We start from the raw sequence: 57671 nt of genomic DNA, 5'->3' as shown, positions 1-57671 counted from the left end.
CGCCAGGCTCACCTGCGCCAGATCGACATGCTCGGTCGGAACGTTGACATCGCAACGCGAAGCCGCAAAGGACGGCAGGCTGAATAGCAGCGCGGCCAGAAGAAAAAATACACGCATGAAAAACACCGAAACGCAGAACCCCAGTAGAGCGCGAGTCTGATGAAGTTTGTTCAAGCGCGCTGCCACAGTTGCATGACAGTTTGATGAAGTTTGCCGAGCGGTCATTTTGGAGACCGCGTTATCGCTCAATCGCGAGCAGGCTCGCTCCCACAGGATTCTTGTCGATCACAAATGTTGTGTTCAACATCAATCCAATGTCGGAGCGAGCCTGCTCGCGAAGGCGTCCTTAAGCCAACTGACTACGCAGCTGCCGCGCCGCCGCTACCATATTCACCAACGCCGCCTCGGTCTCCGGCCAGCCCCGAGTCTTCAACCCGCAATCCGGATTCACCCACAACCGCTCTGCCGGAATCCGCTTCACGGCTTTGCTCAGCAACTTGACCATCTCGGCCGTGTCCGGCACCCGTGGTGAGTGGATGTCATACACACCCGGGCCAATGTCGTTCGGGTAGTCGAAGGCTTCGAAGGCCTCGAGCAATTCCATGTCCGAACGTGAGGTTTCGATGGTGATTACGTCGGCGTCCATCGCCGCGATGGACTCGATCACGTCGTTGAATTCGCTGTAGCACATGTGGGTATGAATCTGGGTTTCATCGCGCACACCGGAGGCGCTCAAGCGGAAGGCTTCCACCGCCCAGTCGAGGTAGGCCTGCCATTGCGCCCGGCGCAGTGGCAGGCCTTCGCGGAACGCGGCTTCGTCGATCTGGACGATTTTGATGCCCGCGTTTTCCAGATCGAGCACTTCGTCGCGCAGGGCCAGGGCCAGTTGTTGCGCCTGGATTTTGCGCGACACATCTTCCCTCGGGAACGACCACATCAGCATCGTCACGGGACCGGTGAGCATGCCTTTCATGACGTTGTCGGTCAGGCTTTGCGCGTAGCTGATCCAGTCGACGGTCATGGCGTTCGGGCGGCTCAGGTCGCCGTAGATGACGGCCGGTTTGACGCAGCGCGACCCGTAGCTCTGGACCCAGCCGAAGCGGGTGAACAGGTAACCGTCCAGTTGCTCGGCGAAGTACTCGACCATGTCGTTGCGCTCGGCTTCACCGTGCACCAGCACGTCCAGGCCCAGGCGTTCCTGGATTTGCACGGCGTGGCGGATTTCGCTGTGCATGGCGTCGGTGTAGTCGTTGGCCGAGAGCTTGCCTTGCTTGAAGGCCTGGCGGGCCAGACGAATCGAACCGGTCTGCGGGAACGAGCCGATGGTGGTGGTCGGGAACGCTGGCAGTTTCAGCCGAGCGCGCTGTTGTTCGATGCGCTTGGCGAACGGCGAATGGCGTTGGCTGTCTTTGGCGCTGATGGCATTGATCCGTGCCTGAACTTCAGCTTTGTGGATGCGTGGCGACTGGGCGCGACTGGCCTGGATCGCACGACTTTCGGCCAAAGCGTCTTGCACCCTGGGTGATTGCGGATCGTTGAGGGCATCACGCAGGACGGCGATTTCCCCACACTTCTGCACGGCAAAGGCCAGCCAGGATTTCAGTTCCGGGTCGAGTTTGTCTTCACGCTCCAGGTCCACCGGGCTGTGCAGCAACGAGCAGGAACTGCTGACCCACAGGTTGTCGCCAAAGCGCTCTTGCGCCGGTTGCAGTTGCGCCAACACTTGCTCCAGCTCGCAGCGCCAGACGTTGCGACCGTTGACCAGGCCCACCGACAAAATCTTGTAGGTCGGCAGACGATCCAGCACCTGGCCGAGTTGATCCGGCGCGCGCACCGCGTCGATGTGCAGACCTTGCACCGGCAGGCTGACGGCCAGGCCGAGGTTGTCTTCCAGACCACTGAAGTAGGTCGCCACGAGTTTTTTCAGCGGCGAGTATTGAAGGATGTGATAGGCGCGCTCGAAGGCACTTTTCCAGGCTTGCGGCAGGTCGAGGGTCAGGATCGGCTCGTCGATCTGCACCCATTCCACGCCTTGTTCGGCGAGGCGGCCGAGGATTTCGTTGTAGACCGGCAGCAGGCGTTCCAGCAGGTCGAGCTTGTCGAAGTCGTCGCCACCCCCTTGGATTTGCCCTTGCCCAGCCACAGGTAAGTCAAAGGGCCGACGATCACCGGTTTGACGTTATGACCGAGGGCCTTGGCTTCCTCGACTTCGTCGAACAGTTGGTTCCAGCTCAGCTTGAACGATTGGTCAGCGCTGAATTCCGGGACCAGATAGTGGTAGTTGGTGTCGAACCACTTGGTCAGTTCCTGGGCGTATGGCGCTTTGGAGTGGGCGCTGCCGCAACTGGCTGCGGTCGCGCCCCGGGCCATGGCGAACAGCGTGTCGAGGGTCGGCTGGCCGCCAGCATCCAGCGTGCTGTCGAAACGCTCGGGAACCACGCCGAAGGCCAGGGAATGGCTCAGCACCTGGTCGTACCAGGCGAAATCGCCCACCGGCAGCAGGTCGATGCCGGCGTCTTTCTGCAATTGCCAGTGGGTGGCGCGCAGTTGGCGGCCGACGCGGTTCAGCCCATCCTGATCGAGATCGCCCTTCCAGTAGGATTCGAGGGCTTTTTTCAGTTCGCGGTCAGCACCGATGCGCGGGAAACCAAGTGTGTGGGCCAGAGCCATGGTGAATTTCTTCCTATGAAAGAGGTTGTAAGACATGTCCCTATTGTCGACAGACAAGCCAACATGAGACAAACTCAACCTTTTCGTGTTCATCACAAGTTTTACTCATGGAGCCCCCGGTGCTTGAAATCCGTCACCTGAAGACCCTGCACGCCTTGCGCGAAGCCGATAGCCTGGTGGATGCGGCCGACCGCCTGCACCTGACCCAGTCGGCCCTGTCTCACCAGTTCAAGGAACTGGAAGAGCGCATGGGCATGCCGTTGTTCGTGCGCAAGACCAAACCGGTGCGTTTCACCAGCGCCGGTTTGCGCCTGCTGCAACTGGCCGACGCGACCCTGCCGCTGCTGCGTGGCGCCGAGCGCGACATCGCGCGGCTGGCCGGCGGCACCGCCGGGCGCCTGCACATGGCGATCGAGTGCCACAGTTGCTTCCAGTGGCTGATGCCGACCATCGACCAGTTCCGCGATGCCTGGCCGGAAGTCGAACTTGACCTGGCCTCGGGCTTCTCCTTCGCGCCGCTGCCGGCCCTGGCCCGTGGCGATCTGGATCTGGTGGTGACCTCCGACCCGCTGGAACTGGCCGGGATCACTTATGTGCCGTTGTTCACCTATGAAGCGATGCTCGCGGTGGCCAATCAGCACCGGTTGGCGAACAAGGCGTACATCGTCCCGGAAGACCTGCTCACCGAAACCTTGATCACTTACCCGGTGGAACGGGACCGGCTGGATATCTTCACCCGCTTCCTGGAGCCGGCCGACGTCGAACCGGCCCAGGTCCGCACCTCGGAATTGACGGTGATGATGATGCAACTGGTGGCCAGCGGTCGCGGCGTGTGCGGCGTGCCACATTGGGCGCTGCATGAATACAGCTCACGGGGTTATGTGAAGGCCAAGCGGCTGGGTGAGAAAGGGTTGTTTGCGACGCTGTACGCCGGTATTCGCGCGGACATGCTGGATGCGCCGTATATGCGCGATTTTTTGCTGACGGCAAAGGACACGTCGTTTTCGACGCTGGATGGTGTTAGCGCGGTTCGCTAACAGGACACATCCCCTGTAGGAGCAAGGCGTGCCCGCGATAAGGTTGATGCGGTCCTTCAGCCAGACCGCGTTATCGTTCATCGCGGGCAAGCCTAGCGCCTACAGGAGTTCGCGGTGGTTTTAGATCTCGCGCCACATATGGATCTTGTCGAAGTAGTCCTCGCCCACTCGTACCGCCAACGGTTCGAGGCCGTACTGGATGAAGCCGCAACGCTGGTAAAGGTTGAACGCGGCTTCATTGCCAGCGGTGACGGTCAACTGGATCAGCCTCAGGCCCGGATGGTTTTGCGCTTCAGCCAACGCCGCCTGTACCAGTTGAAAGCCGAGCCCCTGCTGGCGGACCGTGCCAGACACGTACATGCCAAACAACGTCGCCTTGTGCCGGGCCTTCTCCCGGGGTTCGAAGGCCAGGCCGACGATACCGGCCAACTGGCGATCCTCGAACGCGCCAAATACCGCGTCGAGTTTGCTGGTCAACCGCGATTCCCACCAGCTCAACGGCATCGTGGCGCGCTCGCGTACGCTGGAAGTGAACGCTTGCGGATGCAAGTCGTAGGCTTCGAGCATCAACGCCCGATAGTCCAGGGCATGGCTGGCATCCAGTCGTTCGATCCACATGGTCAAGCCGCCTTGCGTTGTTCAAGCATCAGCCGCACGGCCAGTGCCGCCAGCACAAACCCCATGAAATAACGCTGCACCGCCAGCCAGGTCGGGTTCTTGACGAACCACGAGGCGATACCGGCAGCGAACAATGCGATCAGCAGGTTCACGCCGAAACTCACACTGATCTGGGTCAGGCCCAGAATAATGCTTTGGGTAAACACCGAACCATGTTCCGGGCTGATGAACTGCGGAAACACCGACAGGTAAAACACCGCAATCTTCGGATTCAGGGCGCTGGTGAGAAAGCCCATGGCGATCAGTTTGCGCGACGAATCCGCCGGCAATTGCCGGGCCTCGAACGGCGAGCGAGCACCGGGTTTGACGGCCTGCCAGGCCAGCCACACCAGGTACAGGGCACCGGCCCATTTCAGCACTTCATAGGCCATTGGCACGGCCAGAAACACCGCGGTCAAACCGGCCGCGGCAGCGAACAAATGCACGAAGAACCCCGCCACCACGCCAAGCAACGAGGTAACGCCGGCCTTGCGCCCCTGGCAGATCGAACGGGAGATCAGGTAGATCATGTTCGGCCCCGGCGTCAGGACCATCAGCAATGCAGCGGCAGCGAAGATCAGCAAGTCTTGGAGCGGGATCATGGGGCAGTCCTTTGGTCCTGTTTTGATCAGGCGATCGTGGTCAACGAGGCTCGATAAAACGGCAGGATCACGTCCCGTGTCAATGGCGCCAGCGTAAGGTGGCCGTCGGTGGCCGGGTCGATCCAGCGCACCTCTTCGATCTCGGCCGCCGGCGAGACGTCTGAATCGATGTTTAGCAAGAACATCTCGGCCTGTACGACAAAACCCGGCTCGTTGGCGGCGGGTGCCGAAAACTGTCCCAGATAAGTGGCTTGCGCCGGGTCGACGACCAGGCCCAGTTCTTCTTCCAGCTCCCGGGCCAGGGCGTGGGCCGGTTGTTCATGGGCTTCGATCTTGCCGCCCGGCTGCATGAACGCCTCGGTGCCGCGTTTGCGCACGAGCAACGTGCGGCCATCGGGACCGATCAACAGGGCGGCGGCGATACGGATGATGCGGGGTGAGGCAGCGGCTGAAAGGGTCATGGATCGAGGTTGGCCTTGGTTAAAAGGCGCAAGAATAACCTGTAGGAGCAAGGCTTGCCCGCGATGGCGCCATTGAAATCGCCATCGCGGGCAAGCCTTGCTCCTACAGTTGTTCGACCATTGGAGGGAAGCGTTTACGAAGTCGCGCGTTCCAACAGCGCTTCGACTTCTTCCGGGATTTTCACGAAGATGCTGTACTTGGCGCCTTCCATGGTTTCGAAGGCGATCAATTTGTCCACCAGCGGTGCGTTCAGCACCTTGCCGGCATTGAGCAGCAACATGCCGTTGTCGGCGTTGAGGTTACGCGCCAGGATCATCCCCGCCGCCAGATCCCGCGTGGTCAGCACTTTGACCGAAGGGTCGGCCAACGTCACATCGCTCAGGTACGCGGCGCAGACCTGGATGAAATCCTCCACCAGTTCGGGATCGTAGAGACGCCCGGTATAGCTGCGGATATACACCAGCGCTTCGTCGCTGTTCATCTGCCGCTCCAGGATCAACCCGCGCTGCAGCTCGATGAAATCCACCGCCAGTTTCAATAACCGCGAACCGAACGGAATCGCCTCGCCCTTGAGCCTGTCAGGGAACCCGCTGCCGTCCCAGCGCTCCTGGTGGTGCAGAATCAGGCGGGCAGCATCCTTCATCGGGTCGAGGGTCATCAGCAACGACTCACTCTGCTTCGGGTACCCGCGATAACGGTCGCGGTCAATGTGATGGAGCATGTCCGACGGCGTGATCATCATGCTGTCGGTCCAGCTCAGCTTGCCGATGTTGTAGAGCGCGGCAGCCATGGTCAGGTCCCGGCTGGTGCCCTCGTCCAGGCCATGGAGTTTGCAGTACACCCGCACCAGCTCGATGATCTGGCGGTTGGTCTGCTTGGCCGGCGGCAGGCGCAAGTTGGCCAGCAGCGAGAACACCTCGGTGCCCGTGACATAGCTGCGTTTGAGCTCTTCATAGGCCAGGTCGAGCATGTCGGCGGTCTGTTGCAGTTCGCAGGTGCGGGCCGCGACGTGTTTTTCCAGGGTGACGTTGAGGGTTTTCAACTGGTCGTTCTGTTGCCGGGTCAGTTGCACCAGGCGCACACGTTCGCGCTCGGAATGCTGATGGTCCAGGGCCTGGCGCAGGGTCAGGAGCATTTCCTCGTCGCTCCAGGGTTTGCTGATGTAGCGGTGAATCTGCCCGTCGTTGATGGCCTTGATGATCGTCGGCAGGTCCGCGTAACCCGTGAGCAAGATACGCGTAGTCGTCGGGTAGAGCTGATGGATGTGGGCCAGCAAGGTGGCGCCATCCATGTTGGGCATGCGCGCGTCGGTCATCACCAGATCGATGCGGTGTTGCGCCATGATCTCCAGCGCCTGGGCACCGCTGGTGGCCAGCAGCACCTCGTAGGGTTGGCCGCGCAACAGCCGACGCAGGCTGTTGAGAATTGATTCTTCGTCGTCGACCAGTAACACCTTGGGTTTATCGGTCAAATTCGTGGGGAGTTGCTCTTCCATGGCGTCACCTCGAGTGAAACAGGGCCTTGCGTTGTGTCAGGCGGCGGCAAACATCCACTCTTGCCGGAGCCTGAGCTACAGGCTAGATGATTTTCAGACACTGTCGGCTATTGATTCATCCCATACACCCAAGCGAATTTCAGACAAAGGACTATGCTCAGCGAACTCGGATCCACAAATCTGTAACCGTTCGGCCAGGTGATCAGGGAAAGGATGCCCCTATGAACAGACCGTTTCGAACTGCTGTCGGCCCAGGCGTCTCCCTATGAGTACGCTACTTGCACGGGTCAACCGGCGAATTCTCATCGTTGACGATACCGCCACGATCCATAGGGATTTCGAAAAGATCCTCAGCCCTCAGTCAATCGAGGACGACGATCTGGACAGTACCGAAAGAGCGCTTTTCGGATCAACGGCGGCCATCACGTTGCAAAGCTTTGTGCTCGATTCGGCGTTTCAGGGCCTTGAAGCCCTGAACATGGTCGAAACCGCACTGGCCAACGATCTGCCCTACGCCATGGCATTCATCGACATGCGCATGCCACCGGGCTGGGACGGCCTGGAAACCATCGAACGGCTGTGGCAAGTCGACCCCAAGTTGCAAGTGGCGCTGTGCACGGCGTATTCCGACTATTCCTGGGAAGACATCGACGAACGCCTGGAACTGGGCGATCGCCTGCTGATCCTGAAAAAACCTTTCGATGCGATCGAAATCCGCCAGATGGCCAGTGCGCTCACGGCCAAATGGCAAATGACCGAAGACGCGGCGCTGAAAATGTCGCTGCTCGAACAAGCGGTTGAAGAGCGCACCCTGGAATTGTCCGACGCCAACATCATCGTGCAGAACAGTCCGACGATCCTGTATCGGCTGCGCGGCGAACCATCGTTTCCGTTGATGTACATCTCCCATAACATCACCAAGTACGGTCACATCGCGGCCAAACTGGTGGCGTCGGCCAATTGGTCCAAGGAGCTGATTCACCCCGACGACCTGCCGAAGGTCGACAGCGCCATGGCACGGGTGCTGGATCGCCATGCCGAGGGCGCCTCCATCGAATTTCGCATGCGCACCGGCGACGGTGCCTGGCGCTGGGTCGAAAACCGCTATATCCCGGTGCGCGACGCTGAAGGCCGGTTGCTGGAAGTCGAAGGCATCATCCTCGACATTACTGAACGCCGACTGGCCGAAGAAAAAATCGCCCTGCTGGCCCGCACCGACGGGCTGACCGGGCTGGCCAATCGCGCCACCCTGATCGAACGGCTGCACCAGGCCTTCGCGGCCGCCCGTCGGGGCGCGGCCGCCTTCGCGATTTTTTACCTGGACCTGGATCACTTCAAGCGCATCAACGACACCCTCGGCCACCCGGTGGGCGACTTGTTGCTGCAAGAGGTGGCCCGGCGGATCAAGGCCTGCGTACGCGAAAACGACGTGGTCGCCCGGCTCGGTGGTGACGAGTTCGCCATCCTGCAACTCGATGTCAGCGACCCGACCCAGTCTGCGGCGCTGGCGGTGAAGGTCCGCGATGCGCTGGTGCAGCCCTACTCCCTGGCCGGCAACGATGTCCGGGCCTCGGTCAGCATCGGCATCAGCAGTTGCACCGCGGAAATCCTCAGCGCCGACAGCCTGTTGACCCAGGCCGACATGGCGCTCTATCGCTCCAAGGAGCAGGGCCGCAACCAATATCACTTCCATTCCGAGGAGATCAATCAGGAAGTGGTCGAGCGCATGACCATCGCCAGCGAACTGAAAACCGCCATCGAACACGAAGAGCTCGAACTGCATTACTGGCCGGAAGTGGAGCTGAGCAGCGGCAAGATCCTCGGCATGGAAGCCCAGGTCACCTGGAACCATCCCACCCGCGGGATTCTCGAAGGCCCGGCGTTCCTGCCAGCCGCCGAAAAAACCGGGACCATCGTCGCTCTTGGCCACTGGGTGCTGGATCAAGCCTGCCGACAGATGCGCCAGTGGCGCGACGAAGACATGGCACCCCCGGTGATCGCGATCAAGCTGTCCCTGGCCCAGCTCAAGAGCGGGCCGGAACTGATCTATGACGTGCTGCGCACCACCGCGCGCTGGGAACTGTGCCCGTGGGACCTGCGCTTCGATGTCACCGAAGCGACCCTGGCCCAGACCAAGTGGACCCACAACGATGTGCTGCCACGGCTGCGGGAGCTGGGGGTGAAGATCGCCATCGACGACTTCGGCACCGAATATTCCTCGTTCGACTACCTCAAGACCTACCAGGTCAATCACCTGAAACTTGCCCAGGCGTTTATCGACACTGCCGCCCAGGACCCGGCCAGCGCGAACACCTTGCGAGCCATCATCAATTTTGCCCGCGAGGTGGGGATCGGCATCATCGCCGAGGGCGTCGAAACCCAGGAGCAACGCAGTTCGCTGATGGCCACCGGCTCACCGATGAACGCTCAGGGCTACTTCTTCAGCAAAGCGGTCAGCAGCCAACAGGCCGCCGAGCTGCTGAAGGCCGGCAGCATCGTGCCCTCGGGCAATGACAGCGGCCGCACCCTGGACGATCCCCGGCGCTCCACGGAGGAAAACGGATGAAGTCGCCTTTCGTTCGGACCAACCGGCGCATCCTGATCATCGACGACACGCCGTCGATTCATCATGACTTCCGCAAAATCCTCGACCCCGACGCCGAAGGGGAACAGGACCTGGCCGGTACTGAGGAAGCACTGTTCGGTATTCTGCCACCCGACCGGCTGACCTTTGAGCTCGATTCCGCTTACCAGGGCCAGGAAGCCCTGGAGCTGGTCAAGCGCGCCAGCGCCGAAGGACGCCCGTATGCCTTGGCGTTCACCGACATGCGCATGCCGCCGGGCTGGGACGGGCTGGAAACCATCGAGCAACTGTGGAAGGCCGACCCGCACCTGCAAATCGCCCTGTGCACCGCTTATTCGGACTACAGCTGGGAAGCCATGGCCGAGCGGCTCGAATTCGGCGACCAGTTGCTGGTGCTGAAAAAGCCTTTCGACAGCCTGGAAATCCGTCAGATGGCCAGCGCCCTGACCTGGAAATGGCAGATGGCCCAGGACGCCGCCAATAAAGTACTGAGCCTGGAGCAGACCATCGAAGCCCGGGTGCATGAGTTGCTCAAGGTCTCGCACTTGTTGCAGTACGACGTCCTCACCGAGTTGCCCAACAGCACCTTGCTCGGAGACCGTTTGAACCAGTCCCTGGCCTTGTCCCGGCGCCACGACAGACAACTGGCGGTGATGTTTCTCGGGCTCGACCGTTTCAAGCGCATCAACAACGCCCTGGGGCATCCGGCCGGTGACGAGATGCTCAAACGGGTCGGACAGAGCCTGGTGGCGAGCGTGCGCGAGTCAGACTCGGTGTTTCGCTATGGCTCCGATGAGTTCGTGGTGATCCTGGCGGACGTTCGCCATCCGCAGCAGACCAAGGGCATCGCCGAAAAACTCTTGAGTGCCATCCGTACTCCCCAGCATATCGCCGGCCACGACCTGAGCGTCACCGCCAGCCTGGGGATCAGCATTTACCCCGAGGATGGCCTGGACGCCATCGTGCTGATCAAGAAAGCCGAAACCGCGATGCGCAACGTCAAGGAAAACGGCCCGAACGATTTCAGCTTCTTTATCGACGAAATGAACCAGCGTGCCCGGGAACAGCAGAGCATTGAATCGGGCATTCGCCTGGCCCTGGAACGCAATGAGTTTGTGCTGCATTACCAACCAAAAATAGACCTGAGCAGCGGTCAGGTGGTCGGCGCCGAAGCGTTGATCCGCTGGAAAAACCCGGGCAAGGCTGGGTTTATCCTTCGGATTTCATCGCCGTGGCCGAAGACAGCGGCTTGATTGTGCCGTTGACCAAATGGGTGATGGCCCAGGCCTGTCGGCAGGCGTGTATCTGGCAGGCGGCCGGCCTGCCGAAAATCTGCATCTCGGTGAACGTGTCGGCCATCGACTTCCGGCAGCGCGATTTTGTCGATGTCATCGAACAGATATTGAAGCAGACCGGTATGGATCCTACGCGGCTGGAGCTGGAAATCACTGAAGGGGTGTTGATGCAGAACATCGACGCCACCGTGACCGCCCTGAACCGGATCAAGGCCTTGGGCGTGCGCTTGGCCATCGACGACTTCGGTACCGGTTATTCCAGCCTGAGCTACCTGCGGCGGTTTCCCATCGACGTGCTGAAAATCGACCAGTCGTTCATTCGCGGCTTGAGCCGCGACAGCAGTGATGCCGCCCTCGTCAACGCCATCATCAGCCTGGGCAAGAGCCTCAAACTGACGGTTATCGCTGAAGGCGTGGAGACCCTAGAACAATTGGATTTCCTCAAGGCTCACCACTGCGAGGAAGGCCAGGGTTATTACTTCAGCAAAGCCGTGGCACCGGATGCGTTTGCACATTACTTGATGTCAGTGAAACCACTTCCATCAGCCCAGACATAAGCGACGCGCCACGACACTCAGGCCAACCGCCAAGGAAATAACCAATGTCGCCCTACCGTGCCCACTTGCTTGCGGTTTTATTGCTGGCGATCTCTCTGACCGCCTCCGGCGCTGCGCTGGACGAACCGCTCAAACCGTTACCCGCCGCGCCACAGCAAAATCCGTTGCGGGTCGAACTCGGTCGGCAGTTGTTCAATGAGCAGCGCTTGTCGGTCAATGGCAGCCTGTCCTGCGCCGGTTGCCATCACCTGGAAACCGGCGGCGCCGACAACAAACCGTTTTCCATCGGCTTCAACGGCCAACCGGTCGCCATGAACACCCCCTCGGTGTTCAACGCCACCCTGAACTTCCGCCAGTTCTGGAATGGCCGGGCCGACACCCTGGAAACCCAGGTCCACGAAGTGGTGCAGAGCCCCAGCGAAATGGGCAGCAACTGGGAGCACGTGGTGCAGACGCTGGCCACCGACCCAACCTATAAAACCGCGTTCGCCAATGCCTACCCGGACGGCGTGACCATGGGTAATGTGCAAAACGCCCTGGCCAGCTACGAGCGCACGCTGCTCAGCGCCAACTCGCGCTTTGATCAATACCTGCAGGGCAACACCGACATTCTCACCCTCGACGAAAAGTACGGTTATCTGCGCTTCAAGGACTACGGCTGCATTTCCTGTCATCAAGGGGTGAATATCGGCGGTAACATGTTCCAGAAATTCGGGGTCATGGGCGATTACTTCCAGGCTCGGGGCAACCTCACCGAGTCCGACCTCGGACGCTACCTGGTGACCAAGGATGAAGAGGACCGCAACGTGTTCAAGGTCCCGAGCCTGCGTAACGTCGCCGTGACCGCACCGTACTTCCACGACGCCTCGGCGAAAACCCTCGAAGAGGCGGTGGATGTGATGTTCAAGTACCAGCTCGGCCGCGTGCCTTCGGCCGATGACAAGACACTGATCATCCTGTTCCTCAAAACCCTGACCGGTGAATGGGAGGGCAAGCCGCTATGAAAATGTCTCGACGTCGCAGCATGGCCTTGCTGAGTCTTGTGGCGCTGGCCCTGGCCTCGACCCTGTTGTTCCTGTATCTCAAATCCAGCTCCGACCAGAGCTCGACTTACGCCGATTCCGGGATTTGATCGGGCGGATGAAACAGCTCAACGCGCAATGGGAAACCGAGATTCTCAAGGCCCGGATCACCATTTATCACAACTACGATCCGCTGGTCACACCGCTGACCGAGATGACAGAACTGTGGGAGCGGTTCGACAGCATGGAGTCGGACCACGGGCGCAATGACGCGTCCGTGTGGAAAACCAGCCATGATGCCTACCTGGCCGCCATCCAGGAAAAGACCCGCCTGGTGGAACAGTTCAAATCCCACAACGCGGTGCTGCGTAACTCCCTGGCATTTTTGCCCACTGCCGAGGACGACATCCAGCAACCCCTGGCCGAACTGGTGGATGGCGACAAACTGCAACTGCAGAACATCGCCACCGACACCTATGACCTGCTGCTCAGCAGCCTGGAATTTGCCCAGGTCACCTCTGACGACCGGGCCGCCGACATTCTGGTGGGCCTGAATAAACTCGGGGTGAACAAATTGCGGCTGCCGGAGCCGTTCCACGAGCCGGTCGATATTTTGAGCAATCACGTCGCGCTGATCCTGCGTGAGCAACCGATCGTCAACCGCCTGCTGGAGAACATTGAAGCCGTCCCGGTGGCTGAGCGCCTGGACGACATCACCAACCTGTTGAACAAGGATCAGCAACAGGCCGACGCGGTCTATCAGCGCTATCACTTCTACATGCTGCTGTTCTCGACGTTGCTGGTGCTGGTGCTGGTGTACCTGGCCATTCGCTTGATGCGCAGCTTCACCGAGATCAATCGCGTCAACAAAGCCCTGCAAACCGCCAACGAAGACCTCGAGTTGCGCGTCGAAGAACGTACCCAGGAACTCAAGGATACCCAGAGCGAACTGCTCGACACCGCGCGCCAGGCTGGCATGGCCGAGATTGCCACCAACGTGCTGCACAACGTCGGAAACGTGCTCAACAGCGTGAACATTTCCGCCGACCTGGTCACCCGTAAACTGCGCAGCAGCAAGGCCCAGGGGCTGGGCAAGGCGATGCAATTGATCAACGAACACCCGGACGACCTGGGCAGTTTTCTGACCGAGGATGCCAAAGGGAAATTGCTCCCCGGCTACCTCAATCAACTGGTGGACGCCATTGCCCTGGAACAACAGGGCATGACCGACGAACTGGCGCAACTGACCAAAAGCGTGGACCACATCAAGGACATCGTCGCCACCCAGCAGTCCTACGCCGGCGCCAACAGCCTGATGGAGCCGCTGCACATCAGCGAACTGCTGGAGGACGCCCTGCGCATGAACTCCGGCGCCCTGACCCGGCACCATGTCACGGTGGTCAAGGAGTACAGCGAAGTGCCGCGGGTGATGGGCGACAAGCATCGGCTGCTGCTGATTCTGATCAACCTGATCAGCAACGCCAAATACGCGATGTCCGACCTCAGCAACCGCCCGCGCCAGATGACCCTGGGGGTGAAAATCGTCGACGACGCCACCCTGCAAGTCAGCGTCAAGGACGACGGCGAAGGGATCCCGGAGGAGAACATGACACGGATCTTCGCCCACGGTTTTACCACCCGCAAGGAAGGCCACGGCTTCGGCCTCCACAGCTGCGCCCTGGCCGCCATCGAGATGAACGGGCACTTGACCGCCCACAGCGACGGGCCGGGCAAAGGCGCACAGTTCACCTTGCAGATCCCCCTGAAAACCGTGGCAGGTGACGCATGAGCGAACTTTCGAATCGACGCATTTTGTTGATCGATGACACACCGTCCATCCACGTCGACTTTCGCAAGATCCTCTCCCCGAACCCGGTGCAACAGGTGGAACTGGATGAGATGGAGGCCGCACTGTTCGGTGCCGAAGCCAAGTCCGCCAGTGCATTGTTCGAACTGGACTCGGCGTTCGGTGGCCAGGAAGGCCTGGGCAAACTTAAATTCGCCCTGAAGGAAAACCGTCCCTACGCCATGGCCTTCGTCGACATGCGCATGCCCGACGGCTGGGACGGCGCACAAACCATCGAATACCTGTGGCAGGAAGACCCGCGCCTGCAAGTGGTGGTGTGTACCGCCTACTCTGATTATTCGTGGGATGAACTGCTGGACCGTTTGCATGCCCATGATCGGCTGCTGATTCTGAAAAAACCGTTCGACAATATTGAAGTCCAGCAGATGGCCAATACCCTGCTGACCAAATGGGACATGACCGAGCGGGCCAGCGTGCAGATGGACCATTTGGGGCAGATGGTCGAGCGCCGGACCCGGCAGTTCAAAGAAGCCAGCGTGGAACTGCAACGGGAAATCGACGAACGCAAACAGCTTGAATCGCAACTGGTGCAATCGGAAAAACTCGCCTCGCTGGGGCAACTGGCCGCCGGCGTCGCCCATGAGATCAACAACCCTATCGGTTTTATTTCTTCCAACCTCGGTTGTCTGGACGGCTACTTTAAACAGCTGCAAGAAATGCTCGATGCGTATCGAGGGGCCGAAACGTCGATTTCTTCACCCGAGGTGATTGAACGGCTTAACGTGTTGCGCGAACGCGTCGAGCTGGAGTTCCTGCGTGAGGACATTCCGCTGCTGATCAAAGAGTCCAAGGACGGCATCAGCCGGGTCGGGCAGATCGTCAAGGATCTGAAGGATTTCTCCGGGTGGATTCCAACCAGGAATGGCAGTGGGCCAATCTGCAACAGGGCATCGAATCGACCCTGAACATCGTCGCCAACGAACTCAAGTACAAGGCCGATGTGGTGAAGGAGTATCAGGTGCTGCCGGAGATCGAGTGCCTGCCGTCGCAAATCAATCAGGTGATCATGAACCTGATCGTCAACGCCTCTCAGGCAATCGGGCCGGAGCGCGGCACCATCACCCTGCGTACCGGGCTTGAGGGTGAAACCGTATGGATTGAAGTCGCCGATACCGGCTCCGGCATTGAGCCGCAGTGCTTGCAGAAGATATTCGACCCGTTTTTCACCACCAAACCGATTGGCCAGGGGACCGGCCTTGGGTTGTCACTGTCGTACGGGATAGTGAAAAAACATCACGGGGATATTTCGGTGCGCAGTGAAGTCGGGGCCGGCACAACCTTCAGGGTCGAGTTACCGGTGCACCAGACCAAAGCGGCTGCCTGATCACCGATCCCCGTAGGAGCTGCCGCAGGCTGCGATCTTTTGATCTTGATTTTAGGCGGTATTGAAATTGCTAAGGATCAAGATCAAAAGATCGCAGCCTGCGGCAGCTCCTACATGGGAATCCTCAAGCGTCCGGTCGTTTATTCGCCAGGCCGGGCCTCAGGTGGCTTCCTGGAAATCCATTTCCGGTGGCTGACGGCGGAACCCGCCGGTGAGTACCGCCAGGTACACCACGCCAATCGCCAGCCAGCTCAGGCCCAGGTAAATCGCCAGGTGATCGAGGCTGACCATCAGCCACAGGTCCGCGACCAGGCCAATGAACGGGAACACCAGGAACAGCACGAGTTCACGCAAGCCTTTCTTCTCGCCAGCGATCCAGTAATGAAAGATCACCGACAGGTTCACCAGGCTGAAGGCGAGGAACGCGCCGAAGTTGATGAACGAGGTCGAGGTGGTCACATCCAGTTTCAGCGCCAGCAAGGCCACCACCGCGCACAGCAGGATGCTGTTGACCGGCGTGCCGAACCTCTCATGCAAGGTGCCGAAGAACGACTTGGGCAACACACCGTCGCGGCCCATGGCGAACAGCAACCGCGAACCGCTGGCCTGGGCCGACAGACCCGACGCGAACTGGCCGACAATCAGGCCGATCAGGAAGATCGACACAAACAAGTCGCCACCGATGTTGCGGGCAATCTCATAGGCTGCCGAGTCGACGTTGTCGAACTGGAACGCCGGATGGGCGATCTGCACGAAGTACGACACACCGACAAATATCAAGCCGCCGATCAGGGTAATCAGCATGATCGCCCGAGGAATGGTGCGGCGCGGGTCGCGGGTTTCTTCGGTCAGGGTACTGACTGCGTCGAAGCCAAGGAAGGAGTAGCAGGCGATGGCCGCGCCGCTCATGATCAGCGGCATTTGCATGTCACCGTTGAAGAACGGTTTGACCGTCCACAGCGGCGTGCTCGCATCGCCGCCGATGTAATGGATACACAGCACGACGAAGGCGATCAGCACCAGCGCTTGCACCAGCATCAGCAAGGCGTTGATGCCGTTGGCCAGTTTCAGGCCGACAATGTTGATCGCGCTGGTGGTGCCGATAAACGCCAGCACCCAGATCCACTGCGGCACCGCCGGGAATGCGGAGTTGAGGTAAGCCGCGCCGATCAGCCAGATCGCCATCGGTAGGAACAGATAATCGAGCAATACCGCCCAACCGGCGATAAACCCGAGTTTCGGGCTGATGGCTTTGCGCACATAGCTATAGGCCGAACCGGCAACCGGGAACGCGGCGGCCATGCGGCCATAGCTCATGGCGGTGAAGAACATCGCCACCAGCGCCGCCAGGTAAGCGGCCGGAACCATGCCGGCAGTGGATTGAGCGAGGATACCAAAGGTGCCGAGCACAATGATCGGCGTCATGTAGGCGATGCCGAACAGCACCACCGAACCCAATGACAGGGTGCGTTGCAAACGAGCCATGAGCGACTACTCCGAATTTATTAGATTTATGGCAGAGCCGAGTTCGGCGCAAGTTACGGGTGTTGCTTTGTTGTTTTTCAGTGTTTGTCCGGTGAATCGTGGAGCGCCGAAAAGATCGCAGCCTTCGGCAGCGCCCAACGGGCGCGTAGGAGCTGCCGAAGGCTGCGATCTTTTGATCTTCAGCTGTTGGGAATCAACAACTCCCGCAACCCGCCAGCATGCTCAACAATCGCCCCCGGCAACTTCAGCCGCTGATCATCCAGGTACCGATAATCCTGTCGCGCCGCCGTCAACTGATTCAGGTCCAGCTCAACCACAAACTGCCCCTCCTCACGCCCGGCTTCGAACAACAGCGTGCCCAGCGGATCCACCAGCGCACTGCCGCCGGCAAACAACAACCCGCCATCGCCCGCTTCCACCCGGTTGACCATCAAGGCGAACGCCTGGTTTTCCTGGGCTCGGGCCATGATTGCGGTGCGGTGGGTCGGACCGTAAGGGTCCATGTTGCCGTTGGTCACTAGCAGCAGTTCAGCGCCCAGTTGCGCCAGGGCCGGGCGGTCTCGGGGAATTCGATGTCGTAGCAAATCAGCAGGCCAACCCGTACGCCGTTCCACAGACAGGTGGCGTAGCGATCACCAGCCTCATAGACGCCACGGTCCGACGCCCACAAATGCGTCTTGCGATAGCGCAGGGCAATACCTTCGGGGGTAATCAGCAGCGTGGTGTTGTAGAAACGACCGTTGTGGTTCTCGGCCATGCCGACGACCACCGCGACATGGCGTTCACGCGCCGCGTCAATCACCGCACTGACGGTCGGGCCATCCAGCGGTTCGGCGATCCGGGCCACGGACTCTTCCGAGGGGAAGCCCATCAAGTGGCCTTCGGGAAACATGATCAGTTGCGTGTCGCCAGCGCAGGCGGCAATCGCTGCCAGGGCGCGTTCGAGGTTGTAAGCCGTGTCGTTGTCACGGCCCGCCAATTGGGCGAGTTCGACCTTCATGGGTATTCCTTGTTCTAAGGCCGGGCAGGGAGAAAGATTGCCCGGTCGGTGTCTGTGCGCCAGTATGCGCAGCAAGCAACCGGCCAGGGAATTACGCGGCTGGGGTAACCCGATAGGGGTAGATACATGACACTCTCGCTGGATGACATCGCCTGGCACCGCTCGGTCGGGCAACTGATCGACGCCCTCGACAAGCCCAACTTCTGGACGCAGCTTGTGCGGTTACTCGACCAATACGTGACCTTCGACAGCTGGGTGGCGCTGCTTTTCAGCGCCGATCAGCACCCGTTGGTGTTCGCCGAATGCCCTGGCGAGGACGGCAGCCCCGATCAGTTGTTCCAGGACTACCTGCGCGGTTTGTACCTGCTCGACCCGTTCTACATCGCCTGTCGCGAGCAGTCGCGCACCGGGCTCTATCGCCTGTCGGAAGTGGCGCCCGAGCATTTCGAGCTGACCGAGTATTACCAGCGCTACTTTCGTCTGAATGTGGTGGCCGATGAAATCCAGTTCAATTGCCAGCTCGAAGGCGACCGCACGCTGTGCCTGTCCCTGGGCAGCAAACAGCGCTTCAATGGCCAGCAAATCGCTTTGTTGTCGCTGATCCAGCCATGGGTGCTGGGTTTGTTACGCCAGCGCCTGCCCTATGAAATCAACGAAGTCGTGGCCCTGGCGCCGGCCGCGCCGCAGGCCGACTGGCGCGTCCAGCTGGAAGCATCGGTGCAGCGACTCAAAGGCGCGCAGTTAACCGCCCGGGAACTGGATGTCGGGCGTTTGATGCTCAGTGGTTGCTCCAGTAAAGAAATCGCCCGTAAGCTGGAAATCTCTGTCGAAACCGTGAAAGTCCATAAGAAACACATGTACAGCAAGCTGGGGATCAAATCCCAGTCCGAGCTGTTTTCGATATTTCTCCAGGCACAAAATGCCTGATACGCCGCCGATCTGTAGGAGCAAAGCTTGCTCGCGAAGAGGCCATTACATTCAACATTGATGTTGGCTGACCCACCGCTTTCGCGAGCAAGCTTCGCTCCTACAGGGATAGCGGTTATTAAAAACACCGAGTCCGAACCCAAGGAAACCGTATGAGCCTGTCACTCCTGAGCCGCTACGCCTTCTTTGCCGCCTGCGTGATATTCACCCTCGCCAGCCTGCCCTTTCTGGAGCACGACTGGCTCTGGCCAATCACCGCTGTCACCGGCATCCTCAGCCTCGTGGGCCTCTTCGACCTGATGCAAAGCCCTCACGCCGTGCGTCGAAACTACCCGATCCTCGGCAACATTCGTTATCTGGTCGAGGGCATTCGCCCGGAAATCCGCCAGTACCTGCTCGAATCCGACAGCGACGCCCTGCCCTTCTCCCGGGCCCAGCGTTCGCTGGTCTACTCCCGGGCCAAGAACGAAAGCGCCGACAAACCGTTCGGCACGCTGATCGACGTCTATCAGTCAGGTTTCGAGTTCATCGGCCACTCGATGCGCCCGGCGCCATTGAGCGACCCGAACAGTTTCCGGGTCATGGTCGGCGGTCCGCAGTGCACCCAGCCGTACTCGGCGTCGGTGTTCAACATCTCGGCCATGAGCTTCGGCTCCCTCAGCGCCAACGCCATTCGCGCGTTGAACCAGGGCGCCAAGCTCGGCAACTTTGCCCACGACACCGGTGAAGGCAGCATCAGCGCCTATCACCGGGAAAACGGCGGTGACCTGACCTGGGAACTGGGCAGCGGCTATTTTGGCTGCCGCACTGCCGACGGCCGCTTTGACCCGGAACGCTTCGCCGCCCAGGCACAGACTCCGCAAGTGCGGATGATCGAAATCAAGATGAGCCAGGGCGCCAAACCCGGCCACGGCGGCATCTTGCCCAAGCACAAGGTCACCAGGGAAATCGCCGAAACCCGCGGCATCATGATGGGCGAAGATTGCATCTCGCCGTCGCGGCACAGTGCGTTTTCCACGCCGATCGAAATGATGCACTTCATCCAGCAGCTGCGTGAACTGTCCGGCGGCAAACCGGTGGGTTTCAAGTTCTGCCTCGGCCACCCCTGGGAGTTCATGGGCATCGCCAAGGCCATGCTGGAAACCGGCATCCTCCCGGACTTTATCGTCGTCGACGGCAAGGAAGGCGGCACCGGCGCGGCGCCCGTGGAATTCACCGACCACATCGGCGTGCCCATGCGTGAAGGCTTGCTGTTCGTGCATAACACCCTGGTCGGCCTGAACCTGCGGGACAAGATCAAACTCGGCGCCAGCGGCAAAATCGTCAGCGCTTTCGACATCGCCAGCGTCCTGGCCATCGGCGCCGACTGGGCCAACTCCGCCCGTGGCTTCATGTTCGCCATCGGCTGCATCCAGTCGCAAAGCTGCCACACCAACAAATGCCCGACCGGCGTCGCCACCCAGGACACCCTGCGACAACGCGCACTGGTGGTTCCGGACAAGGCTCAGCGGGTGTTCAATTTCCACCGCAATACGCTCAAGGCTCTGGCTGAAATGCTCGCTGCTGCCGGGCTGGAACAGCCTTCACAGTTGTCGGCCAAGCATTTGGTCCGGCGCATGTCGGCGACCGAGATCAAATTGTTCTCGCAGTTGCATGTGTTCTTGAAACCGGGGGAATTGCTCACCGGTGAGGTGACCGGCGAGTTTTACTCACGGATGTGGCAGATGGCGCGGGCGGACAGTTTTGAGCCCAGTGAAGTGGCTGCGGCTTAAGGAATGTTTGAGCGCCCGTCTCATGGGGAGGCGGGCGTACATCAAGGAAGTACACCCTGCTGAAAGTGATCGCCGAAGACTTCATCCAACCCGAACACATTAAAACCGTTCGACCGTGGTACGCCGAACTGCTCGAGAAAACCCGATTGGAGCCGGACTGCATTGCCTACGACTTGTTCGTCGATCAGAAAGCCCCCGGGCACTTCATATTTGTCGAACAATGGCCGGACCGGGCCGCGCTGGATGCCCATTGCCAATCCGAACATTTCCGGCGCCTGGTGCCACAGATCAACCAGTTTCAGGCCCGGAGTGCATCGTCTTGCTGATGGACGCGTTCTGACGGCTCCTCTCTTTCCAATCCGCCAACCGGACCACCGACGGCAAACACTTTCTGCAAGGAGTCGCAGCATGCCGTTACTGTCTTTCGATTCGCTGGCCCACCAACTGCCAACCCCCTGGAAATCATCGGTGGTCGGTCAGATTGGCTCCTCTCGTATCAAGGTTTTGCGCATGGACGAGCAGGCCTATGAGCAAGAGTCCCATGATTACAACGAAGGCTTGCTGGTCATTTCCGGATGCTTGCATCTGAACATCGCCGGGCAAACCGTGAAGGTTCAGAGCGGTGAAATGTACCTGGTGGAAGCCGGGGTCGCTCACTCGGTGCTGGCGGGGAGTCATGGGACGCTGATGATTATTGACGCGTAGAGAGCGTCACCAATGAAGCTCAGTGATCGGCGCGGGCTCTTTCATGACGATAAAACCGTAATCCCCGAGCAGATAAATACGGTAGTACTGGCTATCCACCAACGGCACAAACCCTTGATAGCCGACCCGCGTCGCGTTGCGCCGCTCCCGCTCGGCGACCACGTTGGTGATGCCGACCTTCGGCAGGTTTTCCGCGAGCATGTAGTAGTCGGTGTTGAGTAAATAACGCAACACCGGCATCTGTTTGAACGAGCCTGCGGCGCCCAACAACCAGTGATCGGAGTACGTCACTGACATATAAATACGTTTGGCATCGCGCAGTGCCGGGCGCGAAGCAATGTCGTAGCTCAGGGCATACAGCGCGCTGCTGGCGAAGGTCTTCTGCACCATCAGCACCCGCCCGTAGGCGAAGGACAACGAGAGCATGGCCAGCAGCGGAATCAATAGCAGCAACGGCAGTCGTTCATGCACGGCGGCCAGCGCCAGATGACTGAGGTAGAACAGCAGCAACATCAGCACGGCAAATCCCATCAAGGTTCGGGCGCCTTCATTGAAGTCGCGAAACAGAAGCGCGACGCCCGGCACCAGCAGCACGGTAGCGGGCACGATCAGCAGACACAGCACGCCGGTCATGGCGTTCCTCTGCCCCGTCTCCTGGCGCTCAAGCAGGCGTCGCCCCACCTGAACGCTGCCGGCAGCCGCGCACAGCAACAACCCGGCAAACACCCAGGCTAATCCACCGTGAAACAGCAGCATGACTTTTTCCAGCGCCCGGCCCGCGTTGGTTTCTGCTTGCAGCAGAGGGTCCGCTGCCCAGTTCAGCAACAGGGTGCGATCCGGACTCATGTAGGCATACGCGGTGGCGCCGTAGATCAACCACGCCAGCCCGGTTTGCGCCAGTTTCCAGCCGATCAGCGGGTACCACTCAGGCCAGGGGAGCCGTTCGTTCGCGCCCCGCAGCAACTCCAGACAACACAGCCCGAAAAACACATTGATACTGACCTGGTACAGCCCGATGGCCAGTGCAATCAGCAACGCGGGCACGACCCATTGCTGGACGCGGGAGCCGCTGCGAAAGGTGATCGCGAAGATCACCGCCACCAGGCTCAAGACCATGGCCGGCCCGTCATATTGATAGGACAGGTTTTGCAGGAAGAACGGGTTGTACCAGAGCGCAAGCACCACCAGACAGTGGGATAACCTCGGCTCGGCAACGTAGTGGAAGGTCAGGCGGGTCAATGCCCAGGCCATGGCCAACGAAGCCATCAATAATGGCAGCGGGAAAATGTCCGGCGCCGCGCCGCTGAAGGTCATCGCGTTGTAAAACAACTGCGTGAACAGACGGCCCTCCCCGGCCCAGCCCATGCCGGCGGCCAGAGAACGCCAGCTGTCATCAATGTAGGAATAATCGACGAGGATCAACGGCAGCACGTAGGCAAAGGTCGCGAACACAAAGAACAGCCAGACCCGACGGCCGCCGAGTTCTCTGTCGAACCATTCGCCCATCCTCATACCCATGCCCCTTGGGGTGCCTGCGTTCAAGCCATAAAAATTTGAACCGGCCCGGGAGCAAAAATCACTGACTTTTAGACAGACGGCGTGCCGGCCAAGCCCCGGAGACATCCCGTAATATCCCGACTTTGCAATTCGCCGCCAACCACGGCACCCTGCGCGCCGCCGAAGTGCGGCATGCACTTTTTGCGCAGCGAAGCACTCCTCTCTCAACACCCGTTCAAGAGCCCCAGTCATGACGTCTGAACGCGATCATCGAATCGACTTTTTTCGAGGCCTGGCCCTGATCTTCATTTTCTGGGATCACGTGCCGCATAACCCCCTCGGCCAGATTACCCCGCGTAACTTCGGCTTCAGCGACGCCGCAGAGATCTTCGTATTTCTTGCCGGTTACGCGGCGGTCCTGGCCTACGGCAAGATCCTTGCGCGCGATGGTTACCTGATCGCTTGCGTGAAGATCCTGCGCCGCGCCTGGGTGCTTTACGTGGTGCATATCTTCCTGCTGGCGATGCTGATGGGCATTGTGTTCTTCGCCAACAGCCATGTGGAAACCCGCGACCTGGTGGAAGAAATGGGCATGCACCACTTCATCACCAATCCTCAGCAGGCCTTGGTGGATGAGTTGCTGTTGCGCTTTAAACCGAACCTCATGGACCCGCTGCCGCTGTACATCGTGCTGCTGGCGGGTTTGCCGTTGGTGCTGCCCATGCTGCTGCGCAATGCCTGGGCGGTCGTGGCCGTGTCCTTGACGGTGTACCTGTTGGCACCATGGTTTGGCTGGAACCTGGCGGCCATCAAGGATGGCGTGTGGTACTTCAACCCCGTCGTCTGGCAACTGCTGTTTGTGCTGGGCGGCGCCACGGCGATTCACGGGCAGCGACCGCAATTGCCCGATACTCGCCCGCTGATGCGTCAACCGTTGTTTGTCAGTGCGGCGGTGTACGTGGTGTTGGCCGGGGTCATTACACTCTCGTGGCGCTGGCCCGAAATACACGATGCGGTGATGCCGGCCAGCCTGAGCAATCTGTTGTACCCGATCAGCAAGACCGACCTGTCACCCGTGCGGCTGGTGCATTTCCTGGCCCTGGCTTATGTCACCGCCAGGTTGCTGCCGGGTCGCGGCTGGACACAAAACTGGCTGGCCCGGCAAAGCTGCCGCATGGGCCGTTATTCACTGGAAGTCTTCTGCCTGGGGGTGCTGTTGGCGCCTTTGGCGGACATGGTCAATGCCATGACCGACGATGCGTTTGCCATGCAGATTTTCACGGCGCTGGTGGGAGCCGGGTTGATGGCGTTGTTGGGGGCCTGGCTGGATTTCAACAAGCGGTTGACCCGGCCGGCTTCGGCGGTGCCCGCTTAACGTCAAAAGATCGTCCGAAGGCTCGGGCCGCGTTCGGACGATCTTTTGATCTTGAAAATACAAAAGCCCCGATCATCAAGACCGGGGCTTTTGCGTTTCAGGCATTACACGCTCAGGAAGTCGAACGCACCGCGCCTTGCGTCACATTGGTCGGTTGCAGCTTGAACACGTAGAACAACACCGTCAGCAACACCAGGAACGCCGGGCCGACATACAGCGCCACGCGGGTGTCCGGGAAGTACGCCATCAGGCCGACCACCAGCACCAAAAATGCCAGTGCCAGGTAGGAGCTGACCGGGTACAGCCACATCTTGTACTTCAGGCCGGCACGTTCGCTGGCGCTCAGGCCTTTGCGGAACTTGAGCTGGGCCAGCAGGATCATCACCCAGGTCCAGATCGCGCCGAAGGTGGCAATCGCGGTGACCCAGACGAAGACTTTTTCCGGAACCATGTAGTTGAGCAGCACCCCCAGTAACAGCACGAAGATCGACAGCAGCAACGCGCGACGGGGCACGCCATTGCTCGAGGTCGTGGCGAAACCGGCCGGGGCCTGGCCGTTCTGCGCCAGGCTGTAAAGCATACGGCCGGTGCTGAAGATACCGCCGTTGCAGGACGACAGCGCCGCAGTGATCACCACGAAGTTGATGATGCCGGCGGCAGTCTTGATGCCCAGGCGCTCGAATGTCATCACGAACGGGCTGCCCTGGGTGCCGATTTCGTTCCACGGGTAGATCGACAGGATCACAAACAACGCGCCGACGTAGAACAACAGGATCCGCCAGAACACCGAGCCGATCGCGTTGGGAATGGTCTTCTGCGGGTTCTTCGCTTCACCGGCGGTCAGGCCGATCATTTCGACGCCCAGGTAAGCGAACATCACCATTTGCAGGGACATCAACACGCCTTGTACGCCGTTGGGCATAAAGCCGCCGTGGGCCCAGAGATTGGAAATCCCCAATGCCACGCCATCGTTGCCAAAGCCAAACGCAATCACGCCGACACCGCCGATGACCATCGCAATAATGGTGACGATCTTGATCAGGGCAAACCAGAATTCGAATTCACCGAAAGCTTTCACCGCGATCAGATTGATGGTGCCCATGCTGATCAGCGCCGACAGCGCCCAGATCCAGCGCGGCACCTCGGGGAACCAGACGCCCATGTACACCGCCACGGCGGTGATTTCCGCGACGCAAGTCACCAGCCACAGGAACCAGTAGTTCCAGCCTGTCAGAAAGCCTGCCAGTGGGCCGAGATAATCTTGAGCGTAACGGCTGAAGGAACCGGCAACCGGATTGTGCACGGCCATCTCGCCGAGGGCGCGCATGATCACCAGGATCGCCAGACCGCCAATGATGTAGGACAGCATGATGGCCGGGCCAGCCATTTCAATAGCCTTGGCCGAACCGAGAAACAAGCCGACGCCGATACAGGCACCGAGGGCCATCAAGCGAATATGCCGTTCGCCGAGTTCTCGTTTGAGCGGACCGCCCTGAGCGGTTTCGCCTTGGGGCAGGTGATTGCCAACTGGCATAGGGGTGCAACCTCGTCTTGTTATTGGATATGACCACCGAGTGTCGAAGCGTCGACCGATAAGCCGTTGCTTGCCTGAAACCGGGCCTGCCTCGTGGACAAACCAGTCTTGTAGGACAAAACCTGCAAGATCAGCGGGGCGTGCAGTATAAAAAGCTTATTGCAGGGGTTTTCACTTTATAAACCACAACATTCAGCGACAAATCCCGACAAAAGCGCGGTTTACGGAGGGGCATTACCTGGGGTTTGCTGGTTTACTCCACCGCTGAAACGGCGCCGAGTATTGCACAGCAATGGTGCATCGTCATACTCAGACCCAGGTCGAACTTACCTTTTGACAGCTCTGGCCCGGGCCTATCCAACCATGTAGCAGCTGGCGAAGCCTGCGTTCGGCGACGAAGTCGTCGTCAATCCATCCTCCTCGGTCTACCTGAAACACCGCGGTGGCTGATTTTACGACGACCTCGTCGCCGAACGCAGGCTTCGCCGGCGGCTACAAGGAATCGAGTTGGAGTCCGGGACAAAAATCTGCAACAACGGTGTTCACAATTTTTTCACCATCGCCAACCACCGTCTAAGCTTCAGACAAGTCCGATCAATCTGCTTGAATGGATCAGTCGACTATGGGCGCGTTATGGCAAACCGATTCGAGTAAAACTGAAGTTCCAACTGAACGTGTGGATGACGCGCCTCCACCTGAAAAACCCCGCCGTTCCAAGCATGGCTGGAAGGCCTTCTGGTTGCTGCTGCTGATTATCCTGATCGTGCTGGGCTTGGCTGCCGCCAAGGAAATGCGCACCTCGAAGTTTCAGGCCCGGGAAGTCAGCAAATTTGCCGCGTCCCTGAGTTACGAGCTGCAACCCGGCCCCAGCGACGCCATTCGCTACCCTGGCGCCGGCCCGTTCGATTTGCGGCTGGGCTACAGCTCAATGGGGGATTTTCTGCCGCGGCTGATCAAGCGCAACTACGTGATTGCCGCGCAAACCCGCTTTTCCCCAGCGCTGCTGAAGTACAGCGACCACGGCCTGTTCATACCTTATTCGGAGAAAATCCAGGCCGGGTTGTCGATCACCGATTGCCGCGCCGCTGCGCTGTACCAGTTCAACTACCCGCAACAGCTCTATTCCAGCTTCGAAGCGATCCCGCCGGTGGTGGTCAACAGTTTGCTGTTCATCGAAAACCGCTTCCTGCTCGACCCCCAGCAGCCTCTGGCCAACCCGGCGGTGGACTGGCCACGGTTTGGCATGGCCGCGTGGTCCCAAGTAGCCAAGCTGATACACATGCCGGGGCAGTCGGCGGGCGGCAGTACCCTGGCGACTCAGCTTGAGAAATACCGCCACTCACCCGACGGCTTGACCGTGTCGGGGGCGGAGAAGATCCGGCAGATGATTTCCGCCAGCGTGCGCGCCTATCAAACCGGTCCGCAAACGCTGGAGGTGCGGCAAAATGTGGTGCGCGACTACCTCAACAGCGTGCCGCTGTCGGCCGTCCCCGGCCACGGTGAAGTGCATGGCATGGCCGAGGGCTTGCGTGTCTGGTACGGCGCCGATTTCAGCAAGGCCAATGAAAGTCTGGCCAGCACCGCCACGGATCCAAAAACCATGGCGGCAAAAGGCCTGGCACTGCGTGAAATGCTCTCGCTCATGATCGCCCAGCGCCGCCCTTCCCATTACCTGACCAAGGGCCACGAAGAACTGGCCGACCTCACCGACAGCCATATTCGCTTGCTCGCCCAGAACAACGTCATCGATGCGCCGCTCGCCGCCGCCGCGCTGGCCAGCCAGGTGACCTACCGCGACTGGCAGACTCAACCGACCCTCCAGCCGATCGAAACCAACAAAGGCATCAGCGTGGCCCGCAGCCGACTGGCGTCGATGCTCAACCGTCCGTTGTATGACCTCGACCGTCTCGACCTTTCGGCCACCAGCACCTTGCAAAGCGACTTGCAGGCCCAGGCCACCGAATACCTCAAACATCTGGCCGACCCTGTCTTTGCCGGGCAGATAGGCCTGATCGGCGAACGACTGCTCACCCCCAGCAGCACCACCCAGGTGCGTTACAGCTTCACCCTGTTCGAACTGACCCCGGACGGTTCGCGTGTGCGGGTGCAAACCGACAGCACCGACCAACCCTTTGACATCAACGAAGGCAGCAAGCTGGAACTGGGCTCGACCGCCAAGATGCGCGTACTGACCACGTACTTGCAGATCATCTCCGAGCTGCACGATAAATACCTCGACAAGACCGTTGCCGAGCTGAAGAAAACCCCCGTCCCCGAGCAGGATCGCCTGAGTCGCTGGGCCGTCGATTACCTGATCCAGAACACCGACCGCAGCCTGCCGAAAATGCTCGGCGCAGCGCTTGACCGCAAGTACTCGGCCAGCCCCGGCGAAGCATTTTTCACCGGTGGCGGGCTGCACGTGTTCCACAACTTCCGTAATGAAGACAACGGCCGTATGCCGAGCCTGCGCGACGCCATACGTGAGTCGATCAACCTGCCGTTCATTCGTCTGATGCGCGACCTGGTGCGCTACAGCACCTATTCCGGCCCCAACAGCAGCGCCGAATTGCTCGGGGACGACAGGGACCCGCGCCGTCAGGAATACCTGGCCCAGTTCGCCGACCGCGAAGGCACCTCGTTCCTGCTGCGGTTCTGGAAGAAATACCAGAACAAAGGCACTGAAGCCCGGCTCGATACCTTCCTCGATGGCATGCACCCCACCGCCATGCGCCTGGCCGCCGTGCACCGTTACCTGCTGCCGCAAGCCAGTCAGGAAAGCTTCAACTTGTTTGTGCGCTCGCACCTCAAAGGCGTGAAGAGCACCGACAAGCTCAACGAAAAACTCACCGACGAACGCCTCGAACGTCTCTATCAAAATTACGGCCCTGGCGCCTACGACCTGCCCGACCAGGGCTTTATCGCCAAGGTTCACCCGCTGGACCTGTGGCTGATGGGCTACTTGCTGAACAACCCGGACGCCAAGTTCAGCCAGATCGTCAAAGCCAGTGAGTTCGAACGGCAAGAGGTGTACAGCTGGCTGTTCAAAAGCAAACACAAGAGCGCCCGGGACAGTCGCATCCGCACCATGCTGGAGATCGAGGCGTTCCTCGACATTCACCAGCGCTGGCAGAAAGTCGGCTACCCGTTCGACCACCTGGTGCCTTCACTGGCCACTGCGATCGGCAGTTCCGGCGACCGGCCAGCCGCGTTAGCCGAACTGATCGGCACCATTCTCAACGATGGCGTGCGGATGCCAACCCTGCGCATCGACAGCCTGCACTTTGCCGCCAACACACCGTATGAAACGCAACTGATCAACGACCCGAACGTCGGCAAACGAGTGATGCCTTCCGAAGTCGCCACGGCCATGCGCGAGGCCTTGTCCCAGGTGGTGGACGCCGGTACCGCCAAACGGGTGTCCGGCAGTTTCAAACTGCCGAACGGTACACCGCTGGCCATGGGCGGCAAGACCGGTACCGGGGATAACCGCATTGAAGCGATTGGTGCTGGCGGGAGAATTCTCAGCTCCAAATCGATCAACCGTACCGCGACTTTTGTGTTCTACATCGGCGAACATCACTTCGGCACCTTGACTGCGTTCGTGCCCGGGCGCTCGGCGGAAACCTTCAAGTTCACCTCGGCGCTGCCGGTGCAGGTACTCAAGGGCATGGCGCCGATACTCACGCCTTACCTGCAGCCGGGCAGCCTTACGCAATGCCAGCCGGTGGCGGTGTCCAAGCTTTGACTACGCGGGAGTCATGGCACACTTACAGGTAACAAAGACACCAACTCAACACAGTATTTACGCCCCCCCGATTCGGGCAAGGGGCGACGTCAGAAATCGTCGAGCTATTCGCGCTAGCCTTTATCAAAGCTATTGATCCTGTGACCGACCTCTATCAGCGCCGTCAGGTAATTGAAATACACAATCTGCCGTTCGATATCATCGGCACTGGCAATGACATCACCAGCGCCCGTCAGGACTGCGGCTGCCTCATCCATCACGACCAATTCCTCACGCGTCAATGCTAGAAACGCGAACTCGCACTCCAGATCCAGCCCTTGCGCAAAAAAAGCGGGGTAGTCGGCACTCAGACGAAGACCGAGAGCCAGAGCTCGCGGATAGCTGCCGATGGGGGGGCTTGCCCGGTCAATAATGCCTCCTGAGCCTGCTTCATCAGCATCATCTCGCTCTCGATTGACGTACACCCCGGCGCTCTTGCTTTTCTTGCGCCCAGCCCGCTATCGAGCACACAATCTGGCGGGTAGTCCAGGTCACTGGACAACTCGGCCACCGTCCGTAAGCGAAAGCCCGGCCCGTGCTCAGGAGGGACCTGCAGGATCTTGTCCTTGAGGTTTTCAACCTGTATCAATGAGATTTTATAAAGCGGTAAATTGGACGCATTCCAAGCTGCATATTGTGTTCCCGTGGAAACCGTACCGACGGTGCCTTGCAACGCCTCCTCGAATGCGTTGGCTGAGTGGTAAAGAAAAATGCCGATATTCGGATCGTAGAAGTAAAAAATCTTGTTCGTGAAAGCCTCAATGATGACACCAACCAACATCGAATGGCTTGGCGTATCCATCGTGAACAGGCTGGTTATATTCCGTTCAGTCACGTGACGCACGATGGTGTCGACATCACAAGGCGCTGCTTTGAACTCAGGCCTGAGGAAATCTGCCGCGTTCAACGTTCGCACCTGATCGATCGCCCGAATCATTTCGTTATGTGACTTATCGGTTTGTGCCGCAGAACCAAGTATATTCAAGAAGAATGTCGACACTCTCTTTTCTTTCAGTGCTACCGCCACAGCCAGTACCAGTGGATAACAACGCCCCTCGCTTGCCCGCGCCGCGCCGGCGGCGGTCAACCAGAAAGCCTGCGGCACAATGATCTGCCGGTAGCTACCTATTTTCAATACCCTCGAGTGTTTAACGGCCCCCGAAATAGCGGCATGAATGATGCGGTGCGTGCGAGTATTTTCAATGAAACCGCTTAAGGCTCCAAGTGAAGTAGCATCGATACTTTCGCTAAGTTTATTGTAACGTATAGTCAGTACTAACTCGGATTCGCTTTTGTCGACGCCGAGGACATCAATGCCCTGGTGATTCTTTTTAGCCAAATTAAAATCAGCCGCCGTTTTACCCGCCAGCATAATTTCTTTATGACTCTCGTAGCGCACCCGCTGCACATTAAGTTGAGCAAACTGATCATTATTCAGCAGCGACTTGTCGACACCAAGACTGTTGGGACGCAAATCTTTGGTTTGCTCGATAAAGTCAGTCAGTACCTGGGTAAATCGGGCCTTTAACGCACTGACTTGAGCAGTGCTCAAGGTCTCCCAATGAGTATTGACCAGAACGCCACGAGGATTGATCAGCGCCTGATCGAAATTATTCAATCTCAACGCCCGTTTCGGTGAATCATAAAGAATACCCGAAAAATTGACAGCTTCGTACTGGATACCCATATCGCGCAATACGTTAACGATAGCCTCCACGGTTGCGGGCTTATCCAGCAGGCGCAAGCCCTCCATAGCGGTCCGATCATCATGGATTATTATTGCTGCGAGAGACTGGCCCGGAACAGGTTGCAGCAGAACAATCACAGGTTCATCTTCAACACTATGAAACACTTCAGCATAACCCGTTTCCCGGCCACCATATAAACGGTTATACGCCACTTTATTATTGCTGGCTTTGCGTAGTCGCAGCGGCTGATCACCCTTTCGCATAGGTCTGAACTCTTTCACGACATAAAAGCCTCCAAAAGTATCTAGCTTATAGACCGTATAACCATCACCCACCTCGACAATATTTTCTGCGTGCGCGTAGTCTAGATTAGCCATGCAGCCCACCTCCAGCGATCTCACCTGACGGCGGGCCAGCGGCGCGCACAAACTCGTATCGATCGAATAGCTCATGCGCTCTTGAACACGCTGGCTCACCGTTTTTTTACGGGCCAGCGGGCGATATAACGCCCTGCTCTCCTCAATCACTTCCCTGGCCGTTAATAGACTATTGCGTAAAACGATTACATTATCAGTACCCACCGCAACACGCGTGGTCGCTCCCATCACGGCCAGCTCTGCCCGCGCCTGTACGGCCAATGCACTTTGGGAACTACTTGCCGTGGCGTAAAGTGCCGACAGCGCCGAATCGCCAGCAGCGTAACCCTGCCGAATATAACTTCTTATGTATTTACTGGCACGCATAATTCCATATAAAAACAACTCCGTCGGAATCGGTAAAACAATATCAATACCGATGTAGGCGGCATAAGCAAAGCCTTTCAGTCCCAGGCCGGTAAACTCTGGATTCGTCATCAGCGCCATCAGTATTTTCCGGGTGACGACTGGGACGGGGGTACCCGAGAGCAGCTGTAGCGATGCTGTTCTGAACATCGTCTGCAGCGCAATGCGGCTTAATTGGGTAATAGCGCCCATGGCTGGCAGGACCGAGAGAACGATCCCCGCCACATCCCACATGATGCGATTGCCATCGAGCCGATGCTCTGGATCTGTATAAGCGTCCCTGAGTTCACTATAAAGCGGCAGAAAACTTAGGGCAACGCCCCAGAAATCGTTATCCTTGTTGGCGACTTTAAGCACTCCGACCCACTGATTCAAATTCTCTTTCATGACCTCATCGGCAACACTCATCAATGGCAAACCCTGCCTGGGATGCAGGTGCTCCATCTGGTGTCGCTCCCACCACGTCCTGAATTTGCGCGGCGCTTTTAATAGGGGGAATCCACTATTGCCAATGAGCGCGTCTGTATCAATCCCCATGGGTCGCAGCACATCATCAATCAGTTTCCTGCCCTCCAGCTCCACTAGCGTGCCGAGATAGGGTATGGCAGGCAAGCTACGAATTTTCTTTAATACGGGACTGGCATCAACAGCGGCCGGATCAAAGTGCTTTACAGTCACTTTAAAGTCAATGCCTGCTATCGCCAATATTCCGCCATCTGCCTGTACAATAAAGCCTATGGTACCTGGAAACTCGGTGGGGGAATTAAGCATTCTTTCAAACTTCTTGTTCGTGCTCCTTGCCGCGCCGGTTTTTAGAAGTTTATCTACTTGCACACTCGCATTAAAATGAACGACCACATCAGCATAAACAATTTTTTCCGCCTGCATCTTGCTGACACTGTAATCCGTAAAACCTTCTTTGACCATCGCACTATACACCATCACCTTCGCATCGTACTCGATAAACTTCTCCCGGTACTTGGCGAATTGACGGTAATAATCAACCCATGTATCAGATTCACTACTTTTCTTGAAGGCCTCCAGCCCCTCGTAATCATCCGGCCTGGCTTCATACAGACGTTTGAAGTATTCGGTCGGTGCGGACGCCTCAGCAAAACTTACCGAGAGCCCTCTGCTCCACCTGCAGTATTCTTTCGACTCGGGATCATTAACGATCATAAAAAATGCCAGTGCGCCTGACTTGTTCAAATATGACTTTACTTCTTCAGAAACACTGCCACCCTCACCAATTTGATAAAAGGCGATAATTTTATTATCATCATCCAACTCGGACGACTCCACCGCAAACGTCTGCAGCACCAATTCAACCGCAATTTTTTTCGCCTCGAAGACCGCCCTGTGCCCAGAATATTTGTTGCACAACGGCCCATATTTTTTTAATTGCTTGCAAATCGCATAGCTCTCAACTTCTTCGATCAACATATTGGATAAATGCACTTTACGCATATCCAGAAGCTGAGCATTTACTTCCAGTTCCACTCTTTGCGATACCGACAGGCCCTGTTCACTTAACTGTGCATACCTTTCACTGCCTAGAATCTCTACCCTCAGCTTCAAGGCACTTTCAAATAATTCAGGCAGCGCGCCAAATGTTTTTAAATCCGCATAATCGTCTATCAATTTATAAAATTCACGTTGTTCGACAACTAAAGCAGTTCGCCACATTTTTTCGGTATTGGTCAGGTTCACTCCGTGCAAATAGTCATCGTCGTCGACAACGGATGGCTGCATCCAAGCCTGTCGTTGCTCAAAGTAAGTCTCATCGTCTAATTGTGGTATCGTAAAGGCTCGATTTAACTCTTTTAGTTGCTCACTCAGCGGGTTGTCTAGCCACGCCCCCCAATAGGCGTCCTGGCTGCCGCTGGCGAACAGCTCCTGCACCTCCCTGGCCTCTTCGGCCAGGGTTGCCATCCAGACGATGGCCTTACGATATTTTGAATTATTCCCCATACCCTCCTGTTTCAGATCATTTAGATTCGCCAGCATCAATGCCAACTGATTTCTTAATAATTGATGAAACTGCGTCAGATACAGGGTTTTCTTTTGCTCGATGCTTAGGCGCGTATCGCGGCTCAGTGTTATCGAGTTGCGCCATAACCTGTTGAACTTGCTGGCCACCAGGTCATCGTACTTTGAAAAATCAAGTACTCGCCGCGCCAACTGTACGGTGGGGTCCGAATGCGCAGTCGGAGAGTCGGTCTGCGCCCCCTGCCAAACGACGTTACGCTTCGAACGCGTTGAAGGTCCGGGCGCAGCGCCAGAATCGCTGCCAAAACGCCGATCCAGCGGCACAGCCGGCAAGGCCTCAACCAGCCTCCTGGCTGCTGCCACCACCTCATTGACATACGAGGTATAAATCGGCAAATCAAAATCCAGTTCGCGCTCTTCACTGGCCTCCATGGGCCTTTTACGGCTCCAGCCATACAGCAATACGCCACCCGCAACCATCGCGGTGATCCCCAACAGCAGAGGAGCTTTGTGGTCGTGCAAGCCACGGCCGCCTGCCGCGCGCGGGGCCGCACCCATCAGGCCTGTCTCGACTTCCGCCACTGGCCGCCCGGCATCGCCGACCTCGCGCAACTGCCACAGCGCATAGCCAATAGCCCCCAGCCCCACGGCCTCCAGACTGATGCCAGCGAGCAATGCCCCATGGCTGTCCAGACCGACAGACATGGGTTCGAATGCGCGACCCGCAGCGCCCGAAGTCGAGGCCGCCGCAGCACCCGGCAGGCCCATAGGTAACTTGCTCAAGGCCGCCACCAGGGCATCCGCCAGCCAGTGCTCCACCTGCCGGGACAACCGTTGGTGCAACGCCCTGGCGCTGCGGTAACGGCTGGCGCTGCCGGCCAGCGCGTTCAGCCACTGGCTGCCCCAGCCCAGCCAACTGTCGGCGCTGGACTGCACATTCACGCTGTGACGCGCCTCCATCAGCAACGGCAACAAGGGCAGCAGGTCGATCAGCGGTTCCAACTGCGGGTAGCATTTCACCACCTGATAGTCTTTGAGCTGGCGCGCCAATTGGCGCAGTCGGTCTTCGCTTTCCAGCGGATCATGACCCGCGCAGGCCTGGTACACCTGCCACACCAGCAGCGCATTCAAATACTGGCTATAGGCAATCCGCCGCCCGTTGACCTGGAATGCCTGCAGGCTGGCCTTTCCCGTGTGCGTGACCGTGTGCAGGCCGTCCACCAGGGTCTTGAACGCCTGGGCGGTGTACGGGTCGATCGTCCCATCGACTCGCGCCTGCTCCAGCGTCACCTGCAGTTGCTGCTGGATCGAGGCCGCCCTCAACTGGCGGAAGGTCTGCCCGCGCGGGTCGTTGGGCGCGAGCCAAGACTCCAGGTACTTGATGTACTGATCGCCAGCGTAGGTGCTGCGCAGATGATGCTGGACGCCCTGCTTGACGCCTGGGGTGCCCAGTGCCCGGAGCACGGCCGAATCGTCATGCTCAAACCGGGCATCGACGAGGAAATTGTTGCTGGCCGCGATCACGTTATCGCCGTGCTGGCGGTAGCCTTCCAGGACCCAGTCGGTCCAGCTCATGGTCTGGCCATTGAAGGTAATCAGGAGCGCATCGGCGTCGACCGTGGCATTGGCCGCCAGCCCGCCCTTACCCCGCAGGGCCTGGGTCAGCGCACGGGTTTCGTTGCGCTGGGTGAAGGCGCGCAGCGTGGGCAGGTACTCGTCGACGAAGGCCGCTGTTCGTTGCTCGGTGAGTGCGGCCGCGGCGGTCTGCGTGGCGATCTGCGGGTTCGCGTCCAGCCTTTGCAGTCGCGCCTGCTCGCTGTCGAGCCGCGCCCCGGCCCACCCCTGAACCTTGTCCTGCAGGCTGGCGCCGGTGTAGGTGTGGACCTGCAAGTGTTCAGGTGTCCACAGATCCGGTCGCTGCCCGAGTTTAGCCAAGGATCGCTGTAACGCGGCCCGCTGTGCGGGCAAAGCGGCCTCGAGGGCCAGCTTGGGCAGTTGCTTGGGCGTGGGTTTGGACGTGGGCTTGAGAAGGGCCATGACAGAGGCGGAGGTCGCAGGGCCTGGCGTTGCCGGTGGCCGGACCTCGGCGTACAGGGACTGGCGCAGGCGCTTGAGATCCAGGTGCTGGAACATTTCCTGCTGCGAACTGAACGCCTGCACCCGCCGCTCGGCCGGACGGTACAGCACCACGCCGTCCTCCTCGCCCTTGGCATTTTGCCGGACAAACACCTGCCATTGCGCCAGTGTCACCGAGACGGCATCCGCCCCTTCGCCGATGTTCAAGTGCAGGCTGCCGACGTCCACCTGCGGGTCGTCGTTGAGCGCCGCCGTCACCACGGCCAGCCCGCCCATATACGAGCCGCCAGGGCTCAAATCACCTTTGAGCTTGCTTTTCAGCACGGCCAGTTGCAGCTCGTTTTGATTGACCTCGGCCAGGGCTTGCTGCAGGGCGGGCCGTTGCGCCTCGAACTGCGTCAGCGAGTCATACTTCAGGTTAGCCAGGCGCTGGTAACACCCATCCAGGGTCTGCGTGGTCGTCAGCCACAGCGCCTGTTCGCCGGCACTTGCGTTGTGCAGCCAGTGCCCGGCCGGCAGGCTGCTCAATAGCTTGCGCAAGACCTCTTGCTGCAACCACTGATCCTGCTGTTGCGCACCGGAGGATGCCTGATCGAGCAAGGCGATGACGTCCTCGGCCAGGAGCACCTCAGCCGCTTGCGGGCCCGTCCTGGCCTGGGCCGGCAGGGCACGCCGATGACGTACTGGCGCGGGTTCTTCAAGGGCATCGAATTCGTCGAAGTCGGCGTCAGCCGTGGGCGTAGCAAGGTCCAGCAGCCGCGCCAGCGACTCGCCAAAATCCTGGTGCAGCAGGGCGCTGACACGGGCCAGTTGCGCATGGGCATCAGCCGCCAGCGCGGGGTCGGCGTGCATTGCCATGAGCGCCTCCCAGGTGGACATCAGCTCACCCTCGGACGTGAGGTGCCAATGGTTTTTCAGCTTATCCAGCAAGGCCTGCACATGGGGTGGACGCTGTGCGAATACCGGCTCGCTGGCGGGCTGGATCAGATCGGGATCGCCGGTCATGGACCGGTAGAGGGCGTTGGCTCCCGTCACCAGGGCGATGCTGGCGGCGCCAATGCCCAGGCCGGTCCCCAGTGTCGGCCAATGCTGGCCCGCTGCGGCAATGGGCGCGGTGGTCGGTTGGTACACCGCGCCGGGGGCCGGATAAAGCGGCGTCTCGACATCCTCCTCATGCACGGCAGGCTGGCTCTGTTGCCAGAGCCAACCGACGGCGCCGCCAATCGCTCTGGGCACTACCTGCAACAGCCCCCCGGTCGTGCCCCGGCGCTGGTGAGCGGCGATTCGCGGCGGCCTGTTTGCGGATTCCCGAGGTGCTGGTGTTGTCGTTGCACCCGTCCGCCACGGGGCTGCGCACCGGCATCGATTACCTGTACTTGCAGGGCCCTTACGGCCCGGAACTGCTGAAGCTCTCGGCCTACCAGCAGTTGATAAAAACCCCGGCGAGTACTACGACGATTTGCAGGCACGCGCCTTGCTAAGGGACAAGCAGGTGGTCGAAGCGATTCAGCGCGGCCAATCTGACACCAAGGCGACCACCGCGCCGATCGCTAATTTTACCCGGCACGTCGGCGACCAGTGGTTGCTGGACAGCATCGACAATATCCGCGAGGCCAGCACCAGCCGCCACGAGATGATAACCGAGCAAGTGGTCAAGGGCCTGCGGGCCGCGGCCGGTGTGACCTGCATGGCGGGCAGCCTGGGAATCGCGGCGGTCCCCTGCGGCGCGTTGACCTTGGGGTTGATCGGCCATGACGTTGGCAGTGCGCTGCACCACCTCGAACGAGGAAGGCCCGACGATGCCTTGCTGGACGTGGCATTCCTGGGGCTGGATGCGCTGGATGTGGGCGCGGGCCTGCGCGCGCTCAAGCTTGGCCCGTTGCTGCACTGGGCCGGCAAGTCGCGCTTCAGCCGTGCCACCGAGCTGAATGAAGCCGCGCAGGCCATGGTCCGGCAACGCGGCACAGCCTTTACCCCCTTGGCCAGCTCAACGACGCCCTGGCGCGCAGCGACTTGACCCCGTCGCAGCTGTCAGTGCTGCCACAGCGCCCGGGCAAGACCCCGGCCGGCACCTTCTATAGCCATGACGGCAATCACTATATCCAGGATAGCTACCAAGGCCAGGTCCGGCTGTTCGAGGTGTATTCGGACAACGGCTGGGCGACGGTGCGCGTACGCGATTCGCGACGGCCCGGTGACCAGGGTGCGCCGGTGCGCTACCACGACGGACACTGGCGGGCCGACGAAGGGGGCTTGCTGGGGGGCGGCAAGAAGCAAAGCAAGGTCAAGGTCAAGGTCAAGGTCACTGACACTGCGCCTGATGCGATCCCTCAATCACTGACCGATGCAACCTACGAAATGCCGGCCGAGTCCAGAAGTACCTTACTTACGTTGATGGGCGACAATCACGGCCTGCATGAAGACTATGGGACCGAGAGCGTGAAGGAGGAAGCCGTGCGCATGCAGTTCTTCAAACTTCGACGCCAGTTGCAAGAAGACGCCAAGGCGATAATGTCCAGTGAGCTTCCCCACGCCCGACGCTACCTGACATACCGCCGCAAACCAGTCCCGCCGACTTTCTGCAAAAACTATATGACCACGCCCCCGGTGCAGTAATTGGCGAATCGCATAGTTCGGTTGCCAGCAAGAAATTCATCATCGACAACATGCCCTGGCTTGCTCAACATCATGTGAAGACCCTATACATGGAGCATTTACTCAGCGATATGCATCAGGCAGATCTGGATAGTTTCTTCAAGAACGGCCGAATGAGCGATTCCTTGCGTGATTACTTGAAGAGGCAGGATAAGGGCCACGGGACCGATCCCGCTAGGATCTACACCTTTGAGGCGCTGGTGATCGAGGCGCAGAAAAACGACATTGAAGTGCGTGCCATCGATTGCGCCGCGAGCTATAGACTCGAAGGTTTTCCGGGCCAGGAACCCACAAGCCGCCAGCAAATGATGAATTACGTCGCTTCCCGAATTATTAAAAAACATCAGGCAGTCGCGGGCGAGCACAGGTGGATTGCGCTGGTGGGCAATAGTCACTCCAATACTTACCAAAACGTACCCGGCGTAGCCGAGTTGAACGGAAGCATTGGCGTGCGTGTGACAGACGTGCAGTTGGGTATGGAGAGGTCGCCAGCGTATGACACGGGTGTGCTCCTGAGTGTAGCCACAGGGGGCAGTAGCAAGGAGATTCTCCTCAAAGGCGACTATCTCGTGCAGTTGGCAACTCTTCCAGGCAATGCGTTGAAGCCGGCGCAATCGACCCTGTCTATCGAACAAAAACTTGCAAATCCCGGCCAATTCCTGATCGAGCAAGGGCAGGATGGAAAACAGGTGATCGTACATCGCTCCAGGGACCACCATATTTACCGCACGCCGATAATGCTCGATGCTCAAGGCAAGCGTTATGTGAGTCGTGCGACCTGGAGTTCGGTGGACGGTCAGCGTTACGACGATATGGACGCGTTGATCCAGGCGCTGAAGGAACTTAAATTGGTCCAAATACAATGACAGCCTATCTCTGAGCTACCCGCGCAGGCAATTACACCAGGAAAAAAGCCGCACCGTGATTGGATGCCCGGCATGCCTGGATAATCGCCCTGCGCCAATTGGATTGACTCTCCAAGGGCCCACGCGCGGCCCCAGGAACTCGCCAGGACCGCGCTTGAGCGGTTTTATTTTCCGCAAAGGGCCTTCGCAGATTTGCTAAAAAATGGTTTGCTCACGATTGGCTCCCTCCCGCCCAACCATCAGGGCGGCTGGCCTGCCTAGGCCATAAAATGCGCAAAGGACGACAAAGTATTGGTCGCGGCAGGAATCGCAATCAACTGCCCCCCGCACAGATCCGTGCATGCGCAATTACCGCATACAGCTCCTGCCTTGGGTTTTAACGCTGAAGCGGGTTATGGGATGAGGATGGATAGGTAGCTCGCGCGGGTAGGGAATGAACAACCGGATTTACTGGTGGCAGAGGTTTTACCGGTGGCGAGGGATTTATCCCCGTCAGGGCAGCCAAGCTACCCCAGCCGAGGAACGGCACACCGCAAATTTGAAGATAGCCAAAGATCCCCACCTTTAAAATGTGGGGTTCATGGAACGCTTACAAACCAGTTACTCGACGTTGGGTGGTTCAACGGTAAACAGTGACGAAGCGTTGAGATGAAACGGAGCTTCACCATACAAAAGTGTTGGCGCCGCCCAATGTTCTCCCACCTACCCCAGACACCCACAGGAACAAGCTCCACTTTATTGCCAAGAAAAAATTAACTCGCAACACGTGAGTGACTCTCAACGTGATTTCCACCGAGATATTGGTCTGATACGGCTTTAAAAAATAGCCAGGATCGAACTCAGACGCCACCTCGGGCCATCCGACTGAAATCGCCAAATTGTCGGATAAAAAACAAAAATGCCAGTCTGATTAACTGACTGGCATTAGCCTTCATGGGCCGTTACGTAATAGCCCACCCAAGAGCTTTTATGTTGCGAAACTTGCTGTTAGCGACGCCGATCCAACCACAACACAATCAACGCGCTCGCCACGAATCCGGCCAATACTCCACAGGCGTTGATCAAGACTTGTGGATAACCCAACGTGTCCACATTGATGAACGGATAGGGATACACCGCCAACGCATGTCCGCGAAACAGCACATACGCGAAGTAAATTATCGGGTAAATCACCCACAGGCCAATGTGCCGCAGGCGCAACGTGCCCTTGGGTACGCAGAACCACCAATAGGCCAGGTACAGCAGCGGCATCACGTCGTGCATCAGCTCGTCGGCCAGGAACTGCCAGCCTTCGGGGTGCCACAGATGTCGCAGCAACACGCTGTACGCCACCCCGACCACGACGATGCTTACCATCACCCCGCTGCTCACCCACGGTTGCAGGAACCAGCGTCGCGTGGCTGATTCCCGGGAGGTCAGTTCACAGGTCAGGACCGCGGCCACCAAGGTGTTGCTCAGCACGGTGAAATAACTGAAGAAACTCACCAGCCCGCCAATCAGGCTGGCCTCAAGGGTGAAGCGCGAATAGAGAATCAGGTACAGCTGAATGCTCAGCCCCGCCCAGCCGAGCACTGCTGCCACGGCGACGAAACGGCGCCTTGCCACGGCTTGGCGGAGCATGTTCAAACCGGTCGCTTGGTGCGCATCAACCTGATGTACAACTGCTCGACTTTCTCCCGCGCCCACGGAGTTTTACGCAGGAAGGTCAGGCTCGACTTGATGCTCGGATCGCTCTTGAAGCAGCGAATGTCGATACGCTCGGCCAGCCCCGACCATTCATAGTGCTCGACCAGGGCGTTGAGGATCTGTTCCAGGGTCACGCCGTGCAGCGGGTTGTTGTTCTGTTCGGTCATGCCGGGCCTTTGCGCGAAGAAAGAATAAAGAAGCCGCGCACCTTAGCCGAGGGCTTCGTCAGGCGGAAGCGCTCTAGTGTGCCGATCCATTAACTGTAGGCGAACGACAGCTTTTTGTCGGCGCTCGCGGCGCCGGGACAACGTGCCGCCCTTCGTAGGAGCAAAGCTTGCTCGCGAAGGCGGTCTCGAAAACGCCATCGTCGGCAAGCCGTGCTCCTACAGATCTTCACGACCTCAAGAGCGCAAACCGCCCTTCGTAGGAGCGAAGCTTGCAAGCTCGCTCCCACAGATGGTCTCTTTTTTGGCCTGTGGTGATTGGTCGCAGCATACTGTTACAAAATCCGAAAGGATCCATGTCAATAAAAGTACTTTCTCACTTTGTAACAGATCATTATCCTGCCGCCCTTAAGCTGAAACGCTTCACTGCCCGTTCCATCTCGTTGCGTTCAGTTCACCTCCCAGAAAAAGACCAAGAATTACTTCTCTATGCCTGACTTTCCAGCTTCGCGAGACAGCGCTGTCTCCACCCCGGCGGCTCACCGAAAAGCCCTGAACCTGATCGGTGGTCTCAGCGCCCTCGGCCTCGTCACCTGCGTTCACGCGGCCCCGGCCTTCGATAGCGACTCAAAGTGGATGCTCGGTGACTGGAACGGCACGCGCACCGAACTTTCGAAAAAAGGCTACGACTTCAACGTCGATTACACCGGCGAGATGGGCAGCAACCTGCATGGCGGCTATGACCACGACCGCACCGCTCGCTATAGCGACCAGTTCGGCCTCGGCACGCACCTGGACTTGCAGAAGATCCTTGGCTGGGATGCCGCCGAATTTCAGCTGACCATCACCGAGCGCAACGGCAACAACATCAGCAACGACCGAATCAACGACCCACGGGTTGGCGGTTTCACCTCGGCCCAGGAAGTCTGGGGCCGTGGCCAGACCTGGCGCCTGACGCAGATGTGGTATCAGCAGAAATTCTTCGACCAGAAGCTCGACATCAAGGTCGGCCGCTTTGGCGAAGGCGAAGACTTCAACAGCTTCCCTTGCGACTTCCAGAACCTGGCGTTCTGCGGTTCGCAGGTCGGCAACTGGGTCGGCGGCATCTGGTACAACTGGCCGGTCAGCCAGTGGGCAATTCGGGTCAAATATCACCTGACGCCGGAGCTCTACGCGCAAATCGGCGCCTATGAGCAGAACCCGTCGAACCTTGATCGCGGCAATGGCTTCAAGCTCAGCGGCAGCGGCACCCAGGGCGCAATCCTGCCGGTGGAACTGGTCTGGTCGCCGAAGCTAAATGGCCTGCCGGGCGAATACCGCGCCGGTTATTACTACAGCAACGCCAAGGCCACCGACGCCTACAAGGACAGCAATGGCCAACCCGCTGCCTTGAGTGGCGAAGCGTACCGCAGCGCGTCGAGCAAGCACGGCGTGTGGCTGGGTGTTCAGCAGCAGATCACCAGCCGCGCCAGCGACAACTCCCGTGGCTTGAGCGTGTTCGCCAACGGCACGATGCACGACAAGAAGACCAACGCCATCGACAACTATGTCCAGGCGGGCGTCGTCTACAAAGGCTTGTTCGACGCACGCACCAAGGACGACATCGGTTTCGCCCTGGCCCGGGTTCACGTCAACCCGGCCTATCGCAAGAACGCCGAGGCGACCAATCAGGCCCGCGCCGTCTACGACTACGACGATCCATCATTCCTGCCGCCACAAGACACCGAATACAGCGCCGAACTCTATTACGGCGTGCACGTCACGAACTGGCTGACCGTGCGCCCGAACCTGCAATACATCCGTCACCCCGGTGGCGTAGACAAGGTCGATGACGCATTGATCGGCGGGATCAAGATCACCTCATCGTTTTAAGACTCACGAAAAACCTGTGGGAGCGAGCCTGCTCACGATAGCGGTCTGTCAGTCGACAACAATGATGAATGTTAAGCCGCCATCGCGAGCAGGCTCGCTCCCACAAGGGATTGCATGAACTAAACAAGCTTCGACCAAGTTTTACTTTTGCAACTGAACCAATGCCCACGCCAGATCGTCATCTACAGTGAACTAGCGCGGGACTACTTAAACGTCACGGAGAACCACACTATGAGCACTGATGGTGCTTTGAGCCGAAGCCGTCTGCTACCGAGCCTGCTCGGTATCCTGCTTCTGCTAATGGGCCTGGCCATGCTGGCCGGGGGATCAAGCTGAGCATGCTCGGCGGCTCGCTGTATTACCTGCTGGCCGGTATCGGCTTCGCGCTGAGCGGCGTGCTGCTGATTGCCGCTCGCCGCGCTGCACTTGGCCTGTACGCACTGGTGCTGTTCGCCAGTACTGTTTGGGCGCTGTGGGAAGTCGGCCTCGACTGGTGGCAATTGGTGCCGCGTCTGTCGTTGTGGTTCGCCCTCGGTGTGGTCCTGCTGTTGCCGTGGTTCCGCCGGCCGTTGCTGCGCGACGGTGCTGCACCGCTGGGCACCGCTGCACTGAGCGTCGCCGTGATTCTGTCTGGCGCCACCGCCGTTGCCAGTCAATTCACGCACCCAGGTGAAGTCTTCGGCGAGTTGGGCCGCGACACCACGGACCTGACCAGCACCGCCCCGGCCATGCCCGATGGCGACTGGCAGGCCTATGGCCGTACCGAATTCGGTGACCGCTACTCGCCACTGAAGCAGATCACCCCGGCCAACGTCGGCAAGTTGCAGGAAGCCTGGCGTATCCGCACTGGCGACCTGCCGACCGCCGATGACCCGGTGGAACTGACCAACGAAAACACCCCGCTGAAGGTTAACGGCATGATCTATGCCTGCACCGCTCACAGCAAAGTGCTGGCGCTGGACCCGGATACCGGCAAGGAACTCTGGCGCTTCGACCCGCAGATCAAGAGCCCGGTGGGCTTCAAGGGCTTCGCCCACATGACCTGCCGTGGCGTCTCTTACTACGACGAGAACGACTACGCCAAGTCTGCCAATGCCTCGGCCGCCGTTGTCTCCGAAGCCGGTAAAGCCGTTGCCCAGGCCTGCCCGCGTCGCCTGTACCTGCCGACCGCCGATGCGCGCCTGATCGCAATCAACGCCGACACTGGCAAAGTCTGTGAAGGCTTCGGCAATAAAGGCACTGTTGACCTGACCCAGGGTATCGGTCCGTTCACGCCGGGTGGCTACTACGCCACCTCCCCGGCCGCGATTACCCGTGATCTGGTGATCATGGGTGGTCACGTCACCGACAACGAGTCGACCAACGAACCTTCCGGCGTGATCCGCGCGTTCGATGTGCATGACGGTCGCCTGGTCTGGAACTGGGACAGCGGCAATCCGGAAGCCACCGAGCCTTTGGCGCCGGGCAAAACCTACACCCGCAACTCGCCGAACATGTGGTCTCTGGCCAGCGTCGACGAAAAACTCGGCATGGTGTATCTGCCACTGGGCAACCAGATGCCTGACCAGTACGGCGGCGACCGTATGCCGGGCGCTGAAAAATTCAGCGCCGGCCTGGTTGCTCTGGACCTGGCCACCGGCAAGGTGCGCTGGAACTACCAGTTCACTCACCACGACCTGTGGGACATGGACGTCGGCAGCCAGCCGACCCTGCTTGATCTGAAAACTGCCGACGGCGTGAAGCCGGCGCTGATTGCCCCAACCAAACAGGGCAGCCTGTATGTGCTGGACCGTCGCGACGGCACGGCGATTGTACCGATTCGTGAGATTCCGGTGCCGCAAGGCGCGGTATCAGGCGACCACACCGCGCCGACCCAGGCGCGCTCGGACCTCAACCTGCTGGCCCCGGAACTGACCGAAAAAGCCATGTGGGGCGCCAGTCCCTTTGACCAGATGCTGTGCCGCATCCAGTTCAAGGAACTGCGTTACGAAGGCCAGTACACCCCGCCGTCGTTGCAGGGCAGCCTGATCTATCCGGGTAACGTGGGTGTGTTCAACTGGGGCAGCGTGTCGGTCGATCCGGTTCGCCAGTTGCTGTTCACCAGCCCGAACTACATGGCGTTCGTGTCGAAAATGATCCCCCGCGCCGAAGTGGCGGCTGACAGCAAGCGCGAAAGCGAAACCGCTGGCATCCAGCCCAATGCTGGCGCGCCGTACGCCGTGACCATGCACCCGTTCATGTCACCGTTCGGTGTACCGTGCCAGGCCCCGGCATGGGGCTATGTCACCGGTATCGACCTGACCACCAACAAAGTGGTGTGGAAACGCAAAAACGGCACCAGCCGCGACAGCTCGCCACTGCCTATCGGCCTGCCGATTGGTGTGCCGAGCATGGGCGGCTCGATGGTGACTGCCGGTGGTGTCGGCTTCCTCAGCGGCACGCTGGACCAGTACCTGCGTGCCTATGACGTCAACAGCGGCAAGGAACTGTGGAAGTCGCGCCTGCCGGCCGGCGGCCAGGCCACACCGATGACCTACACCGGCAAGGACGGCAAACAATACGTACTGCTCGTCGTTGGCGGCCACGGCTCGCTGGGCACCAAAATGGGCGACTATGTGATCGCCTACAAACTGCCGGAATAAGTTCCGGGCGGTTGAATGAAAGGCGACTCCCTCACAGGAGTCGCCTTTTTTGTGCCCACCGGATTTGAATGCCCCCTGTAGGAGCTGCCGAAGGCTGCGATCTTTTGATCTTTCGATCTTGAAAAATCAAAATCAAAATCAAAAGATCGCAGCCTTCGGCAGCTCCTACAGGGATTGCGTCCAGCCTTCGAAGATTCAACGCTGTCAAAAACCTGAACACACACCTTGAAATATCCATGCCCATTGAAACCACCCCCACCTGCCCCATCTAAGACCCATACCCCATTGCGCAGGTGCCCCATGAGCGACCAGCAAGAATTCCCGGAAGACCCGAGCGAGTACGCCGAAACAGACCCGATCGAACAGCATTCCACCGGCAAAGGCCTCGCCCTGCCTGGCCAGAACCTGCCGGACAAGGTTTACATCATCCCGATCCACAATCGCCCGTTCTTCCCGGCCCAGGTGCTGCCGGTCATCGTCAATGAAGAACCCTGGGCCGAAACCCTGGACCTGGTGAGCAAATCCGATCATCACTCCCTGGCCCTGTTCTTCATGGACACGCCCCAGGAAGATCCGCGCCATTTCGACACCAAGGCACTGCCGGAGTACGGCACCCTGGTCAAGGTGCACCACGCCAGTCGTGAAAACGGCAAGCTGCAATTCGTCGCCCAGGGCCTGACCCGGTACGGATCAAGACCTGGCTCAAACACCATCGCCCGCCGTATCTGGTGGAAGTCGAATACCCGCACCAGCCCACCGAGCCGACCGACGAGGTCAAGGCCTACGGCATGGCGCTGATCAACGCGATCAAGGAGTTGCTGCCGCTCAACCCGCTGTACAGCGAAGAACTGAAGAACTACCTCAACCGCTTCAGCCCCAACGATCCGTCGCCGCTGACCGACTTCGCCGCCGCCCTGACCTCGGCCACCGGTGGTGAGCTGCAAGAAGTGCTCGACTGCGTGCCAATGCTCAAGCGCATGGAAAAAGTCCTGCCGATGCTGCGCAAGGAGGTCGAAGTCGCGCGCCTGCAAAAAGAAATCTCCGCCGAAGTGAACCGCAAGATCGGCGAGCATCAGCGCGAGTTTTTCCTCAAGGAACAGCTCAAGGTCATCCAGCAAGAATTGGGGCTGACCAAGGATGACCGCAGCGCCGACATCGAACAGTTCGAGCAACGCCTGACGGGCAAAGTATTGCCACCCCAGGCGCAGAAACGCATTGAAGAGGAAATGAACAAGCTGTCGATCCTCGAGACCGGTTCGCCGGAGTACGCGGTCACCCGCAACTACCTCGATTGGGCAACCGCCGTGCCGTGGGGCGTGTATGGCGAGGACAAACTCGACCTCAAGCACGCGCGCAAAGTGCTGGACAAACACCATGCCGGCCTCGATGACATCAAGGACCGGATCCTCGAATTCCTCGCGGTCGGTGCCTATAAGGGCGAGATCAGCGGTTCCATCGTGTTGCTGGTCGGTCCGCCGGGCGTGGGCAAGACCAGCGTCGGCAAATCCATCGCTGAATCCCTGGGCCGGCCGTTCTATCGCTTCAGCCTCGGCGGCATGCGCGACGAGGCCGAGATCAAGGGCCATCGCCGCACCTACATCGGCGCGCAACCGGGCAAACTGGTGCAGGCGTTGAAAGACGTCGAAGTGATGAACCCGGTGATCATGCTCGACGAGATCGACAAGATGGGCCAGAGCTACCAGGGCGACCCGGCCTCGGCGCTGCTGGAAACCCTCGACCCGGAACAGAACGTCGAATTCCTCGACCATTACCTGGACCTGCGCCTGGACCTGTCGAAAGTGCTGTTCGTCTGCACCGCCAACACCCTGGACTCGATCCCCGGCCCGTTGCTCGACCGGATGGAAGTGATTCGCCTGTCGGGCTACATCACCGAAGAAAAAATCGCCATCGCCAAGCGTCACCTGTGGCCCAAGCAGTTGGAAAAGGCCGGCGTGGCCAAAGCCAGCCTGGCTATCAGCGACAGCGCCTTGAAAGCCTTGATCGACGGTTACGCCCGTGAAGCCGGTGTGCGTCAGTTGGAAAAACAACTGGGCAAACTGGTGCGCAAAGCCGTGGTCAAGCTGATCGACGAGCCGCAAGCGGTGATCAAGATCGGGCCGAAAGACCTGGAAGCTTCACTCGGCCATCCGGTGTTCCGCAACGAGCAAGTGCTGTCCGGTACCGGCGTCATCACCGGCCTGGCCTGGACCAGCATGGGCGGCGCGACCCTGCCGATAGAAGCCACGCGGATCCACACGCTCAACCGTGGCTTCAAACTCACCGGGCAACTGGGCGACGTGATGAAAGAGTCGGCGGAAATCGCCTACAGCTACGTCAGTTCCAACCTGAAGTCGTTTGGCGGTGATCCGAAGTTCTTCGACGAAGCCTTTGTCCACCTCCACGTACCGGAAGGCGCCACCCCGAAAGACGGCCCGAGCGCCGGCGTGACCATGGCCAGCGCCCTGCTCTCGCTCGCGCGCAACCAGGCGCCGAAAAAGGCATCGCCATGACCGGTGAACTGACGCTGACCGGGCATGTACTGCCGATTGGCGGGGTGCGCGAGAAAGTGATTGCGGCGCGGCGGCAGAAGATCTTCGAATTGATCTTGCCAGAGCCTAACCGTGGCAGCTTTGAGGAATTGCCGGAGTACCTGAAAGAAGGGATTACCGTGCATTTCGCCAAGCGCTTTGCGGATGTGGCGAAGATATTGTTCTGATAACCCTCTAGCGCCTGCGCCACCGCTTTCGCGAGCAAGCCCGCTCCCACAGGTTCATCACTCTCCCTGTGGGAGCGGGCTTGCTCGCGAAGGCGTCGGCACTCACAACATCAAACTCCCGCCCCGCCACTGCTCGACTGCCGCACGTTGTCCCATCTTCAGTTATGCTCGCCGCTCGTCATGAATGCCGGAGCCGCTGACCCTATGTCCCCCACCCGCCTGTTTGTCCCCCTCGCCCTCTCCCTGCTGGCCGCTTGTGCCACGCAGCCGAAACAGAACGTGACCGTGGAAAAACAAAGCGAATGCCCGGCGAAACTGAACAACGGGCAAAACCTGATCCTGATCCTGCCGAGCAACCCGACCACGGGTTATCGCTGGTCCATTCAGGATTCCGCCGGTGGTGTATTGCGCGCCCTCAGCCCGGAGGTTTATAGCAACCCGCAAGATGCCGGGATTGTCGGCAGCGCCGGGATCTCGACCTGGCGCTTCCAGTCGTTCGCCGCCGGTACCGGTCGTTTGCGCCTGACCTACTCGCAACCGTGGGCGCCGGAAGTGCCGGCGGTGAAGACCTTCGACTGCGCGATTTCGGTTAACTGATCGTGGGCTGGCTGATTCTGGCGCTGATGGGCGCGGTGACCTTTCTCTACGGTCTGAGCGTGCATGCCGCGTTGCTTTGCCTGTTGGTCAAGCCATTGCCAGTGTTGGCCTTGCTCGGTTGGCTGCACGATGCACCGCCCACCGAGTATCGGCGCTGGATCAGCCTGGGTTTGATGTTCTCCCTGCTCGGTGACGTGTTGCTGGCGTGGCCGGGGGATTTGTTTGTGTTTGGCCTTGGGGCGTTTTTGATCGCGCATCTGGCGTACTTGAAAGCGTACTTGAGCGATTGCCGGCGGTTGGCGTTGTTGCCGTTGGTCCTGGCGCTGGTGGTTGGTGCAGTGCTGTTGGGAGTTCTGATTGCCCACGGACTGGGGCCGTTGCTGGTGCCGGTGATTGTTTACGGTTTGGCGATCAGCGCGATGCTTTGGCGGGCGCTGGCCAGGCTCGGCAGCGATGTGCCCCAGCGCTCGGCGTTGCTGGCGGCGGCGGGTGCCGTGGCGTTTGTGTTTTCCGACAGCGTGATTGGGATCAGCCGGTTTGTGCTGCCGTTCGAGGCGGCGCCTTATGTGATCATCCTGAGTTATTGGCTGGGGCAATGGGGGATCACCGCGTCGGCGTTCGGTCTGAAACCGCGTTTGGCCGTTTAAAAGATCGTCCGAAGGCTCGGGCCGCGTTCGGACGATCTTTTGATTTACGGTTTATCAGACAACCCGCGCATCCCCCGGTCAATTTGGCTAAAATGCCGGCCTTTCCACCTACGCCGCTGGAACCGCCGTGAGCAAAGAACCCGATCGCCTTTTCGCCCAGCCTTTGGCCCAGGTGCCTGACTTCGCCTTTAACGAGGACGTGGTACGGGTGTTCCCGGACATGATCAAGCGCTCGGTGCCGGGTTATCCGACCATCGTCGAAAACCTCGGCGTGCTCGCCGCGCAATTCGCCCAGCCCAACAGCGTGCTCTACGACCTCGGCTCATCCCTCGGCGCCGTGACCCAGGCCTTGCGCCGTCATGTGCGCACCGACGGTTGCCGGGTCATCGCTGTGGATAACTCGGCGGCAATGGTCGAGCGTTGCCGCGAATACCTCAACGCTCAGGACTCGATGTTCCAGGAGTTGTTGCCGGTGGAAGTGATCGAAGGCGACATCCTGGCCCTCGACTTCCAGCCCGCCTCGGTGGTGGCGCTGAACTTCACCCTGCAATTTATTGCCCCTGACCAGCGCACCGCGCTGCTCTCGCGCATTCGCCAAGCGTTGTTGCCGGGCGGCGCGCTGATTCTGTCGGAGAAGCTGCGCTTCAACGACCTGGAAGAACACGCGTTGCTCACCGACTTGCACGTCGCGTTCAAACGCGCCAACGGCTACAGCGAACTGGAAATTGCCCAGAAGCGCAGCGCCATTGAAAACGTCATGAAGCCCGACAGCCTCGAAGAACACCGCGAACGCCTGCTGGCCGCCGGGTTCTCGAAAGTCGTGCCGTGGTTCCAGTGTCTTAACTTTGCCTCGTTGATTGCCTTGCCATGATTGATCTGTCCCCCCTCGCCCGCCGTCTGGCTGGCACCCCGCTGGCCGACTGGGCCAACACCCTGCAGCGTCAACTCGACCAGAAAATGGAGAAGGGCCACGGCGATCTGGAGCGTTGGCAAAGTGCGCTGGACGCCTTGCCGAAGATCCAGCCGAGGGTCGTCGATTTGCTCAATGGCCTGACGCTGGACACCGATTGCGACGACGAAACCCGCGCGCAGATGCGCACCGCGCTGATGGGCTTGTCGCCGTGGCGCAAAGGGCCGTTCGATCTGTTCGGCGTGCATGTCGACACCGAATGGCGCTCGGACTGGAAGTGGTCGCGGGTCGCACCGCACCTGGACTTGAAAGGCAAACGCATCCTCGATGTCGGCTGCGGCAATGGCTACTACATGTGGCGCATGCTCGGCGCCGGTGCCGACAGCGTGATTGGCGTTGACCCGAACTGGCTGTTCTTCTGCCAGTTCCAGGCCGTGCAGCGTTACCTGTCCGAGCCGAATGCCTGGCACCTGCCGTTTCCTTTCGAAGACCTGCCGCCGAACATGGAAGGCTTCGACAGCGTATTTTCCATGGGCGTGTTCTACCACCGTCGCTCGCCGATCGAGCATTTGCTGGCGCTGAAGGATTGCCTGGTCAAGGGCGGCGAACTGGTGCTGGAGACGCTGGTGATCGAAGGTGATCAGCAACAAGTGCTGGTGCCGGAAGACCGTTATGCGCAGATGCGCAACGTGTGGTTCCTGCCGTCGGTGCCGGCGCTGGAGTTGTGGTTGCGGCGTGCCGGATTCAGCGATGTGCGGTGCGTGGATGTGAGCACGACCACCGTCGAAGAACAGCGCGGGACGGAGTGGATGAAGTATCAGTCGTTGAGTGACTTCCTCGATCCTGAAGATCACAGCAAGACCGTTGAAGGTTTGCCGGCGCCGATGCGTGCCGTGATTGTCGCCCGCAAGTAACACAAACCCTGCAGGAGCAAAGCTTGCTCGCGATAGCGGTCTGACATTCAACATCATTGTTGACTGAACAGCCGTCATCGCGAGCAAGCTTTGCTCCTACAGGGTTTTGCGTGTTCAGTCTGCGGGTTTGGCTCTTCGGGCCTTGAAGAACTCGCTGAGTGCCGCGCCGCATTCCTCGGCCAACACCCCGCCTTCGAACAACACCCGGTGATTCAAAAAGCCCTGGGTGAAGAACTGCCCCTGACTCTGCACAATCCCGGCCTTGGGCTCCAGCGCGCCGTACACCACCCGCGCAATCCGCGAATGCACAATCAGGCCCGCGCACATACTGCACGGCTCCAGGGTCACGTAGAGGGTGCTGCCGGGCAAACGATAGTTACTGGCGGCCAATGCCGCAGCGCGGATCGCGACCATCTCAGCGTGAGCGCTGGGGTCGTTACCGCTGATCGGGCAGTTGAAGCCGCGACCGATAATTTCCCCGTCCTGCACCAGCACCGCGCCCACCGGCACTTCGCCGAGGGCCGCGCCTTGGGCGGCGAGGGCCAGGGCTTCGCGCATGAAGTCACGGTCGCGACTGCGGTCGATGATTGCAGCGGGACGTATCTGGCGCATCACGCCACCTCGATGGCGGCCATCAGGCCGGTTTCCATGTGGTCGATCACATGGCAGTGGAACATCCAGACCCCGGGTTATCCGCCACCAGCGCCACTTGCGCGCGCTCGTTCTTGCCCAACAGGTACGTGTCGGTGAAATACGGGATGACCTTGTGCCGGTTCGAGGCAATCACCTTGAAGCTCATGCCGTGCAGGTGAATCGGGTGCTGATACTGAGTCATGTTCTTCAATTCGAAAATGTAGCTTTTACCCTTCTCGAGCTTGGCGATCGGACGGTCGGCGCAGGTCTTGTCGGTGATGTCCCAGGCCTTGCCGTTGATCTGCCACAGGCTTGGCGGCTTGCCGTTGTCGACGTTGACCGACACCGAACCCACCCATTCGAAATTGAAGTTGAGTTTCTCGGCATTGGCCAGGTCCGGCTCGGCCACCGGGTTGGCGGGCAGCGCGGGCGGCCACCGGGTCGGTGCGTCGGTGTTCGCCACCGAACGCAGCGTTCCCAGGCGCACCGGGCCGTTGCGCAAGGATAGCTCTTCACCGGCCGGCGGGGCCTTGATCGCCAGGCAGATGCGCATGCCGGGGCCGAGCCAGTATTCCTTGCCCAACGGGCGCGGCTCGATGGGGTTGCCGTCCAGCGCGTAGATCTGCGCTTCGACGCCAGGGATGTTGAGGCGATAGGTCAGGGTGTTGTCGAGGTTGAGCAAACGCACACGGGTGATTTGCCCGGCCGGCAACTCGATCACCGGCAGTGGCACGCCATTGATGGTCGATAGCCGTCCGGCAGTGCCACCTCGCGCCGCTTCACGCGCAACACTGAACGCGACGAACGCGCCCTCGTCATCGACGTGCCAGCTCTTGAGGCTCAGGGTTTTTTCATACTTGAAACCGGTGGGCTCTCGCTCTTCGATAATCAGCGGGCCGACCAGGCCACGACCGAGTTCTTCGCTGCTGTTCACGTGTGGGTGATACCAGTAGCTGCCGGCATCCGGCACGCGAAATTTGTAGTCGAAGTACTCGCCCGGCAACACCGGAAGCTGCGAGACGTAGGGCACGCCGTCCATTTCCAGCGGCAGGCGGATGCCGTGCCAGTGGATGGTGGTCGCCACCGGCAGGTGATTGATGAAGCGCACCCGCAGCCATTCGCCCTGACGCACCCGCAACTCGGTGCCCGGCGCTGATGGACCGAACGCCCAGGCTTCGGTCTTGTGCCCGGCCATCAGTTCGACGTCCAGTGGCGCGGCGATCAGCTCATAGTCGTGGCCTGCCTCGGCGTCGGCCATTTTCCCCAGCCAGTAACGCGACGCGCCACCGGCCCCCACGCCAACCACCACAAGACCGGCCAGACCACCGAGTATTTGTCGACGGGTAAAGGACATGAACTCAACTACCTCACGTATCAGCGACGGGCCTGGGGCCCGCAAAAGGCGAATACGATACACCTGCGGATGAGAAACAGTAAGGGTGGGGTGGCGGATGGCTGAAGTCTGCGCGGCCCGCTTGAAAAAGATCGTCCGAACGCGGCCCGAGCCTTCGGACGATCTTTTCGGGCCTGATTACGCCTCCAGGCCGGTAATCAGATGCACCACCCCGTTATCCAGCATCATTACGCCCGGCACACCGGCTATCTTCAAAGCCTGACGATTCACTTGCCCCACATCCCGCAACTCCACCCGCACTCGAGTCAGCGCCACCGGCTGCTGCGATTTAAGGTTATCCACACCCCCCAACGCCGCCACGATATCCGTGGCCAGCCCTGATACCGGTTGAACAACCTGCTTGGGCTCATCCACCACCAAATCCGGGGTCAAGGCTTTCCAGAACGCCCGCTGCATTTTCTCGAACATGCTCAGTTCTCCAGAACCAGTGAAGTATCGACCGTCGCCGCGTGATACAGGCGCAATGCCTCGCGCACCTGCTCGGCGCTTTCCAGGCCCAGCACTTGCTGGGCGATGGCTTCGCAATCTGCCAGATCGACTTCACGCACCGCCGCTTTCACCGCTGGAATCAGCGGCACGCTCACCGATAACTCATCCACTCCCAGCCCCAGCAACAACGGGGTCGCCAGGGTTTCCGAAGCCAGCGCACCACACACGCCGACCCATTTACCATGGGCATGCGCCGCTTTGACCGTACCGGCGATCAAGCGCAGTACCGACGGGTGAAAGCTGTCGGCCTGACTGGCCAGACGCGGGTGATCGCGGTCCATGGCCAAGGTGTACTGGGTCAGGTCGTTGGTGCCGATGGAGAAGAAATCCACCTCGGGTGCAAACAGATCCGCCATCAATGCTGCCGCGGGCACTTCGATCATGATCCCCAGTTTCGGCAGTTCCGTGACGCCCAACGCCAGCGCCTCTTCCTCCAGCATTTGCCGGGCCAGACGCAACTCCGAGAGCTGCGTGATCATCGGCAACATGATGTGCAAACGTGCCAGCCCGACGCTGCTGAGGATCGCCTTGAACTGGTCGCGCAACAGTTGCGGGCGCTCCAGGCACAAGCGAATCCCGCGCATGCCGAGGAATGGGTTGGCTTCGCTGTCCATCGGCACATAGGCCAGCGGTTTATCACCGCCGACGTCCAGGGTTCGCACCACCAGATTGCGCGTCGGCCCCAGACCACGGGCGATGGCGCTGTAGGTGGACGCTTGTTCGTCATGGCTCGGAGCGTGGTTGCGATCCAGATAAAGAAACTCCGAACGCAGCAACCCGACGCCCTCGCCGCCCAGGGTCATGGCCTGTTCGGTTTCAGCCAGCGAGGCAACGTTGGCCGTCACCTCGATGTGATGACCATCGCGGGTACACGCGGCGAGCGAGGCCTGCGCAAGTTCCTGTTGATGACGCTTGTGTTGTCGCTGACGATTGGCCTGAAGCTGTTCGATGGCCGCCAGATCCGGATCAAGGTGCAACTCACCCTTGTCGGCGTCGAGTAACACTTGCGTGCCATCGACCAGCCCCAGCACCTGAACCGGCAAGCCGCAGATCGCCGGCAGGCCAGCGGCCCGAGCGAGAATCGCGACGTGGCTGGTCGCGCCACCGCCGACCGTGGCGAACCCCAACACCTTGCGCGTATCGAGCCCGGCGGTCTGGGACGGGGTCAGTTGTTCGGCGATCAGGATTGCCCCGTCCGGCAATTCCATTGCGCGGTCCTGTACGCCAAGGATGCGCTTGAGCACCCGTTGGCCGACATCCGCCAGATCCGCCGCGCGTTCCGCCAGCAACGGGCTACCGAGACTTTTGAACTGAACCGCCGTCGCCTCGGTAGTCGCTCGCCAGGCAAACCCGGCACTTTTACCTTCGGTGATCAGCGACTGGGCCTGATCCAGCAGACCCGGATCTTCGAGCAGTTCCTGATGCGCCTTGAAGATGTCGACTTGAGCGTCGCTGGTGGCGTTGTCACGCAGTTGCTGCAAGTCCAGGACCGCCTCAGACAAAGCACGAGACAAGTGGTCACGTTCAGCCTGCGCGCCCTTGCCGAACTCGCTCACTTTCAGCGTCTGCTCGGCGATCTGCACCACCCGACCAAACGCCGAACCCGCCGAGGCACAAACCCCACGCAGCACCTTCAGCGTCGAGACCTCGACCGGTTCAACAGCCGCCACCGCCGCCACGGTTTCGCCACAGCCTGCGACCAGCAACTCGGCCAACGTATTGATCGCAGCCTCGGCGTCCGGCCCCGCCGCGCTGACTTGCACGATGTCACCGTGAGCCGTCTGTAATGCCATGATCGCCACCAGGGATTTGGCGTTGGCACTGTCCTGCTGCTTATGCAGATAGATGCTCGCCAAAAACCCTTTCGCCGCTTGGGCAAACACCGCCGCAGGACGTGCGTGCAAGCCGTTCGGGTTGGCCAGGGTCACTGGTTTCGAGAACCGGGCTTCGCCCTCCTCCGCCAACACTTCATCGGTCACTTGGGCGGCAGGGTTCAAACCCAGCAACGGTTGGCCGCTTTCCACCGCCCCCGTTTCGGGCACCAGCCAGGTGAACGGTTCACCGCTGACCACCAGCATCAGCGTCAACAGACTGCGCGCATTCAAAGCGATGTAATCGACATCAAATTCGATCAGTGCCTGCCCCGCTTCCACTCGCAGACCTTCCTCCACCAACCGGGTGAACCCCTTGCCCACGAGGTTCACCGTGTCGAGGCCGATGTGCATCAACACCTGCACGCCGTTGTCATCGGTGATGCTGACCGCATGACCACTGGCCTGCACATTACTGATCACCCCGGCCAGCGGCGCGCACAAGATTGACGAAGTCGGGTCGATGCATAAACCGTCACCGATCACGCGGCTGGAAAACACCGGATCGGGCACCTGGTCCAGCGGCATCAGCACGCCGGACAGCGGCGCGAGCAGTTGCAAATGTTGGGGTGTGGCCATGACGTCACCTGCTGTTTTGTTCTTTTAAAAGACGCTTGCGATACCTGGTAGGAGCTGCCGAAGGCTCGGGCCGCGTTCGGACGATCTTTTGATCTTGATTCTATGCGGCTTTAAAACGCCGAGGATCAAGATCAAAAGATCGTCCGAACGCGGCCCGAGCCTTCGGCAGCTCCTACCGGGGTTATGCGTTTATTTCCACCAGTACTCGACCTGCAATCCGACATTCGCACCATGCAGCGCCGTGCCGAAGGCGCCGGTGTCGGACAACGCCGAGCCCGCCGCCAGTTCATTGGCCGCCCGTTTGGCCGCCTCGTTCCAGCTTGCATAGGTGTAATACAGGCGCACCTCGGGGCGCGCCCAGAAATCCGGGCCCTTGGGCGACCAGGTCGGGGCGAAGGTGAACTTGCTCAGCTTGCGCGTCCCGCCCGGTGCTTCAACCTGATCGTGACCCAGTTCGGTTACCAGTTTGAACTGTTCTGTGATCGCATACGCCGGACGCACGCCGAGGGACATCCAGTTCTGATCGGCGCCGTCCGGGCGAATGTCTTTTTGATACACCGCCTCGATCTGCCCGCCAAAACGCGGCGTTACCTGCCAGTCGAAGAACTCCACCACGCGATAGCTTTTGTTGCTGTCATCAAGCTTCACGTTACCGGTATAGCCCAACCCGGTGCCGGGGCCTTCGCCGTACTGGAAGGCCAGCTTGTTCTTGCCACCGAGAAAGCCTTTCTGCACATGCTGGGTGGTGATCGCCCAGCCACGGTGCGCATCCTGGCTGTCGGGTTTGTCGATGTAGCTCAGGCCGAATTCCAGCTCGCCGCCGGGGTTAG

At 59.6% G+C, this 57671-nt stretch carries 33 protein-coding genes and 9 pseudogenes (2 of these 42 cut by a window edge); 23 read left to right on the top strand and 19 right to left on the bottom strand.

Annotation, left to right across the window (positions count from 1 at the left end; all coding sequences use genetic code 11):
- Both JFV26_RS15950 and metE read right to left on the bottom strand, forming a co-directional pair.
- Positions 1–117, bottom strand: the beginning of a protein-coding gene (locus JFV26_RS15950; RefSeq protein ID WP_201193808.1) for an alpha/beta fold hydrolase. The gene continues 903 nt to the left of window position 1, outside the view; 117 of the gene's 1020 nt are visible here — the first part of the coding sequence; the start codon lies at positions 115–117; its stop codon lies beyond the left edge, outside the window.
- Positions 118–346: 229 nt separating this feature from the next.
- Positions 347–2670: pseudogene (gene metE / locus JFV26_RS15945) on the bottom strand (5-methyltetrahydropteroyltriglutamate--homocysteine S-methyltransferase).
- 119 nt (positions 2671–2789) lie between these two features.
- On the opposite strand from metE, the gene metR reads away from it, so the two are divergent.
- Positions 2790–3707 (top strand): transcriptional regulator MetR, encoded by a 918-nt coding sequence (gene metR, locus JFV26_RS15940; protein ID WP_201193806.1) that lies wholly within the window; start codon positions 2790–2792, stop codon positions 3705–3707.
- Between the two features lie 120 nt (positions 3708–3827).
- Here the strand turns inward: metR and JFV26_RS15935 are convergent, their stop codons facing one another.
- The 4 genes from JFV26_RS15935 to JFV26_RS15920 all read right to left on the bottom strand — a co-directional run bounded on the left by JFV26_RS15935 (position 3828) and on the right by JFV26_RS15920 (position 6923).
- Positions 3828–4325: a GNAT family N-acetyltransferase gene (locus JFV26_RS15935; protein ID WP_201193804.1), complete on the bottom strand. Its 498-nt coding sequence runs from the start codon at positions 4323–4325 to the stop codon at positions 3828–3830.
- A gap of 2 nt (positions 4326–4327) precedes the next feature.
- Entirely contained in the window at positions 4328–4966 is a 639-nt protein-coding gene (locus JFV26_RS15930) for a LysE family translocator (protein WP_201193802.1), read from the bottom strand.
- Between the two features lie 26 nt (positions 4967–4992).
- On the bottom strand, positions 4993–5427 hold the full coding sequence (locus tag JFV26_RS15925; RefSeq protein ID WP_201193800.1) for an NUDIX hydrolase: 435 nt from the start codon (positions 5425–5427) through the stop codon (positions 4993–4995).
- 134 nt (positions 5428–5561) lie between these two features.
- Positions 5562–6923: an HD domain-containing phosphohydrolase gene (locus tag JFV26_RS15920; RefSeq protein WP_201193799.1), complete on the bottom strand. Its 1362-nt coding sequence runs from the start codon at positions 6921–6923 to the stop codon at positions 5562–5564.
- Between the two features lie 265 nt (positions 6924–7188).
- Between JFV26_RS15920 and JFV26_RS15915 the strand changes: the two genes are divergently transcribed.
- From JFV26_RS15915 to JFV26_RS15895, 5 genes and pseudogenes are all read left to right on the top strand, one after another.
- Positions 7189–9489, top strand: a complete 2301-nt coding sequence (locus tag JFV26_RS15915; RefSeq protein WP_201193797.1) for a putative bifunctional diguanylate cyclase/phosphodiesterase — start codon at positions 7189–7191, stop codon at positions 9487–9489.
- A pseudogene (locus JFV26_RS15910) lies at positions 9486–11359 on the top strand (putative bifunctional diguanylate cyclase/phosphodiesterase). Before JFV26_RS15915 ends, JFV26_RS15910 begins: the two are co-directional and overlap by 4 nt.
- Positions 11360–11403: 44 nt before the next feature.
- A complete protein-coding gene (locus tag JFV26_RS15905) occupies positions 11404–12363 on the top strand; it encodes a cytochrome-c peroxidase (RefSeq protein WP_201193794.1) in 960 nt (319 codons plus the stop codon).
- Positions 12360–14170 (top strand): annotated as a pseudogene (locus tag JFV26_RS15900) (DAHL domain-containing protein). The gene JFV26_RS15905 and the pseudogene JFV26_RS15900 overlap by 4 nt, the downstream one beginning before the upstream one ends.
- Positions 14167–15572, top strand: a pseudogene (locus JFV26_RS15895) (ATP-binding protein). Before JFV26_RS15900 ends, JFV26_RS15895 begins: the two co-directional pseudogenes overlap by 4 nt.
- Before the next feature lie 159 nt (positions 15573–15731).
- Here JFV26_RS15895 and JFV26_RS15890 read toward each other — a convergent pair.
- Positions 15732–17057 (bottom strand): APC family permease, encoded by a 1326-nt coding sequence (locus JFV26_RS15890; protein WP_201193792.1) that lies wholly within the window; start codon positions 17055–17057, stop codon positions 15732–15734.
- Positions 17058–17236: 179 nt separating this feature from the next.
- A pseudogene (locus JFV26_RS15885) lies at positions 17237–18057 on the bottom strand (carbon-nitrogen hydrolase family protein).
- A gap of 126 nt (positions 18058–18183) precedes the next feature.
- On the opposite strand from JFV26_RS15885, the gene JFV26_RS15880 reads away from it, so the two are divergent.
- From JFV26_RS15880 to JFV26_RS15865, 4 genes and pseudogenes are all read left to right on the top strand, one after another.
- Positions 18184–18984: a helix-turn-helix transcriptional regulator gene (locus tag JFV26_RS15880; protein ID WP_201193790.1), complete on the top strand. Its 801-nt coding sequence runs from the start codon at positions 18184–18186 to the stop codon at positions 18982–18984.
- 152 nt (positions 18985–19136) lie between these two features.
- On the top strand, positions 19137–20756 hold the full coding sequence (locus JFV26_RS15875) for an FMN-binding glutamate synthase family protein (protein ID WP_201193787.1): 1620 nt from the start codon (positions 19137–19139) through the stop codon (positions 20754–20756).
- 56 nt (positions 20757–20812) lie between these two features.
- Positions 20813–21096: pseudogene (locus JFV26_RS15870) on the top strand (putative quinol monooxygenase).
- Positions 21097–21164: 68 nt separating this feature from the next.
- Positions 21165–21461, top strand: a complete 297-nt coding sequence (locus JFV26_RS15865; RefSeq protein WP_201193785.1) for a cupin domain-containing protein — start codon at positions 21165–21167, stop codon at positions 21459–21461.
- 6 nt (positions 21462–21467) lie between these two features.
- On the opposite strand, the gene JFV26_RS15860 is transcribed toward JFV26_RS15865, so the two are convergent.
- Complete coding sequence (locus JFV26_RS15860) at positions 21468–22979, bottom strand: glucosyltransferase domain-containing protein (RefSeq protein ID WP_201193783.1); 1512 nt, start codon at positions 22977–22979, stop codon at positions 21468–21470.
- Between the two features lie 229 nt (positions 22980–23208).
- Between JFV26_RS15860 and JFV26_RS15855 the strand changes: the two genes are divergently transcribed.
- Complete coding sequence (locus JFV26_RS15855; RefSeq protein ID WP_201193781.1) at positions 23209–24333, top strand: OpgC family protein; 1125 nt, start codon at positions 23209–23211, stop codon at positions 24331–24333.
- 112 nt (positions 24334–24445) lie between these two features.
- Here JFV26_RS15855 and JFV26_RS15850 read toward each other — a convergent pair whose 3' ends face one another.
- On the bottom strand, positions 24446–25867 hold the full coding sequence (locus tag JFV26_RS15850) for an amino acid permease (RefSeq protein ID WP_201193779.1): 1422 nt from the start codon (positions 25865–25867) through the stop codon (positions 24446–24448).
- Between the two features lie 622 nt (positions 25868–26489).
- Here JFV26_RS15850 and JFV26_RS15845 point away from each other — a divergent pair.
- The gene (locus JFV26_RS15845) at positions 26490–29612 is read left to right on the top strand and encodes a transglycosylase domain-containing protein (protein ID WP_201193778.1); all 3123 of its coding nucleotides are present in this window, start codon (positions 26490–26492) and stop codon (positions 29610–29612) included.
- Between the two features lie 113 nt (positions 29613–29725).
- Here the strand turns inward: JFV26_RS15845 and JFV26_RS15840 are convergent, their stop codons facing one another.
- The gene (locus JFV26_RS15840; protein WP_201193776.1) at positions 29726–29869 is read right to left on the bottom strand and encodes a hypothetical protein; all 144 of its coding nucleotides are present in this window, start codon (positions 29867–29869) and stop codon (positions 29726–29728) included.
- A gap of 89 nt (positions 29870–29958) precedes the next feature.
- A complete protein-coding gene (locus tag JFV26_RS15835) occupies positions 29959–37431 on the bottom strand; it encodes a hypothetical protein (RefSeq protein WP_201193774.1) in 7473 nt (2490 codons plus the stop codon).
- A 53-nt stretch (positions 37432–37484) separates the two neighbouring features.
- On the opposite strand from JFV26_RS15835, the gene JFV26_RS15830 reads away from it, so the two are divergent.
- From JFV26_RS15830 to JFV26_RS15815, 4 genes are all read left to right on the top strand, one after another.
- Positions 37485–37667: a hypothetical protein gene (locus JFV26_RS15830; RefSeq protein ID WP_201193772.1), complete on the top strand. Its 183-nt coding sequence runs from the start codon at positions 37485–37487 to the stop codon at positions 37665–37667.
- Between the two features lie 11 nt (positions 37668–37678).
- The gene (locus JFV26_RS15825) at positions 37679–38203 is read left to right on the top strand and encodes a hypothetical protein (RefSeq protein ID WP_201193770.1); all 525 of its coding nucleotides are present in this window, start codon (positions 37679–37681) and stop codon (positions 38201–38203) included.
- Positions 38200–38802 carry a hypothetical protein gene (locus tag JFV26_RS15820; RefSeq protein ID WP_201193768.1) on the top strand — a complete coding sequence of 201 codons (603 nt, stop codon included), beginning with the start codon at positions 38200–38202 and terminating at the stop codon, positions 38800–38802. Before JFV26_RS15825 ends, JFV26_RS15820 begins: the two co-directional genes overlap by 4 nt.
- Before the next feature lie 89 nt (positions 38803–38891).
- The gene (locus JFV26_RS15815) at positions 38892–39707 is read left to right on the top strand and encodes a membrane-targeted effector domain-containing toxin (protein WP_242487842.1); all 816 of its coding nucleotides are present in this window, start codon (positions 38892–38894) and stop codon (positions 39705–39707) included.
- 987 nt (positions 39708–40694) lie between these two features.
- Here JFV26_RS15815 and JFV26_RS15810 read toward each other — a convergent pair.
- Entirely contained in the window at positions 40695–41327 is a 633-nt protein-coding gene (locus JFV26_RS15810) for a Pr6Pr family membrane protein (RefSeq protein WP_201193766.1), read from the bottom strand.
- A gap of 2 nt (positions 41328–41329) precedes the next feature.
- Positions 41330–41560, bottom strand: coding sequence for a VF530 family protein (locus JFV26_RS15805; protein WP_201193764.1), 231 nt, complete (start codon positions 41558–41560; stop codon positions 41330–41332).
- Positions 41561–42046: 486 nt separating this feature from the next.
- Between JFV26_RS15805 and JFV26_RS15800 the strand changes: the two genes are divergently transcribed.
- The 7 genes and pseudogenes from JFV26_RS15800 (at position 42047) to cmoB (ending at position 51855) form a co-directional block, all read left to right on the top strand.
- Complete coding sequence (locus JFV26_RS15800) at positions 42047–43429, top strand: carbohydrate porin (protein WP_201193762.1); 1383 nt, start codon at positions 42047–42049, stop codon at positions 43427–43429.
- 231 nt (positions 43430–43660) lie between these two features.
- Positions 43661–46071, top strand: a pseudogene (locus JFV26_RS15795) (glucose/quinate/shikimate family membrane-bound PQQ-dependent dehydrogenase).
- Positions 46072–46371: 300 nt separating this feature from the next.
- Positions 46372–48787, top strand: a pseudogene (gene lon, locus JFV26_RS15790) (endopeptidase La).
- Between the two features lie 204 nt (positions 48788–48991).
- Positions 48992–49384 (top strand): protease inhibitor I42 family protein, encoded by a 393-nt coding sequence (locus tag JFV26_RS15785; protein WP_201193760.1) that lies wholly within the window; start codon positions 48992–48994, stop codon positions 49382–49384.
- A gap of 2 nt (positions 49385–49386) precedes the next feature.
- Positions 49387–50031 carry a lysoplasmalogenase family protein gene (locus JFV26_RS15780; protein WP_201193759.1) on the top strand — a complete coding sequence of 215 codons (645 nt, stop codon included), beginning with the start codon at positions 49387–49389 and terminating at the stop codon, positions 50029–50031.
- A gap of 127 nt (positions 50032–50158) precedes the next feature.
- Positions 50159–50902: a carboxy-S-adenosyl-L-methionine synthase CmoA gene (gene cmoA, locus JFV26_RS15775; protein WP_201193757.1), complete on the top strand. Its 744-nt coding sequence runs from the start codon at positions 50159–50161 to the stop codon at positions 50900–50902.
- A complete protein-coding gene (gene cmoB, locus JFV26_RS15770; protein WP_201193756.1) occupies positions 50899–51855 on the top strand; it encodes a tRNA 5-methoxyuridine(34)/uridine 5-oxyacetic acid(34) synthase CmoB in 957 nt (318 codons plus the stop codon). Before cmoA ends, cmoB begins: the two co-directional genes overlap by 4 nt.
- Positions 51856–51969: 114 nt before the next feature.
- Here the strand turns inward: cmoB and tadA are convergent, their stop codons facing one another.
- From tadA to JFV26_RS15745, 5 genes and pseudogenes are all read right to left on the bottom strand, one after another.
- Positions 51970–52467 (bottom strand): tRNA adenosine(34) deaminase TadA, encoded by a 498-nt coding sequence (gene tadA, locus JFV26_RS15765; protein WP_201193754.1) that lies wholly within the window; start codon positions 52465–52467, stop codon positions 51970–51972.
- Positions 52467–53842 (bottom strand): annotated as a pseudogene (locus tag JFV26_RS15760) (multicopper oxidase family protein). Before JFV26_RS15760 ends, tadA begins: the two are co-directional and overlap by 1 nt.
- Positions 53843–54019: 177 nt before the next feature.
- Entirely contained in the window at positions 54020–54310 is a 291-nt protein-coding gene (locus tag JFV26_RS15755) for a PTS transporter subunit EIIB (protein WP_201193752.1), read from the bottom strand.
- 2 nt (positions 54311–54312) lie between these two features.
- A complete protein-coding gene (gene ptsP, locus JFV26_RS15750) occupies positions 54313–56841 on the bottom strand; it encodes a phosphoenolpyruvate--protein phosphotransferase (protein ID WP_201193751.1) in 2529 nt (842 codons plus the stop codon).
- A 189-nt stretch (positions 56842–57030) separates the two neighbouring features.
- Positions 57031–57671: the 3' portion of a maltoporin gene (locus JFV26_RS15745; RefSeq protein WP_201193749.1), read on the bottom strand. Its footprint extends 583 nt past the window's final position; only the last 641 of its 1224 coding nucleotides appear in the window; its start codon lies off the right edge, out of view — the gene reads right to left on this strand; it ends in the stop codon at positions 57031–57033.

The organism is Pseudomonas sp. TH31 (assembly GCF_016650815.1).
Classification (GTDB): domain Bacteria; phylum Pseudomonadota; class Gammaproteobacteria; order Pseudomonadales; family Pseudomonadaceae; genus Aquipseudomonas.
This window is presented reverse-complemented; position numbering and strand designations above follow the sequence as displayed.

What these genes read in the sequence shown, in the direction of transcription:
- JFV26_RS15935 (WP_201193804.1), bottom strand. Translation starts at nt 4,325, where the DNA reads ATGTGGATCGAACGACTGGATGCCAGCCATGCCCTGGACTATCGGGCG.
- JFV26_RS15930 (WP_201193802.1), bottom strand. Translation starts at nt 4,966, where the DNA reads ATGATCCCGCTCCAAGACTTGCTGATCTTCGCTGCCGCTGCATTGCTG.
- JFV26_RS15925 (WP_201193800.1), bottom strand. Translation starts at nt 5,427, where the DNA reads ATGACCCTTTCAGCCGCTGCCTCACCCCGCATCATCCGTATCGCCGCC.
- JFV26_RS15920 (WP_201193799.1), bottom strand. Translation starts at nt 6,923, where the DNA reads ATGGAAGAGCAACTCCCCACGAATTTGACCGATAAACCCAAGGTGTTA.
- JFV26_RS15915 (WP_201193797.1), top strand. Translation starts at nt 7,189, where the DNA reads ATGAGTACGCTACTTGCACGGGTCAACCGGCGAATTCTCATCGTTGAC.
- JFV26_RS15905 (WP_201193794.1), top strand. Translation starts at nt 11,404, where the DNA reads ATGTCGCCCTACCGTGCCCACTTGCTTGCGGTTTTATTGCTGGCGATC.
- JFV26_RS15890 (WP_201193792.1), bottom strand. Translation starts at nt 17,057, where the DNA reads ATGGCTCGTTTGCAACGCACCCTGTCATTGGGTTCGGTGGTGCTGTTC.
- JFV26_RS15880 (WP_201193790.1), top strand. Translation starts at nt 18,184, where the DNA reads ATGACACTCTCGCTGGATGACATCGCCTGGCACCGCTCGGTCGGGCAA.
- JFV26_RS15875 (WP_201193787.1), top strand. Translation starts at nt 19,137, where the DNA reads ATGAGCCTGTCACTCCTGAGCCGCTACGCCTTCTTTGCCGCCTGCGTG.
- JFV26_RS15865 (WP_201193785.1), top strand. Translation starts at nt 21,165, where the DNA reads ATGCCGTTACTGTCTTTCGATTCGCTGGCCCACCAACTGCCAACCCCC.
- JFV26_RS15860 (WP_201193783.1), bottom strand. Translation starts at nt 22,979, where the DNA reads ATGGGTATGAGGATGGGCGAATGGTTCGACAGAGAACTCGGCGGCCGT.
- JFV26_RS15855 (WP_201193781.1), top strand. Translation starts at nt 23,209, where the DNA reads ATGACGTCTGAACGCGATCATCGAATCGACTTTTTTCGAGGCCTGGCC.
- JFV26_RS15850 (WP_201193779.1), bottom strand. Translation starts at nt 25,867, where the DNA reads ATGCCAGTTGGCAATCACCTGCCCCAAGGCGAAACCGCTCAGGGCGGT.
- JFV26_RS15845 (WP_201193778.1), top strand. Translation starts at nt 26,490, where the DNA reads ATGGGCGCGTTATGGCAAACCGATTCGAGTAAAACTGAAGTTCCAACT.
- JFV26_RS15840 (WP_201193776.1), bottom strand. Translation starts at nt 29,869, where the DNA reads ATGGATGAGGCAGCCGCAGTCCTGACGGGCGCTGGTGATGTCATTGCC.
- JFV26_RS15815 (WP_242487842.1), top strand. Translation starts at nt 38,892, where the DNA reads ATGGAGCATTTACTCAGCGATATGCATCAGGCAGATCTGGATAGTTTC.
- JFV26_RS15810 (WP_201193766.1), bottom strand. Translation starts at nt 41,327, where the DNA reads ATGCTCCGCCAAGCCGTGGCAAGGCGCCGTTTCGTCGCCGTGGCAGCA.
- JFV26_RS15805 (WP_201193764.1), bottom strand. Translation starts at nt 41,560, where the DNA reads ATGACCGAACAGAACAACAACCCGCTGCACGGCGTGACCCTGGAACAG.
- JFV26_RS15800 (WP_201193762.1), top strand. Translation starts at nt 42,047, where the DNA reads ATGCCTGACTTTCCAGCTTCGCGAGACAGCGCTGTCTCCACCCCGGCG.
- JFV26_RS15785 (WP_201193760.1), top strand. Translation starts at nt 48,992, where the DNA reads ATGTCCCCCACCCGCCTGTTTGTCCCCCTCGCCCTCTCCCTGCTGGCC.
- cmoB (WP_201193756.1), top strand. Translation starts at nt 50,899, where the DNA reads ATGATTGATCTGTCCCCCCTCGCCCGCCGTCTGGCTGGCACCCCGCTG.
- tadA (WP_201193754.1), bottom strand. Translation starts at nt 52,467, where the DNA reads ATGCGCCAGATACGTCCCGCTGCAATCATCGACCGCAGTCGCGACCGT.
- JFV26_RS15755 (WP_201193752.1), bottom strand. Translation starts at nt 54,310, where the DNA reads ATGTTCGAGAAAATGCAGCGGGCGTTCTGGAAAGCCTTGACCCCGGAT.
- ptsP (WP_201193751.1), bottom strand. Translation starts at nt 56,841, where the DNA reads ATGGCCACACCCCAACATTTGCAACTGCTCGCGCCGCTGTCCGGCGTG.